This window comes from Amycolatopsis sp. NPDC006125 (assembly GCF_040614195.1).
Classification (GTDB): domain Bacteria; phylum Actinomycetota; class Actinomycetes; order Mycobacteriales; family Pseudonocardiaceae; genus Amycolatopsis_E; species Amycolatopsis_E tucumanensis.
The window spans coordinates 1-57,671 of the sequence record NZ_JBEXTZ010000013.1; the positions used below are offsets into that span (position 1 = coordinate 1).

49 protein-coding genes and 1 tRNA gene (1 of these 50 running past the window's edge) are annotated in these 57,671 nt (G+C 71.3%); 28 read left to right on the plus strand and 22 right to left on the minus strand.

Annotated elements, in window-relative coordinates; translation table 11 throughout:
• The 5 genes from ABZ193_RS09340 to ABZ193_RS09360 form a co-directional block, all read left to right on the plus strand.
• Positions 1-3,881 (plus strand): RHS repeat-associated core domain-containing protein (locus ABZ193_RS09340; RefSeq protein ID WP_354709511.1); only part of this gene is annotated, 3,881 nt, incomplete at its 5' end.
• Positions 3,878-4,180 (plus strand): RNA-binding protein, encoded by a 303-nt coding sequence (locus ABZ193_RS09345; RefSeq protein ID WP_354709513.1) that lies wholly within the window; start codon positions 3,878-3,880, stop codon positions 4,178-4,180. The genes ABZ193_RS09340 and ABZ193_RS09345, both read left to right, overlap by 4 nt.
• Entirely contained in the window at positions 4,167-4,664 is a 498-nt protein-coding gene (locus ABZ193_RS09350; protein WP_354709514.1) for a hypothetical protein, read from the plus strand. Before ABZ193_RS09345 ends, ABZ193_RS09350 begins: the two co-directional genes overlap by 14 nt.
• A 114-nt stretch (positions 4,665-4,778) precedes the next feature.
• Positions 4,779-5,855 carry a sensor histidine kinase gene (locus ABZ193_RS09355; protein ID WP_354709564.1) on the plus strand — a complete coding sequence of 359 codons (1,077 nt, stop codon included), beginning with the start codon at positions 4,779-4,781 and terminating at the stop codon, positions 5,853-5,855.
• Positions 5,852-6,520, plus strand: coding sequence for a response regulator transcription factor (locus ABZ193_RS09360; protein WP_020416332.1), 669 nt, complete (start codon positions 5,852-5,854; stop codon positions 6,518-6,520). The genes ABZ193_RS09355 and ABZ193_RS09360 overlap by 4 nt, the downstream gene beginning before the upstream one ends.
• Positions 6,521-6,668: 148 nt before the next feature.
• Here ABZ193_RS09360 and ABZ193_RS09365 read toward each other — a convergent pair whose 3' ends face one another.
• The 5 genes from ABZ193_RS09365 to ABZ193_RS09385 are packed head-to-tail and all read right to left on the minus strand — an operon-like array spanning position 6,669 to position 14,095.
• Positions 6,669-8,474, minus strand: coding sequence for a glycosyltransferase (locus ABZ193_RS09365; RefSeq protein ID WP_354709516.1), 1,806 nt, complete (start codon positions 8,472-8,474; stop codon positions 6,669-6,671).
• Complete coding sequence (locus ABZ193_RS09370; protein WP_020416335.1) at positions 8,471-8,959, minus strand: hypothetical protein; 489 nt, start codon at positions 8,957-8,959, stop codon at positions 8,471-8,473. Before ABZ193_RS09370 ends, ABZ193_RS09365 begins: the two co-directional genes overlap by 4 nt.
• Complete coding sequence (locus ABZ193_RS09375; RefSeq protein ID WP_354709517.1) at positions 8,956-10,839, minus strand: glycosyltransferase family 4 protein; 1,884 nt, start codon at positions 10,837-10,839, stop codon at positions 8,956-8,958. The genes ABZ193_RS09370 and ABZ193_RS09375 overlap by 4 nt, the downstream gene beginning before the upstream one ends.
• Entirely contained in the window at positions 10,836-12,899 is a 2,064-nt protein-coding gene (locus ABZ193_RS09380) for a class I SAM-dependent methyltransferase (RefSeq protein WP_354709518.1), read from the minus strand. Before ABZ193_RS09380 ends, ABZ193_RS09375 begins: the two co-directional genes overlap by 4 nt.
• 2 nt (positions 12,900-12,901) lie before the next feature.
• Positions 12,902-14,095, minus strand: a complete 1,194-nt coding sequence (locus ABZ193_RS09385) for a hypothetical protein (protein ID WP_354709519.1) — start codon at positions 14,093-14,095, stop codon at positions 12,902-12,904.
• A gap of 155 nt (positions 14,096-14,250) precedes the next feature.
• On the opposite strand from ABZ193_RS09385, the gene ABZ193_RS09390 reads away from it, so the two are divergent.
• Positions 14,251-15,885, plus strand: a complete 1,635-nt coding sequence (locus ABZ193_RS09390; protein ID WP_354709520.1) for a hypothetical protein — start codon at positions 14,251-14,253, stop codon at positions 15,883-15,885.
• Here ABZ193_RS09390 and ABZ193_RS09395 read toward each other — a convergent pair.
• The 14 genes from ABZ193_RS09395 to ABZ193_RS09460 all read right to left on the minus strand — a co-directional run bounded on the left by ABZ193_RS09395 (position 15,882) and on the right by ABZ193_RS09460 (position 32,213).
• Complete coding sequence (locus ABZ193_RS09395; RefSeq protein ID WP_354709521.1) at positions 15,882-17,660, minus strand: hypothetical protein; 1,779 nt, start codon at positions 17,658-17,660, stop codon at positions 15,882-15,884. The genes ABZ193_RS09390 and ABZ193_RS09395 overlap by 4 nt on opposite strands.
• Positions 17,661-17,757: 97 nt before the next feature.
• Complete coding sequence (locus tag ABZ193_RS09400) at positions 17,758-18,276, minus strand: DUF3558 domain-containing protein (protein ID WP_354709523.1); 519 nt, start codon at positions 18,274-18,276, stop codon at positions 17,758-17,760.
• The gene (locus ABZ193_RS09405; RefSeq protein WP_020416341.1) at positions 18,273-18,716 is read right to left on the minus strand and encodes a hypothetical protein; all 444 of its coding nucleotides are present in this window, start codon (positions 18,714-18,716) and stop codon (positions 18,273-18,275) included. The genes ABZ193_RS09400 and ABZ193_RS09405 overlap by 4 nt, the downstream gene beginning before the upstream one ends.
• Positions 18,717-18,772: 56 nt before the next feature.
• Positions 18,773-20,728, minus strand: a complete 1,956-nt coding sequence (locus ABZ193_RS09410; protein WP_354709565.1) for an ABC transporter ATP-binding protein — start codon at positions 20,726-20,728, stop codon at positions 18,773-18,775.
• Positions 20,728-21,276 carry a TetR/AcrR family transcriptional regulator gene (locus ABZ193_RS09415; protein ID WP_237337528.1) on the minus strand — a complete coding sequence of 183 codons (549 nt, stop codon included), beginning with the start codon at positions 21,274-21,276 and terminating at the stop codon, positions 20,728-20,730. Before ABZ193_RS09415 ends, ABZ193_RS09410 begins: the two co-directional genes overlap by 1 nt.
• Before the next feature lie 113 nt (positions 21,277-21,389).
• Positions 21,390-22,715 carry a dihydrolipoamide acetyltransferase family protein gene (locus ABZ193_RS09420; protein WP_354709524.1) on the minus strand — a complete coding sequence of 442 codons (1,326 nt, stop codon included), beginning with the start codon at positions 22,713-22,715 and terminating at the stop codon, positions 21,390-21,392.
• Between the two features lie 6 nt (positions 22,716-22,721).
• Positions 22,722-23,750: an alpha-ketoacid dehydrogenase subunit beta gene (locus ABZ193_RS09425; protein WP_354709525.1), complete on the minus strand. Its 1,029-nt coding sequence runs from the start codon at positions 23,748-23,750 to the stop codon at positions 22,722-22,724.
• On the minus strand, positions 23,750-24,958 hold the full coding sequence (gene pdhA / locus ABZ193_RS09430) for a pyruvate dehydrogenase (acetyl-transferring) E1 component subunit alpha (RefSeq protein ID WP_237337467.1): 1,209 nt from the start codon (positions 24,956-24,958) through the stop codon (positions 23,750-23,752). Before pdhA ends, ABZ193_RS09425 begins: the two co-directional genes overlap by 1 nt.
• A gap of 357 nt (positions 24,959-25,315) precedes the next feature.
• On the minus strand, positions 25,316-26,590 hold the full coding sequence (locus ABZ193_RS09435; protein ID WP_354709527.1) for an ABC transporter substrate-binding protein: 1,275 nt from the start codon (positions 26,588-26,590) through the stop codon (positions 25,316-25,318).
• 209 nt (positions 26,591-26,799) lie between these two features.
• Entirely contained in the window at positions 26,800-27,897 is a 1,098-nt protein-coding gene (locus tag ABZ193_RS09440) for a branched-chain amino acid ABC transporter permease (protein WP_020416348.1), read from the minus strand.
• Positions 27,897-28,793: a branched-chain amino acid ABC transporter permease gene (locus ABZ193_RS09445; protein WP_020416349.1), complete on the minus strand. Its 897-nt coding sequence runs from the start codon at positions 28,791-28,793 to the stop codon at positions 27,897-27,899. The genes ABZ193_RS09440 and ABZ193_RS09445 overlap by 1 nt, the downstream gene beginning before the upstream one ends.
• A complete protein-coding gene (locus tag ABZ193_RS09450) occupies positions 28,790-30,601 on the minus strand; it encodes an AMP-binding protein (RefSeq protein ID WP_354709528.1) in 1,812 nt (603 codons plus the stop codon). Before ABZ193_RS09450 ends, ABZ193_RS09445 begins: the two co-directional genes overlap by 4 nt.
• Positions 30,598-31,422, minus strand: coding sequence for an ABC transporter ATP-binding protein (locus ABZ193_RS09455; RefSeq protein WP_020416351.1), 825 nt, complete (start codon positions 31,420-31,422; stop codon positions 30,598-30,600). Before ABZ193_RS09455 ends, ABZ193_RS09450 begins: the two co-directional genes overlap by 4 nt.
• On the minus strand, positions 31,410-32,213 hold the full coding sequence (locus tag ABZ193_RS09460) for an ABC transporter ATP-binding protein (protein WP_354709530.1): 804 nt from the start codon (positions 32,211-32,213) through the stop codon (positions 31,410-31,412). The genes ABZ193_RS09455 and ABZ193_RS09460 overlap by 13 nt, the downstream gene beginning before the upstream one ends.
• A gap of 142 nt (positions 32,214-32,355) precedes the next feature.
• Here ABZ193_RS09460 and ABZ193_RS09465 point away from each other — a divergent pair, with 142 nt between their 5' ends.
• The 6 genes from ABZ193_RS09465 (at position 32,356) to ABZ193_RS09490 (ending at position 40,326) form a co-directional block, all read left to right on the plus strand.
• Positions 32,356-33,783, plus strand: a complete 1,428-nt coding sequence (locus ABZ193_RS09465; protein ID WP_354709566.1) for a M20/M25/M40 family metallo-hydrolase — start codon at positions 32,356-32,358, stop codon at positions 33,781-33,783.
• A 393-nt stretch (positions 33,784-34,176) separates the two neighbouring features.
• Positions 34,177-34,998, plus strand: coding sequence for a transporter substrate-binding domain-containing protein (locus ABZ193_RS09470; protein WP_020416354.1), 822 nt, complete (start codon positions 34,177-34,179; stop codon positions 34,996-34,998).
• Between the two features lie 30 nt (positions 34,999-35,028).
• Entirely contained in the window at positions 35,029-35,838 is an 810-nt protein-coding gene (locus ABZ193_RS09475) for an amino acid ABC transporter permease (RefSeq protein ID WP_020416355.1), read from the plus strand.
• Positions 35,835-36,593 carry an amino acid ABC transporter ATP-binding protein gene (locus tag ABZ193_RS09480; protein WP_020416356.1) on the plus strand — a complete coding sequence of 253 codons (759 nt, stop codon included), beginning with the start codon at positions 35,835-35,837 and terminating at the stop codon, positions 36,591-36,593. The genes ABZ193_RS09475 and ABZ193_RS09480 overlap by 4 nt, the downstream gene beginning before the upstream one ends.
• A gap of 72 nt (positions 36,594-36,665) precedes the next feature.
• The gene (locus ABZ193_RS09485) at positions 36,666-37,919 is read left to right on the plus strand and encodes a hypothetical protein (protein ID WP_020416357.1); all 1,254 of its coding nucleotides are present in this window, start codon (positions 36,666-36,668) and stop codon (positions 37,917-37,919) included.
• 79 nt (positions 37,920-37,998) lie between these two features.
• A complete protein-coding gene (locus ABZ193_RS09490; protein WP_235716047.1) occupies positions 37,999-40,326 on the plus strand; it encodes an oxidoreductase in 2,328 nt (775 codons plus the stop codon).
• A gap of 43 nt (positions 40,327-40,369) precedes the next feature.
• Here ABZ193_RS09490 and ABZ193_RS09495 read toward each other — a convergent pair whose 3' ends face one another.
• Positions 40,370-41,755 carry an alkaline phosphatase family protein gene (locus tag ABZ193_RS09495; protein ID WP_354709531.1) on the minus strand — a complete coding sequence of 462 codons (1,386 nt, stop codon included), beginning with the start codon at positions 41,753-41,755 and terminating at the stop codon, positions 40,370-40,372.
• 401 nt (positions 41,756-42,156) lie between these two features.
• Positions 42,157-42,229, minus strand: a tRNA-Gly gene (locus tag ABZ193_RS09500).
• A 229-nt stretch (positions 42,230-42,458) separates the two neighbouring features.
• Here ABZ193_RS09500 and ABZ193_RS09505 point away from each other — a divergent pair.
• From ABZ193_RS09505 to ABZ193_RS09560, 12 genes are all read left to right on the plus strand, one after another.
• On the plus strand, positions 42,459-43,895 hold the full coding sequence (locus ABZ193_RS09505; protein ID WP_354709532.1) for a sigma-70 family RNA polymerase sigma factor: 1,437 nt from the start codon (positions 42,459-42,461) through the stop codon (positions 43,893-43,895).
• An 85-nt stretch (positions 43,896-43,980) separates the two neighbouring features.
• Positions 43,981-44,421 (plus strand): hypothetical protein, encoded by a 441-nt coding sequence (locus ABZ193_RS09510; RefSeq protein WP_020416361.1) that lies wholly within the window; start codon positions 43,981-43,983, stop codon positions 44,419-44,421.
• Between the two features lie 2 nt (positions 44,422-44,423).
• The gene (locus ABZ193_RS09515) at positions 44,424-45,275 is read left to right on the plus strand and encodes a DNA-formamidopyrimidine glycosylase family protein (protein WP_020416362.1); all 852 of its coding nucleotides are present in this window, start codon (positions 44,424-44,426) and stop codon (positions 45,273-45,275) included.
• A gap of 78 nt (positions 45,276-45,353) precedes the next feature.
• A complete protein-coding gene (locus ABZ193_RS09520) occupies positions 45,354-46,637 on the plus strand; it encodes a histidine kinase (RefSeq protein WP_354709567.1) in 1,284 nt (427 codons plus the stop codon).
• Entirely contained in the window at positions 46,634-47,485 is an 852-nt protein-coding gene (locus tag ABZ193_RS09525) for a S49 family peptidase (RefSeq protein ID WP_020416364.1), read from the plus strand. The genes ABZ193_RS09520 and ABZ193_RS09525 overlap by 4 nt, the downstream gene beginning before the upstream one ends.
• A gap of 49 nt (positions 47,486-47,534) precedes the next feature.
• Entirely contained in the window at positions 47,535-48,359 is an 825-nt protein-coding gene (locus ABZ193_RS09530) for a LytTR family DNA-binding domain-containing protein (protein ID WP_354709533.1), read from the plus strand.
• Positions 48,356-48,853: a hypothetical protein gene (locus ABZ193_RS09535; RefSeq protein WP_237337473.1), complete on the plus strand. Its 498-nt coding sequence runs from the start codon at positions 48,356-48,358 to the stop codon at positions 48,851-48,853. The genes ABZ193_RS09530 and ABZ193_RS09535 overlap by 4 nt, the downstream gene beginning before the upstream one ends.
• Before the next feature lie 43 nt (positions 48,854-48,896).
• Complete coding sequence (locus tag ABZ193_RS09540) at positions 48,897-50,678, plus strand: cation acetate symporter (RefSeq protein ID WP_237337474.1); 1,782 nt, start codon at positions 48,897-48,899, stop codon at positions 50,676-50,678.
• 250 nt (positions 50,679-50,928) lie between these two features.
• Complete coding sequence (locus ABZ193_RS09545) at positions 50,929-51,279, plus strand: DUF485 domain-containing protein (RefSeq protein WP_020416367.1); 351 nt, start codon at positions 50,929-50,931, stop codon at positions 51,277-51,279.
• Positions 51,276-52,886 (plus strand): cation acetate symporter, encoded by a 1,611-nt coding sequence (locus ABZ193_RS09550; RefSeq protein ID WP_020416368.1) that lies wholly within the window; start codon positions 51,276-51,278, stop codon positions 52,884-52,886. Before ABZ193_RS09545 ends, ABZ193_RS09550 begins: the two co-directional genes overlap by 4 nt.
• An 88-nt stretch (positions 52,887-52,974) precedes the next feature.
• Entirely contained in the window at positions 52,975-53,325 is a 351-nt protein-coding gene (locus tag ABZ193_RS09555; RefSeq protein WP_020416369.1) for a rhodanese-like domain-containing protein, read from the plus strand.
• A gap of 53 nt (positions 53,326-53,378) precedes the next feature.
• On the plus strand, positions 53,379-54,251 hold the full coding sequence (locus ABZ193_RS09560) for a DUF4328 domain-containing protein (RefSeq protein ID WP_020416370.1): 873 nt from the start codon (positions 53,379-53,381) through the stop codon (positions 54,249-54,251).
• Between the two features lie 74 nt (positions 54,252-54,325).
• On the opposite strand, the gene ABZ193_RS09565 is transcribed toward ABZ193_RS09560, so the two are convergent.
• The gene (locus ABZ193_RS09565; RefSeq protein ID WP_020416371.1) at positions 54,326-55,480 is read right to left on the minus strand and encodes a cytochrome P450; all 1,155 of its coding nucleotides are present in this window, start codon (positions 55,478-55,480) and stop codon (positions 54,326-54,328) included.
• A 78-nt stretch (positions 55,481-55,558) separates the two neighbouring features.
• Here ABZ193_RS09565 and ABZ193_RS09570 point away from each other — a divergent pair, with 78 nt between their 5' ends.
• The 4 genes from ABZ193_RS09570 to ABZ193_RS09585 all read left to right on the plus strand — a co-directional run.
• Positions 55,559-56,434: a DUF5926 family protein gene (locus tag ABZ193_RS09570; RefSeq protein ID WP_020416372.1), complete on the plus strand. Its 876-nt coding sequence runs from the start codon at positions 55,559-55,561 to the stop codon at positions 56,432-56,434.
• Positions 56,434-56,784: a DUF952 domain-containing protein gene (locus tag ABZ193_RS09575; RefSeq protein ID WP_020416373.1), complete on the plus strand. Its 351-nt coding sequence runs from the start codon at positions 56,434-56,436 to the stop codon at positions 56,782-56,784. Before ABZ193_RS09570 ends, ABZ193_RS09575 begins: the two co-directional genes overlap by 1 nt.
• A 157-nt stretch (positions 56,785-56,941) precedes the next feature.
• A complete protein-coding gene (locus ABZ193_RS09580) occupies positions 56,942-57,445 on the plus strand; it encodes a SigE family RNA polymerase sigma factor (RefSeq protein WP_020416374.1) in 504 nt (167 codons plus the stop codon).
• Positions 57,442-57,671, plus strand: partial view of a hypothetical protein gene (locus ABZ193_RS09585; protein ID WP_020416375.1) — the 5' end (the start) only. 583 nt of this gene lie beyond the right edge of the window; only the first 230 of its 813 coding nucleotides appear in the window; its start codon is at positions 57,442-57,444; the stop codon falls past the right edge of the window. Before ABZ193_RS09580 ends, ABZ193_RS09585 begins: the two co-directional genes overlap by 4 nt.

Genomic DNA, 57,671 nt, shown 5'->3' on the forward strand with positions numbered 1-57,671 from the left:
TGGTGGGCAAGCTGATCACGTGGGCGCTGGAGGCGGCGTGCACGTTGGGTTTCGCGACGCCGTTGATCGCCGCGCAGGCCACGGCGGCGATCTCGAGTGCGGTCACCCGCATCGCGGACTTCATCCGGAAGCTGGTCAAGACGATCGGGAACGTGTCGCCGCGGATCAGCCGGGTGATCGGCAAGCTGGACGAGATCATTCAGCAGTTGAGCAAGCTGGGCCGCAAGCTGGGTGGTGAGGGCACGACCCCGTCGGCCGTGCACGGCGGCGGCGGGAAGGTCGACACGCCGGACCTGAACAGCCCGGACACCCCCAACAGCCCCGACACCCCCGACGGCGTGGACGGCACCCCGGGCACGCCAGGTGCCAGCCGCCCCGGCGACGGTTCCGGGAGCCCGCTCCGGCGGGACGCCGAAGATCCCGACCTCCGTTCCCAGGAACCGGTCGGGCGGTGCGGCCGCCGCGAGCCGATCGACATGGCGACCGGCGAGATGTACCTGGTGCAGAAGGACGTCCAGCTCCCCGGCCTGCTCCCGCTGGTGCTGCAGCGCGTCCACGTGTCGTCCTACCGCTCCGGCCGCCTCTTCGGCCCGTCCTGGGCGTCCACATTGGACCAGCGATTGGAGCTGGACGAGCGCGGTGTGTGCTACGCCGGTCCCGACGGGGTGATCCTCGTGTATCCGCACCCGCCCGCGGAGGGCGAGGTCTTCGCGGAGGCCGGCGCCCGATGGCCGTTGGCGCGTGCGGCCGATGGCGGGTACACGATCCGCCAGCCGCAGAGCGGCCGCGTGCTGCGGTTCGCGCCCGCTCGGGGCGGTACCGCGGAACTCACCGCGATCGAGGAACGCACCGACCGGATCGACTTCGACCGTGACCCCTCCGGGATGCCCGTCGCGGTCCGGCACTCCGGTGGGTATCGGGTCGACGTCCGGACCTCCGATGGGCGCGTCACGGAACTCAGCCTGCACGATCCGCCGTCCGGCGGGATTTCCCTGGTGCGGTACGGCTACGACGGTGGCAACCTCGTAGAGGTCGTCAACTCGTCCGGCCGTCCGCTGCGCTTCGCCTACGACCAGGCCGGCCGGATCACCCGCTGGGACGACCGCAACGGGGAGTGGTACGCCTACACCTACGACCACCGCGGTCGCTGCGTCCGCACGGAGGGCTCGGGTGACGCGCTCGCCGGCACGCTCGAGTACGACCTCGAGAACCGGGTGACGACCGAGACCAACTCGCTGGGCCACGTCCGGCGGTACCACTTCAACGAGTTCAACCAGCTGGTGCGGGAGATCGACCCGCTGGGCCACGAGACGCGGTTCGACTGGGACCGTTACCACCGGCTGCTCGCGCACACCGACCAGCTGGGCCGCACCACCCGCTACCGGTACGACGACCGGGGCAGCCTCAGCGAGGTGACGCGCCCGGACGGTACGCGGGCGCTGGTCGAGTACAACGCACAGGGCCTGCCCGCGACCGCGGTCGACCCCGACGGGTCGGTGTGGCGGTACGAGTACGACGATGCGGGCAACCGCACGCTCGTCGTGGATCCGACGGGCGCGGTGACCCGGTACGGCTACAACGAGTCGGGGCACCTTGCGACGATCACCGACCACTTCGGCAACGTGGTCCGCCGTGAGACCGACTCCGCAGGCCTGCTCACCGCCCTGACGGACCCCGACGGCGGCGTCACGCGTTACCGGCGGGACCAGTTCGGCCGGGTGATCCTCGTCCAGGACCCGGTCGGCGGGGAGACGCACCTCCGCTGGACGGTCGAGGGCAAGCTGTTGTCCCGCACGTTGCCGGACGGCACAACCGAGCACTGGAGGTACGACGGCGAGGGCAACGAGGTCGAGCGGGTCGACGCGAACGGCAACGTGACACGCGTCGAGATGACGCACTTCGACTTCTTCGCCTCGCAGACGGGCCCGGACGGTGCCCGGTTCGACTTCGTCTACGACAGTGAGATGAAGCTCCGCGCGGTTCGCGACCCGCTCGGCGACGAATGGCGGTACGAGTACGACGCGGCCGGCCGCCTGATCGCCGAGACGGACTTCACCGGTCGCGCCATCTCCTACGAGCGCGACGCGGCGGGGCAGTTGGTGTCCCGGACCAACGGTGCGGGCGAGACCACGGTCTTCGTGCGCGACGCCCTCGGCAACGTCGTCGAGCGCAGGTCCCGTGACGGTGTCGCGACGTTCGAATACGATCCGGCGGGGCGGCTTGTCCGCGCTCGCAACGCGGATGCCGACGTTCGTTTCGAACGGGACGCGGCGGGCCGGGTGCTCGCCGAGACGATCAACGGCCATGCCACCGTTTTCGCCTACGACGCTCTGGGCCGCCGCACGTACCGTCGCACACCCTCGGGCACGGAGAGCTTCTGGGACTACGGCTCGAGCCACCGGCCCGCTTCACTGCGTACCGGCGGGCGGACGTTCACCTTCGGGTTCGATGCCGCGGGCCGGGAGATCGAGCGGTTGCTCGACAGTGGAACGGCGCTGGCGCAGACGTGGACGCCCACGCACCGGCTGGGTTCGCAGACCGTGGCCGGCGTCGCCGACCGGGCGAACGGAACCATGCGGCACCTCTACGAACGCCGCTACCACTACCGGCCCGATGGTGTCGTGAACGCCATCGAGGACGACATCGCCGGAGTCCGGCGCTATGAGCTCGACGCGAACGGCCGGGTGGAACAGGTCGGCAGTCCGGACGGCTACGAGCGGTACTCCTACGATCCGGCGGGCAACATCCGGACCGCGGAGTGGCCGGACACCGACACGGACGGCCAGGGACGGCGCGACTACCAGGGCGCGCTCGTGGTTTCGGCGGGTCGCGTGCGGTACGGCTACGACCGTCAGGGCCGGATCACGTTGCGGCAGAAGAAGCGGCTGTCGGCGAAACCCGACACGTGGCACTACACCTGGAACTCCGAGGACCGGCTGACCTCGGTGGTCACGCCGGACGGCACGCGGTGGCGCTACCTCTACGACGCGCTCGGACGCCGCATCGCGAAGCTGCGCCTCGCCGCGGACGGGGTCACGGTCGCGGAACGCACGGACTTCTTCTGGGACGGGTCCGTGCTCGTCGAGCAGATCAGCAGTGATGCCACGGCGATCTCCTGGGAGCACGAGCCGAGCGGACGGCGTCCCCTGGCTCAGGTCGAGCGCGTGTTCCGCGGGGACGGTTCGCAGCAGTGGTTCGACCGCGCCTTCTACGCGATCGTCACCGATCTGGCCGGAACGCCGACCGAACTCGTCGACGGGTCCGGCGCCGTCGTGTGGCAGGGGCGCCGGACGCTGTGGGGCAAGGCACTGGCGCGCCTGGAGAACCGGGCCGGGACACCGCTGAGGTTCGCCGGTCAGTACTTCGACCCCGAAACCGGTCTGCACTACAACTTCCAGCGTTACTACGATCCGGAGTCGGGGCGCTTCGCGAGCAACGATCCACTCGGGCTCGAGGGCGGGTTCAACCCGCAGGCCTACGTCCCCAACCCGGTCGGCTGGATCGACCCGCTGGGGCTCACGGCCGCGGACGGATGCGGCCCGGACACGCCCGACGGCGAAGACGAGTACGTGCCGCTCTACAAGGCGCCGCAGCGCGGCCTCGGGCAGCAGCAGTACGAGCACGGCTACCGCGCGGACGATTACGGGGGGACGGGACCGTGGGAGGCGGGAGCGTTCTTCGCGCGTGATCGCGAGCTCGCGGACACCTACGCGGGCCACTACGGTGAGGGGGTCATCGAGATCCAGGTCCCGGCTTCGGAGTACGCGGATCGGTTCGCCCGGTTCGAACAGCCGTACCAGGGCGGGCCGCTGACCGAAGTCGAGATTCCCGCGTCTCGTGTGGAAGAACTCAACCAGTACCCGAGAAAGTGGCATCGATGATGAACGACGCGGAATGGGCGGCCGCGAAGGAACACTTCCCGATCGGCTCGGTGGTGGAGGCCGTGGTCGCGGAGCACCTGCCGTTCGGCATGATCGTGACCCTGCCCGGGGAGGTGCCCGCGTTGATCGACGCCATCAGCTACCGGCCCGGCGGCGAAGACGTGTTCGACCATTCGAAGTGGCCTGCGGTCGGCGAACCGGTCCACGGCACGGTCGCCGACCACCGGGACCGCAACAGGCAGATCCAGGTCCGGGTGGGGCCGCCCGTGTGGGAGAAGACCGGGAGTGACCGTTCCTGACGAGCTGCGGCGCCTGCCACCCGAGGAGCAGCGCGCCCGCTTGCGCGCGACCGAAGGCGGCGGCAAGTGGCTCGGTCTCATCCAGACCGCGACCCTCTACGCCACCACCCCCGGCGAAAGCCGTGAGTCGTGGGCTCGTCTCGCGGTGGCGGCGCTCGAGGTCGCCCGGGAGACGGGCGCCCTCGCGGATCGGGAAGTCCGGCCGCGGGAAGCCAACCTCGCCCGCAACCTCGACGACCCGGTCGCCGCCGGGCTGCGGCCCGACGACGTGGCGGCCGCGTGCCTGGCCCTGGCCGGGATGACCCCGGCCGAGGCGGCGGCGGTGGAGTGGTCCCTGCGCGCCGAGGACGTCGGCAAGATGCGCACGCTGCGCCGGGTCCGCAACGTCGTCGTGCCCGCGGTCGAGCTGAGCGACCGGGTGGCGAGCGAGGAGCTGCGCCGGGAGCTGGACGAGTGGCGCGCGGTGCTGCCGCGCCTGCCCTGACCTCGCGCGTACCGCCCGAGTCGTAATCCAAGAGCCGCTCTTCGACGGACGCGCGGGGCGGCCGTCTGCCGTAGCTTCGGGGGCGTGCGTGACCCCCGCCGGTGGCCGGCTCTCGTGGACGTGGTGCTCACCCTCGTCCCGCTGGGGTTCGTCCTCGTGACGACCACCGTGGCCGGCCGGGCGCAGCAGGATCCGCTCGACCTGTCCGGCTACCTGTGGCTCACCGCGGCCGCGTTGCCGTTGTTCGCCGTGCGGCGGGTGCCGTTGCCGGTCTTCGTCGGCACCGCCGCGCTGACCTGGGCCTACTACAGCACGGACCACCCGGGCGGGCCCGCGGTCGTGGTGCCGACCATCGCGCTGTTCGTGCTCACCCGCGCCCGCGGGCCGCTCGTCGCGGGCATCGCCGGGTCGGCCGTCATCCTGGCCGGGCTGGTCGTCTACTTCGCCCGCGGCGGCGAACTCGTGCTCGACGCCCGCGCCGGGTTGTTCGTCGTCTGGCTGGTCGCCGTCCTCGGCATCGGCACCGCCGTCCGCAACCGCGTCGCGGCCAGGCTCGCCGCCGAGCAGGAGGCCGCCGAACGGCAGTCCCGCCTCGCCGAGCAGGAGCGGCTCCGCATCGCTCGCGAGGTGCACGACGTCGTCGCCCACAGCCTCGCCATGATCAACGTCCAGGCCGGTGTCGCGGTGCACGTCGCGGACCGGCGGCCGGACCAGGCCGTCGCCGCGTTGCAGGCGATCAAGGAGGCCAGCGCGACCGCGCTCGCCGACCTGCGCGCCACCGTCGCCGTGCTGCGCTCCGGCCAGGGCCTCGGGCCCGCGCCCAGCCTGAAACAGCTCGGCGAACTGCTCGACCACACCCGCGCGACCGGCCTGACCGTCCGCGTCCACGGCTCGCCCGGCGACCTGCCCGCCCCGGTCGACGGCGCGGCCTACCGCATCCTGCAGGAGTCGCTCACCAACGTCGTCCGGCACGCCAACCAGCCCCGCACCGTCGACATCCGCTTCGCCCGCCGCGACGGACAGTTCCGGCTCGTGGTGCGGGACGACGGCCGCGGTGCGGAAACCCCCACCGTCGGCAACGGCCTGCGGGGCATGCAGGAACGCGCCGCCGCGCTCGGCGGCAAAGCCGAGGCCCACGTGGTCGACGGCGGTTTCGAGGTCCGCGCGGAACTACCCCTGGAGGAGACATGATCCGGGTCGTGCTCGCCGACGACCAGGCGCTGGTGCGCGCCGGGTTCCGCGTGCTGCTGGAGACCGAGGACGGGTTCGAGGTCTGCGGCGAGGCCGCGGACGGCGCGCAAGCGCTTGCCCTGGCGCGGGAACACCGGCCGGACGTGGTCGTCATGGACATCCGCATGCCCGGCGTCGACGGCCTCACCGCCACCCGCGAGATCACCGGCGACCCGGACCTGGCCGAGGTGAAGGTCCTGGTCCTGACCACCTTCGACGTCGACGAGTACGTGTTCCAGGCCCTGCGCTCGGGCGCCAGCGGGTTCCTGCTGAAGGACACCGACCCGGTCGAGCTGCTCCGCGCGCTGCGCGTGGTCGCCTCCGGCGAGGCCCTGCTCGCGCCGACCGTCACCCGGCGGCTGATCAGCGAGTTCGTCGGCCGCCCGGAGAACCGGCGCATCGACACGGCCGCGGTGCAGCGGATCACCGACCGCGAACGCGAGGTGCTGGCACTGGTCGCGGGCGGTCTGTCCAACGACGAGATCGCCGCCCAGCTGGTGATCTCCACGGCCACCGCGCGCACGCACGTCAGCCGCATCATGACGAAACTCGGCGCGCGGGACCGCGCCCAGCTCGTCGTGCTCGCCTACGAGTCCGGCTTGGTCACGCCGCGCGGCTCACGGTGACGCAGCACGGCCACCAGCCGCACCAGGAACACCACGGCGATCAGGCCGACGAGGCCGATCTGGATCCACATCCGCGCCTCCTTCCCGTGCCCGATGCTCTGCTCGGTAGGCGCGCGGGAGTGGGAGGAGGTTGCGTGACACGCCGAAGTCACCCGTTGGAGGTGACCGGCTCACCTGCGAGGATGCGCGTCAGCGACCAGACGCGGTGCGGATCGAGGTCCACCGGGCGGGGCGCCGGATCGGGCCGCAACCGGCTCAGCAGGACCTGCTGGACCAGCGCGGTCGGCACACCGCGGGTGGCCAGCCGCCGCCAGAAGACGTGGTCCTCCAGGCCGTCGGCCAGCGGGTCCTCGGTCCAGCCGCCGAACGACTCGGCCAGTTCGCGGCGCACCAGGTACCCGCTGCCGAGGTAGGGCAGCTCCGCCAGCCGCCGCTCCTCCGGGGGCAGCGCGGCGACCAGTCCTTCGACCGGGTCGGCGACCGGGCAGTGCACGACGTCGACGTCGGCGGAGGCGGCGACCAGCCGTTCCAGCAGCCGGCGCGAGGCCCGCAGCCCGCCGTCGAGCACCAGCAGCCACGGCGCGGACGAGCGCTCCAGCAGCCGGTTGCGCGTGTACCCGCGGCCCAACGGCAGCTCGTGCCGCAGCAGGTCGGCGGGCCGGGGGCGGGGCCGCGGCGCGACACCGTCCTCGCCGACGAGGATCCGGCGCGGCAGCACGGTGCCGGCGAGCAGGTCGCGCACCAGCGGGTCCGGATCCGGCTCGCCGGGGCGGCGGACCAGCAGCACGTCCACCTCCGCCCGGTCGGCGTCCGGGAACACCGTGGGCACCGCCGAGGGCAGCCACTCCACGCCGGACGTGCGGCGCGCGTCCACGGTCTGCTGGCCCATGCGCGTGGCGAGCGGTGGGTTCTCGGCCGGCGCCCCCAGCGACCGGGTGCCGGCGAACCGCACGTCCCAGGAGGGGGTGTCGATAGCCAGCGGCCGCGGCTCCTCGACGGCTGTGGTCTCGGCGAGCGGGGCGCTCGCGGGCACCCCGGGCGAGGCGGTCAGCACCCGTTCCGCCAGCTCGACCAGCGTTTTCGCCGAGGCCAGCGGGTCCAGCGCGGTGCGCACGAACTCGTACCCCGCCAGCCGCAGGTCGCGTTCCCGCTGCGGGTCCGCGGCCAGCGCCGCGGCCGCCGCGCCGAGCGACTCCGGCCGCGTCACGACCAGGTGCGTGCCGGACACCAGCGGCGCGAGGTCAGTGGACGGCTCGGTCAGCACCACGCAGCCGTTGCACAGCGCCTCCAGCACCCGCACCCACTCCAGCGCCCGCGACCGCTCGCGGTGCAGGTTGAGCAGGAACCGCGAGTTCGCCAGGTGCGCGAACTTCGCCTCGCCGGGCAGGAAGTCGACCCGCCGCGGGCCCATCGGCTCGTGCGGCGGGGTGAGCAGCCGGACCCGCAGGTCGGCGAGGTCGCCGGCGTAGGACGCGAGCAGCTTGGACCGGCGCCGTTCCGCGGTGCCGAGGTAGGTCACGTCGATCTCGCGGGCGCTGTCCGGGTCGCCGCCCCACGCGTCCCACAGCGGCGAGTACCCCAGCTGGAAGTGCTCGACCGGGATGCCGCGGCGGCGCAGTTCGGCGGTCGAGTCGTGGTTGATGTCCACCGCGCCTGCCAGCCCCGGCAGCAGGGCCGCGCTGCGCTCGAAGGTCGCCGTGCCCGGGTGCTCGACGCAGAAGGCGATGGTGCGGCGCCGCTGCTCCTCGGTCGGCTGGTCTGCCTCCGGGGTCACGACGAAGTACTCGTGCGGCACCACGACATAGACCGTGTCGGCGTCCGCGTCGGGGTAGCGGCCGGTCGCCGTGGTCGCGTGGAACCCGGCTCGCCGCACCGAATCGGCGACCACCTCCAGCAGCTCCGCCATGAACCCGGAGCCGCCGGTCGCGGACACGAAGCAGAGCTGCGCGGTCATGAAGTCCGCCGCCGCACGGCCCGCAGCGGCGCGGTGACCCGCCAGCTCACCGTCGCCCGCGTCGCGTCCAGTTCCCGCGCCAGCTCGGCGGCCCGCTGCTCGGCGGCGAGCGTTCCGCTCTCGGTGAGCGGCGCCTCGGCAGGCGCCGCGCCGGACAGCTGCAGCTCGGCGTCCAGCAGCCGCAGCCGCAGCCGGTCGCGTTCGCCGCGGGTCTCGGCCAGCTCGGCGCGCAGCGAGTCGCGTTCGGCGCGGGCGACCAGGACGTCCCGCGCCAGCGCGTCGGCCTGCTCGGCGCGTTCGGCGACGCCGGCCAGCTTCTCCACCTGCTTCACCAGCTGGTCGCGGTGCTTGGTCAGCTCGCGGATCTGCAGTTCCGACTCGCGCAGCTCGGTGCGCAACCGCTCGCGCTCCTCGGTGAACGCGACCCGCTCGGCCCGCAACCGGGTCAGCTCGGCGCGCACAGCACCCGGCAGCTCGTCGGTCATCCCCGCTCCTTCACCAGCTCGGTGAGCACGTCGGCGTACTCGGCGGCGTAACCCGCCGGGTCCAGCCAGCCGTGCAGCTTTTCGTAGGCGTTCGCGGCGATCGCGCGCCGCCGGTCCGCCGGGGTGTCCAGGGCACGCAGCAACGCGACGGTGAGCGCGTCCGCGTCGTTGGGCTCGAACAGCCAGCCGCTGTGCCCGTCGGCGATCATCTCCCGCGCGCCGAACACGTCGCTGGCCACGACCGGCAGGCCGCAGCACACGGCCTCCAGGATCGAGCGCGGCAGCGACTCCACGTCGGAGCTGTTCACGAACAGGTCCGCCGCCTCGAACCACGGCGCCGGGTCGCGCTGGATCGGCACCAGGTCGACCCAGTCCCGCAGCCCGGTCCGCTCGGTGAACTCGGCCAGCGTCAGCCCGTACGGCGACGGGTGGTGGCCGACGATGCTCAGCCGGATCCCCGGGTGCGCCCGCCGGACCCGGTCCATGGCGCTGATCAGCAGGCCCTGTCCCTTGCGCGGCTCCAGCACGCCGACGTTGAGCAGCTGCGTGGTGTCCTCGGGGATGCCGAGTTTCCGCCGCGCCGCGCGACGGTCGCGTTCGGACACCTGGCCGCCGTAGGTGACCATCGGCGTGCCGTAGCGGATCGTGCGGCAGCGCGCCGGGGACGAGAACGGCAGGAACATCTCGCGCGTGGCGTCGGCGACGAACAGCAGCCGGTCGGCCTCGCGCAGCGTGCTCACCCAGCGCTCGCGCACCGGCGGCAGCAGGCCGGCCGGACCCCAGTTCTGGTACGAGAAGTCGTTGAGGTCGAAGCTCTCGTGCAGCACCCACGCGGTCGGCAGCCCGGCCCGGATCGCCGCGTCCGCGCCGGGGAACGCGCCGAGCGTGTTGACCAGCGCGACCGAGGCGTCGGTGCCGCGCGCGAACTGGGCGAGCTCGGCGATGTGCCCTTCGTAGGAGGCGACGTCGTGCACCCGGTACGGCGAGGTGAGGTGCACGTCGATGCCGTGCGCTTCGCAGTCCGCGCGCAGTTCGCCGTCGAGCTGGGTGACGACCGTGATGCGCCAGCCGTGCCGGGTCGCGAGCCGGTCCAGCAGTTCCTGCAACCACAACTGCCCGCCGCCGACCGCGAGGCTGTGCGTGAACACCAGCACGTGCCGCGGATCCGTGCCGCCACGCGGTCGCGCCAGCGCCTTCCGCGTGCGGTCGGCGAGCCGGGCGGCCAGCGCGACATCGGCGTCCTCGGGCGCCGGGTTGGACAGCACCACCTCGCGCGCCTCGGAGGTCCACTCGCCGGACAGCTCGCCGCGGACGCGGACCCGCACCGACAACGCGCGGTCCTCCCCGGCGGGCAGGTCGACCGGCACCCGCGCCTCGAACCCGCTGACCCCGGCGTCCGGGAAGTCCGGCAGGTGGTCGGCCACGTCCGGCCGCGGCAGGCGGGTGCGGGCGCGGACCGGTTCACCGCCGTCCACCAGGACCTCGACCAGCGACGGCGCACGCGAATCGAGCAGCACCCAGCCACGCACGAACACGACATCGCCCTGCGGGTTGTCGCCGTGCTTCGGGGTGTCGATCTCGTACAGCCGCAGCGGTTCCTCGTCGCCGAAGCGACCGACCTCGACCACGGCGCCGGTCAGCGCGTCGCCGTTCGCGGCGCGGACGACGACCTCGTGCCTGCCGGTCGGCACCGGGTCTTTCGTGCGGATCAGCAGACCGGTCGTGCCCGGCGGTTCGGTGCCCGTGTCGTGGCGCCGCACCTCCGCCTCGGACCCTCCGATGTGGACAGTCACGGTCTCGCCCGCGGTGACCCACCCGCGCAGCTCGAACAGGTGCCCCACCGGCCGTCCCGGCCGCACCAACCCGGCCGTTGCGTTCATCGTCCCGCCTTCAACGTCTCTTCGGCGTCCTTGACCAGGATCAGCACGTCCTGGTGGCCGTCCCAGCCCGCCTCGACGTACCCGGCAAGGCGCAGCCGCGGGGTGAGGACGTGCCCGGTCACCCACTCCGGCGTGCTCAGCGAGATGCCGTACCCGGGCTGGCCGGGGTAGTCGGCGTAGCCGAACCCGTGGTCACGGTAGTCCGCCAGCACCCGGGCGTGGTCCGCGGCCGTCAGGCCGTATTCGCCGCCGTTGGCCATCCGCCACGCGACACGGCGGCCGTGCGTGGTGACCACCGCGACCCCGCCCGGCGCGAGCGCGCGCTCGAAGTAGCCCAGCAGCGCGTCCCACGCCGCGATGTCCAGGTGGGTCAGCACCGAACCGGACCAGATCAGGTCGATGTCGCTGACCTGCGGGATCTCCTCGATGCGCACCGACGCGGGCAGCCCGATCGCGCCGAAGAACCGCACGCAGTGCTCCACGCCGTCCAGTTCGATGTCGGAGGCGACGAGTTCGGCGTCCGGGAAGGCGGCCCGGAACGTGCGCAGCACCCGGCCGTAGCCGCAGCCGAAGTCGAGCACCCGCCGCGGCGCGGGACGGCCGGCGGCCTGCAGCCCGTGCAGGCACGCCCGCAACGCCTGGCCGGCCACCGCGAAGTAGTGCTCGGTGCTGCCGCGGAACATCGAGTCGCCGGAGGCGATGATCCGGTCGACGCGGGCCATGGTGCGGGCGACCTGCGCGTCCAACTCGGTCGGGGCCGGCGTGTGCCGCGTGGTCTCCTCGGCGAGACGACGGCGCCAGGCCAGGCGCATCGCGTCCCGCTCGTGGTCCAGACCGGGACCGGAGGTGACGCCGCAGCGCCGGATGGCCTGGAACTCCGCCTCCCGCTCGGCGGCCGCGTCGACGAACGCCGTCGGGCGGTCGAGCAGGACGCCGAGCCAGGCGGCCAGGTCCCGCACCGTCGTGCCGGGCGCGGCGCCCGCCCAGCCGGCGCGGGCGAGTTCGTCCGCGAGCAGCAGCAGGCCCCGGTCGATCACCTCGCCGGCGGTCGTCCCGGCGCGCTCCCACTCCAGGTCTATCGCCCGCGGCGGGTCGCTGACCAGCACGTTCGACGGGATCAGGTCCCACGACGGGTTCGCCCGCACCAGGTCCGCCCACGCGGTCAGCAGCTCCGCGACCCGCCACGGCTGTTCCGTCAGCACCTCGGGCAGCGTCGGGGCGTCGACCACGACGTCCGTCCACTCGCGCACCGCGACCGGCCCCGGTTCCTGCGGCAGCAGGGGAGTGCGGCGGATCTCGTCGCCGACCACGTCCGCGCGGGTGCACCAGCGGGCCGCGCGGTCGGTGTTGAAGTAGGTGGCGAGCAGGTCGTCCGGCCACAGCCGGGCGGCGGGTTCGCCTGCCGAGGCGAGGAACAGCAGGCCGTCCACGGTGTCCAGGCCGAGACCGCCCTCGACCATCTCGGCCCATCGCTCGTCACGGCCGGCCAGCTCCACCGCCAGCCGCGGGTGCCGGTCGAGCAGTTCGGCGGTGATCACGGCCCGGGTGATCCGGTGACCGGGGAGGCAGCCGAGGACCTTGTGGACGGTCAGCCCGGCCGCGGCCAGTCGCCGCTCCCAGTGGCGGCGGGACTGCCCGCCCGGCCTGCCCACGCCAAGCCGGTTCGGCACCGCCAGGCACAGCACCCCGCCGGGCTTCAACCGGTCCGCGTGCTCGACGTCGGACGCGACGAGAAGGTCGTACCGCTCGCCGGGGACCTCGTCCAGCACGCGCACGCCGGGCAGATCGGCGGTGCGGGCCCGGACGGCCTCCGCGTGATCCGGCTCGACGGCGTCGACCCGCGCCACCCGCTCGCCGAGGTACCGCGTCACCGCGCCGTGGCCCGCGCCCACTTCGAGCACGTGCGCGTCCGGCGGCAACCGGAGCGCCCGCAACGCGTTGGCCCGGCCGTGGTCGAGCTGGTCCCGCTCGCCGGGCGCCAGCGCCGCGAAGTGCAGCTCGTCGGACAGCGCGGTGTGGTCGGCGGCGTTGCGGATGATCTCGGCGACCAGGTCGCTCACGATCAGCCCACCGGATAGGGCAGCAACATCGAGCGGACGGTCCGCTGGTAGGCGCCCGACAACGCGGCCTCGTCGGCCAGGTCGCCCTGCGTCACGTTGACGCGGATCAGGTTCTCGCCCGACACCCAGGTGGCCCGGTACACGATCGGCGAGGCGACGAGCTTGTGGAACACCACCTGCGGCGGGATGTTCGGCAGCTGGTCGCTGATCAGCACCAGGCCGTTGCGCACGTAGTACTGGCGCAGCTGGCCGGCGAGCGCGGTCGCGGTGGCGGAGCTGTCCAGCGGGATGACCGTCACCGAGATCTTCTCGTTGCCGGGACCGCTGGCGTCCGGCTGGCGCTGCGAACCGCGCCACGCGACCTCCTGCACCGAGCGGCTGCTCAGCAGCGCGGCCTCGCCCTCGTCCATGATCCCCAGGTCGACCAGCCGGTTGACCGGCAGCAGCCCGCTCTGGCCGTCCGCGGTGCCCTCGGTCGGCGGGATCTTGTCCAGCAGCGCCTGGTTGGGCGAGTTGCTGGCGGCGCTCGAGGTGGGCGGCGCCTGCGTGGTCGTGGTGCCGGCCTGGGTGTCGTCACCGCCGGAGGTGGTCAGGAAGATCGTCAGGCCCGCGGCGACCAGCACCACGACGACCGCGACGGAGATCCAGACGGCCTTGCCCTTGCCCTTGGCCGGCTTGTCGTCGAAGGCCTCCGGACCCTGCGCGACCGGGCTGATCGGCGGGAAGTCGGAGCCGCCCCACGGCGGGCTCGCGTCGGACTCCGGCGCGTTCCACGGCTGCTGCACCGGCTGCGGGCCGGACTGGGGGAACCCGGCGGGCGGGGAGGCCGGGAAGCCCGCGGGCGGCGACTGCGGCGCGGGCGGGTTGGCGACGTACTGGGTGCGCTCCGGGTCCACCGGCGGCCTGGCCTGCCAGTTCGGCGAGACGGCCTGCGTCGGCTCCGCGGAGAAGTTCTGCGGCTGCTGCTGGGGCGGCTGCGGCGTGCCCTGCGGCGGGCTGATCGGCGCGATCACCTGCGTCGAATCCGCGGAGTTGTCCTGCTGCTGCGGCGCCGGCTGCTGTGGCTGGGACGCGCTGTCGCTGTAGGACACCGCGGACGAGAGCACCTGGTCCCGGCGGACGCGGTAGTCGTCCGCGGAGAGACGTCCCGAGGCAAGCTCTTCGTCCAGCTTGCGCAACTCCTCCTGCCAGGACACCCGGTAGCCCCCTAATCTGCTCTGGACGAGGCGGAACGCGTCCGCCGGATAGCGCTACGGTGACGACGCACATTGTGCACGCCTACCCTGCTCATCGCCGGTGAGGGTCATTTCGTGACCTTGTTCTGGTTAGGGTGTGACGAGGAGGGGGCGAAATGGCGGCACGCTGGCCCGCCGTGGCCGCGGTCGCCGGGGGAACCGCGCTCATCGGCCTGCACGGCTGGTCCTACGGCAACTGGATCAACGACGACGCGGCGATCACCTTCGCCTACGCGCGCGACCTGGTCGACGGCGCGGGGCCGGTGCTCCAGCCCGGCGCGGAACCCGTCGAGGGGTTCTCGAACCCGGCCTGGCTCGTCCTGCTGGTGCTCGGGAAGGTGCTGCGCCTCTTCGACACTGGCGCGATCTTCGGCGTGCCCGACTACGTCCTGTTCCCGAAAGCGCTCGGGTTGCTGTGCTGCGCCGGTGTTCTCGCCGCGTGCCACTTCGCGGTGAGCCGTGTCACGCGGTGGGCGTGGCTGGTGACGTTGTTCGCGGGCGGGTTGCTGGCCGCGATCCCGTCGTTCGTGATCTGGTCGCTGTCCGGTTTGGAGAACCCGCTGTACGCCCTGGCGGTGGCGTGGCTGGCGGCGCTGTTGTTCCGCGCGGTGGCGGACGGACGGGTGGCTGCCGTGCGGGTCGGTCTCGCCGCCGGTCTGCTGGCGGTGGTGGCGGCGCTGACCAGGCCGGACGGGGTGATCTTCCTGGTCGCGTACCCGGTGGTGGCGCTGGTGTTCGCGTGGCGGTGGCGGACGCTGCTCCCGGCGGGGGTGTCGGTGCTGGCGTTCGCGGTGCCGTACGGCGCGTACCTGTTGTGGCGGCACGCGGAGTTCGGCCGGTGGGTGCCGAACACGGCGGTGGCGAAGAACCAGCAGCCGCCGTCGTGGTCGAACGCCGGGCGGGTGGTGGAGCCGGTGGAGTACCTCGGCTGGCCGGTGGCGCTGGCCGGGCTGGTGACCGTGGGGTTGGCGTTCTGGCTGGTCCCGGCGTTGCGGCGGCCGTTGGTGGCATGGCTGGTGCCGCTGGTGCTCGCGCTGGCGGCGTACTGCGTGCTCAACCCGGAGCCGGGCGGCGAGTTCCGGTTCGCGACTCCCTTGTGGACGATGGCGGCCCTGGTCGCGGCGCTGGCGGTGGTCGAGGTGATGCGGGCGCTGTCGGTGCGGTGGCGGGCGGCGCTGGCGGTCGTGCTGGTGGCCGCGGCGGTGCCGAGCGCGCCCGCGCTGGCCGACTCGGGGCGCGGGTTCGCGAGCGGCCCGGTGGTGCCGCTGTGCCAGATCGCGGAGCGGTACGGGCGGTTGTTCAACGGGTACGCGGACACGATCGGCTTGCGGCAGGGGTCGGTGCTGCTGCCGGACGTCGGCGGGACGGCGTTGACCAGCCGGTTGCGGGTGGTGGACTCGGTGGGGCTGGCGGACGCGCGCATCGCGGACCTGGTGTCCACGGGGGACTTCCAGGGGTTGCGGGACTACGTGTTCGACGAGGTCAAGCCCACGTTCATCCACACGCACGTGCCGTGGACCGACCTGACGGGGCTGACGTCGGACGGGCGCCTGGCGGTCGAGTACGCGGCGGTGGTGCTGGACCGGACGGGCAAGAACGGCGACTGGGTGCGACTGGACGCGCTCGACGGCGATGACCTGGTGAACCTGCGGGCGTACGCGCGGGTCACCGTGCCGCGCGTGGAGGCCTCGCGCGCGGCGGCGGTGACCGGGCGGTGTGGTGACGTGCTGCGGCCCGGCCAGGTGCCCTAGTTCGGCGGGAGGGCCGTGGCCAGGGAGGTCTTGGTCTGGGCGAGGCGTTCGGCCAGCGAGTTCGGGTCGCCGCCGAGGCCCTGGGACACCCAGATCGCGACGGCGTAGCTGCCGGAGGTGTACCACGTGCCGCTCATCTGGCCTGCCGAGTTGCTGCCGGTGACGGCCTTCGCGTTGGTCGACCCGGACGGGACGGTCTGCAGGCCTGCGGTGAGGGAGTGCTCGTAGAGGCCGCGGGTGATCGAGGCCGCGGCGGCGGGCGAGCTGGCGGGGACGACCAGGACGAGGTAACCCTGCGGGCCCTGGGAGGAGCCGCGGAAGATGACCTGGTTCGCGCCGTTGTCCTTGAAGAGCTGGCCTTCCTCGCGGGAGTACAGCTTGAGGTCGATGCCCTGCTCGACGGTCAGGGTGCCGTTGTTGGTGCTCGGGGTGCCCGGCAGGGTCGGCAACCGCGCCTCGACCGCCTCCGGCGAGCTGACGGCGGAGGTGGTCGGCTGGGCAGTCGTGGTGGTGTTGTCGCCGCGCAGGAACCACACACCGGCCGCGACCATCGCGAGCACGACAACGACACCGAGGGTGATGAACAACCAGGTCGGCTTGCGCTTCGGCGGCGCCTGCAACACGGGAGCCGCGTCGAAGGGAAGCTGCTGACCGGGCCCGTGCAGCGGCGGCGGCGGGGACATGCTGGGCAACGGCCGGGCAGGCGGAGGCACCGGATTCGTGACGACCGTCGGAGCGTCCTCGATGGAGGGGAAGCGCATCGAATCGGTGGCCCGCTCGTCGGCCGGGCTGGGGGCGCTCGTGGGCTTCTTGGTGGCGAGCAGCTGCGCGGAGATGCTCTGGGTGGGCCCTTCCTCCGTGGCGAGCGCACTGCCCACCTCGGGAGCCTGCTCACCCTGCGGTTGGCTCTGGGATTGGCCGGCCTGCGGCTGATTCTGCTGGTGGCCCTGCGGGTGGTCGGCCTGCTGGCCCTGCGGCTGGCTCTGGCCGCCTTGCGGCTGCCCAGCCTGCGGCTGCCCGCCCGGCTGCCCAGCCTGAGACTGGCCGCTGTGCGGCTGCCCCTGCGCGACCTGCGCGTGCCCGGCTTCAGCCTGCGGCTGGCCGGCCTGCGGCTGCTCCTGCTCCGTCTGGCTGCCCCCACCCTGGGGCTGGCCTTGCCCGGGCTGCGGTTGGGCGCCCGGCTCAACCTGGCCGCCCTGACCCTGCCCGACCTGACCCGCCTCGACCTGAGCCGGACCAGCCTGCGGCTGCCCCGCCGGAGCTTGCCCCGTCGCGCCGGTCTGAACCTGCCCGTACCCGTCCTGCGGCTGCCCGACTCCAGCAGGCGCCTGCCCCACCTGAGGCTGAATCCCCACCTGCTGCCCCGGCGCACCCGGAGCCTGCGGCTGCCCCGGCACCCCGGCGGGCCCCTGCGGCACCCCACCCACCGGCTGCTGCCCGTACTCGCCCGGGGGCACCTGCCCCTGCGGCCACCCCTGCGGCGCGAAACCCTGCGGCACCCCGCCCTGCGGCGCGCCCTCCTGAGGCCACCCCTGCGGCGCCTGCGGCCACGGCGCCTGCCCCGGCTGCGGAGCGAACCCCGCACCGGCCGGATTCGCACTCTGCCACTGAGGCGCCCCGTCAACCCGCCCCCGCGGCGAGGCGACAGACGCCGGCGCCACGTTGCCCGACGCGGCGGCGAGCAGCTCGTCCCGCATCTTGCGGTGCTGGTGCTGGGTGATGGTCCCGTTGGCGAGCTCGGCGTCCAAACGGCGCAGCTCGTCCTGCCAACTCATCCCGGGGCTCCTCGGTCAACTTGCGCACGGTGGACGTCACCGAGAAGATAGCGCGATCACCGGTTCGATGGGTGCGGATGTGTCCGATCCGCCCTGCTTACCCCTCCGGCAGCAGCGGCTCCACCTTCTCGGCGAACGTCCGTGCGTCCGGGCACGCTCGAATGCCGTCGGCGGTATCGGACAGCGTGGCTATGACCAACACCCGTGCGTGCTCGGTCACCTCGAGTGCGATAGCGCAACCGCCGGTTGTGGTCTGCGCCTGCATCGCCCTTCGGCCGTTGATCGAGGAATTCACCACACCGGTGTTGGCCGTCGCGAATTCACTGAGTCCCTGTTCGGGATCCAGGGCCAACGCGAACGATCCCCAACCCGGCTTCACCGCGACGCACTGGTTCCGCGCGCTCTTGTTTTCCCCCGGGTTGAACCCCTGGCCTGCGTTGAGCTGATCCAGGAGCCGGCAAGCGTTCAGCCCGTTGAACACGTCCGCGCTCGCTGTCGGTGCGGTCGTGGGCGCGGGTGACGCTGTGCCGGCCACGGTGCTGGTGCATCCTGCCGCCGCGGCCGCGAAGCACACGAAGCCGGCCACAGCGTTGATGGTGCGGAACTTTGTGCTCACCGGGGTTCCTGGTCCTTGAAGGTGCTGAGAGTCTCGCTCACCGCGTCGTCGGCAACCTGGTACTTGCTGATCGCGATTTCGACCGCCTGCTGGAGGGTGGTCAGCAAGTCGACGGCAGCCGTGAAAACCTGGACGAGCGACTGGTCGTCCGAATCCATTGCGGTCAGGAAGTGGGCGGATGCCTTTTTGGCGTAGTCGTCGTTGCCGAATTTGGGCGCTTGCTGGAGCAGGTAGATCCTCGGCCGGATACCGTCCAGGCGTTCCTTCATCTGCTCGATGGCGCGGCGCAGGTGTGTGCCCGTCTCCTCGTCCACCGCCCACCGGCCGGCTTGCGCGTCCGCCAGCATGCGCTTCGCGTCGGTGTTCATCGTGTTCAGTTGTTGCTCGCCGCCGAAGACGTTGGCCACCTGGGTGGCCACGTCGCCGGAGTTGTCGCTCATGAGCCCTCCCTCGCTCGGCCAGCACGATATCGCCCGGGCTGCCCAGCTGCCAGCGACTACGCAGCCTCCTCCAGGTACGCCGCCGCTTGCAGGGTGAACAGTGACGCGTAGTCGCCGCCCTGGGACATCAGCTCCTCGTGCGTTCCTTCCTCCGCCAGGCGGCCCCGGTCGAGCAGCAGGATCTTCTCCGCCTGCCGCACCGTCGAGAACCGGTGCGAGATGTACAGCGTCGTCCGGCCCTCGGACAGCGCGCGCAGCCTCGCGAACAGGTCGTGCTCCGCCGCGGCGTCCAGCGCCGACGTCGGCTCGTCCAGGATCAGCACCGGCGCGTCCCGCATGAAGGCCCTCGCCAGCGCGATCTTCTGCCACTCCCCGCCGGACAGCGACACCCCCTGGTCGAACCACCGGCCCAGCGGGCTGTCGAAACCCCGCGGCAGCCGGGAAATCCGCGAAGCGACCCCGGCCCGCTCCGCCGCGTCCTCGATCCGCGGCCGGTCGTCCAGGGCGCCGAGCTGCCCGAGCCCGATGTTCTCCGCCGCCGTGCCCTGGTACGTCACGTAGTCCTGGAACATCGCCGAAATCCGGGACCGCAGCTCGTCCGGGTCGAACTCCCGCAGGTCCACCCCGTCCAGCAGGATCCGGCCCCCGGTCGGGTCGTACAGCCGGCACAACAGCTTGATCAGCGTCGACTTGCCCGCCCCGTTCCGCCCGACGACCGCCACCGTCTCCCCGGGCCGGATCTCGAACGACACGCCGTCCAGCGCCTTCTCCCCGGCGCCCGGGTAGCTGAACGACACGTTCTCGAACTCGATGTGCCCCCGCACCGGCTCGGGCAGCGGCTTCGCCACCGTGGGCGCCGTGATCCGCGGCGTGGTCCCCAGGAAGTCGTACAGCGTGTCCAGGTACAGGTTGTTCTCGTACATCCCGGAGAACCCGCTGAACAACCCCTGCACCGACGTCTGCACCGCCGCCGCGGCCGCCGTGTACAACGCCAGGTCCCCGATCGTCAGCCGCCCGGCCACCGCCTCCAGCGCGATGTACAGCGCGATCCCGGAACCGGCCAATGTGGACAACAGGCTCCACGCCGTCCCCACGAAGTTGCGCCGCGTCGTCAGCTTCCGCTCACGCGCGTAGTAGTTCTGCCCGAGCCGCCGGAACCGGTCCACCAGGTACGGCCCGAGCCCGAACAGCTTGGTCTCCTTGGCGTAGGTATCGGTCGTGACCAGCGAGTTCAGGTAGTCCATCCGCCGCCGGATCGGCGACATCCACAGCGACAGCACGAACGCCCGCGACCCGTACTTCGACTGCGAGATGAACGCGGGCACCGGCGCGAGCAGCGCGACGACCGCCAGCAGCGGGCTCACCGACACCAGCAGCACCACCATGCTGCCGAACGTGATCGCGGTGCGCCCCAGCCCCAGCGCCGAGGTCAGCATCGACACCGGCCGCTGCGGCGCCTCCTGCGACGCCTGCCGCAGCTGGTCGTAGGACTCCGAATCCTCGAAGAACTGCAGGTCCAGCCTGCTCGCGTGGTCCATCACGCGGTGCCGGATGGTCAGCGTCATCCGCTCCTGCAGCAGCTGCTGCGCCGCGTTCGTCAGCGCCGTGCTGATCGCGGTCATCGTGAACACGCCGAACTCCAGCGCGGCCAGCTCGACGATCCGCGTGGTCGTCCCGTGCCCCTGCACCGCCGCGACCACCGCGTCCAGCAGCAGCTTCGCCACGTACGCGGTCAGCGTCGGCATCAAGCCGCTCACCACAGTGGACAGTGCGATCAGGACGGTGGTGAGCGGGCTCGCCTGCCACGCCAGCCGGAACACCCGCGGCAACCCGCGCACCGTCCCGCTCGTCGCCTGCCGCAGCCGGGCCAGCCGGGACCGCAGGTCCTTCGGCTCGTCCGCCCGCGCCGGGTCCGGGATGTCGACCGGGCCGGTCAGGCCGCTCTCCGCGACCGAACTGCTGCGCCGCCGCATCTGCCGCCGCAAGCTGATCGACGGGCCCCCACCGTGCATCACGCCGCCACCGCCCCGTGCAGGAACACGTCGATCAGCTCCGCCGTGGCGAGCCCGCCCTGGTCGTCGCGGCGGCGGGCGAGCAGCAGCGACAGGAAGATCGCCGCCAGCTTGTCCGCGGGCAGCCGCAACGCGTCCTCGTCGGTGAACAGATCGGCGAGCGACTCGCGCATCGCGCGGAACGACTCGCCCCGCCTGCCCTGCTTGAACTCGCCGCGCTTGAGCCTGCCGGAGGAGTGCAACGCGCCCATCAGCGCGCCCATCCGCTCCAGGTGGGCCGACAACGCCTCCGCGGCTTCGGTGAGGCGGTCCGCCAGCGGCTGGTCGAGCGGGATTTCGGCGATCACCGCCAGCGCGCTGTCCGGTTTGAGCGCCTCGGCGACGCACGCGTCGAGCAGTTCGTCCTTGTCCTTGAAGGCGCGGAAGATCGTGCCCTCGCCGATCCCGGCGGCGCGCGCGATCTGGGCGGTCGTCACGGCGGCGCCGTGCTCGACGACCAGCGGCAGCACGGCCTGCACGATCATCCGGCGCCGGTCTTCGGCGCTCATGCCGGGCGCGCGCCGGCGGGGAGGAGCGGTCATGGCACCAGTGTGCGGAGTGAGCGCTCACTCCGTCAAGCGGGTAACGGAACGGGGCCGCGCCGGAACGCGGCCCCGAACCGTCAGTACGTGATCGCCATGGCCGGATCGGCCAGCAGCGCGCCGACGTCGGCGAGGAACTGCGAGCCCTGCTGCCCGTCGACCAGCCGGTGGTCGAAGCTCAGCGACAGCTGCAGCACCTTCCGCACGGCGAGCTGCCCGTCCACCACCCACGGCGCGTCCTTGATCGCGCCGAAGGCCAGGATCGCGGCCTCGCCCGGGTTGATGATCGGCGTGCCGGTGTCGACCCCGAACACCCCGACGTTGGTGATGGTGATCGTCCCGTTGACCATGTCCGCGGGCGGGGTCTTGCCCTCGCGCGCGGTCGTGGTCAGCTGGTCCACCGCCCGCGCCAGCTCGGGCAGCGACATCGCGTCCGCGTCCCGGATCTTCGGCACCACGAGCCCGCGGGGCGTCGCCGCGGCGATGCCCAGGTGCACGTAGTCCTTGTAGACGATCTCGCCGGCCGCCTCGTCCCAGGTGGCGTTGACGTCCGGCGTCCGCTTCACGGCCATGCACACGGCCTTGGCCGCGAAGGCCAGCGGGGTCAGCTTCACCCCGGCGAAGTCCGGGTGCTTCTTCAGCCGCTCGCGCAGTTCCATCATCGGCGTGACGTCGATGGTCAGGAACTCGGTGACGTGCGGCGCGGTGAACGCGCTGGACACCATCGCCTGCGCGGTCGCCTTCCGGACGCCCTTGACCGGCACCCGCCGCTCACGCGAGCCGGTCACCGTCTGAGGCGCGGCGGGAGCAGCCGGACGGGCCGCCCGCTCGACGTCCTCGCGCGTGATGATCCCGCCGTCCGCCGACCCGGTCAGGGTCGACAGGTCGACACCGAGGTCCTTGGCGAGCTTGCGCACCGGCGGCTTCGCCAGCGGCACGTAGCCACCCCGCGCCGCCGCGGGAGCCGGCGCTGGAGCAGCCGGAGCGGCAGGCGGTGCGGCAGGCGGCGCGGCGGACGGAGCGGCCCGGCGCGGCCGGCGCCGCGCCTCGGTCGTCTTCGAGCCGTAGCCGACCAGCGGCTTCATCTCCTCCTCGGCCGCGGCAGGCGCCGGCGCGGACGAGCCGTTCACCGCCTGTGCCGGAGCCGTGGACGACCCGGCCGGGTCGACGTCGACGGTCAGCAGCGGCGCCCCGACCTCGACGGTCGCGCCGGGCTCGGCCAGGACCTCGGTGATCACACCGGCCCACGGGATGGGCAGCTCGACGGCGGCCTTCGCGGTCTCCACCTCGACGACGATCTGGTTGACCGTCACCTCGTCGCCGGGCTGCACCCGGACGTTCAGGATCTCGGCTTCGGTCAGGCCTTCGGCGGTGTCGGCGAGCAGGAACTGCTTGTACTCGGGCACCCCGCCTCACCAGCCCATCGCGCGGTCGACGGTGTGCAGCACCCGGTCCAGGTCGGGGAGGAAGTGCTCCTCGAGCTTGGACGGCGGGTACGGGGTGTCGAACCCGGTGGCCCGCAGCACCGGCGCCTCCAGCGAGTAGAAGCACTCCTGCTGCACGCGCGCGGCGATCTCCGAGGTGATCGACGATTCCGACGACGCCTCGCTGACCGCGACCAGACGCCCGGTGCGGCGCACCGACTCGAACACCGGCGCGAGGTCGAGCGGCGAGATCGTGCGCAGGTCGATGACCTCCAGCGACCGGCCCTCTTCCGCCGCGGCCTCGGCAGCATCCAGGCACACCTTGACCGACGGCCCGTAGGCGACCAGCGTGCAGTCGGTGCCCTGGCGCACCACCCGCGAGGCGAACAGCGGCCCCGGCGGCGTGTTGGTGTCCACTTCGGACTTGAGCTGCCCGTTGTGGTAGAGCCGCTTCGGCTCGAAGAACAGCACCGGGTCGTCGCAGTCGATGGCCTGCTGGATCATCCAGTACGCGTCGGCCGGGTTGGAGCACGACACGACCTTCAGCCCGGGAATGTGCGCGAACAGCGACTCCGGCGACTCGGAGTGGTGCTCGACCGCGCCGATCCCGCCGCCGAAGGGCACCCGCACGACCACCGGGACCTTGACCTTGCCCTGCGTGCGGTAGTGCAGCTTCGCCAGCTGCGAAGAGATCTGGTCGAAGCCGGGGAAGATGAAGCCCTCGAACTGGATCTCACACACCGGCCGGAACCCGCGCACGGCGAGGCCGACCGCGGTGCCGATGATGCCGGACTCGGCCAGCGGCGTGTCCAGTACGCGCTGCTCGCCGAAGTCCTTCTGCAGCCCGTCGGTGATGCGGAAGACGCCGCCGAGCTTGCCGACGTCCTCACCGAGGACGATGACCTTGTCGTCGGCCTCCATCGCGGCGCGCAGGCCCAGGTTCAGGGCCTTGCCGATGGTCAGCTTCTGCACCGCGGGCACGGCACCGTCCACAGGGGACTTGACGGGGGCGGCCATCAGCGCTCACCCGCTTCCACGAAACCGGCGAGGTAGGAGAGGTACTCGTCGCGCTGCGCGTCGAGCACGGGCGACGGTTCGGCGTACACGTTGGCGAACACGCGTTCCGGCGGCGGTTCGGGCATGTTGAAGCAGAACTCGCGCAGGTCCGCGGCGAACGCGTCGGCCTCGGCCTGGATCTGCTCGAACCACGCCTGGTCGGCGAACCCGCTGCGCGCCAGGTGCACGCGCACGCGCTCGATGGGGTCCTTGTGCTTCCACACCTCGAGCTCGTCGGAGAGCCGGTAGCGGGTCGGGTCGTCGGTGGTGGTGTGCGCGTCCATCCGGTAGGTGAACGCCTCGATCAGCACCGGGCCGTTGCCGTGGCGGCACTCTTCGAGCGCCCACCGGGTCACCGCGAGGCAGGCCAGCACGTCGTTGCCGTCGACGCGGATGCCGGGGAACCCGTACCCGCGGGCGCGCTGGTACAGCGGCAGGCGCGACTGGCGCTCGGTCGGCTCGGAGATCGCCCACTGGTTGTTCTGGCAGAAGAACACCAGCGGCGCGTCATACACCGCGGCCCACACGAAGCCCTCGTGCACGTCGCCCTGCGAGGTGGCGCCGTCGCCGAAGTAGACGATGGTCGCCTCGCCGTCGTCGTCGCCGACCTTGCCCTCGAACTTCTGGCCCATCGCGTATCCGGCGGCGTTGAGGACCTGGTTGCCGATCACGATGGTGTACGGGTGGAAGCCGTGGGCCTGGAAGTCCCAGCCACCGTGGTCGGTGCACCGGAAGATGCCCAGCAGTTCCTTGAAGTCGACGCCGCGGGTGTAGGCCACGCCGTGTTCCCGGTAGCTGGGGAAGGCCATGTCCTGCGGCTTGAGCGCGCGGCCGGAGCCGACCTGCGCGGCTTCCTGGCCGAGCAGCGGGACCCAGATGCCGAGCTGGCCCTGGCGCTGCATGGCGTTGGCTTCCCGGTCGGCCCGGCGGACCAGCACCATGTCGCGGTAGAGCCCGCGCAGCGCTTCCGGGTCGACGTCGGAGATGTAGCGGTCGAACTGCGGCGAAGCGATCCGCTCGCCTTCGGGGGTGAGCAGCTGAGTCACCTCAGCGCCACCAGCGTCCGTGTTTCGCAAACCGGCGATCACCTGCTCCCGCGATGGTTGTGCGGCCTGTGCGGCCGGTCCTTCGCCGGGCTCCGGGTGCGTCCACTGTTCGGGGGACGGCATGCGCGTTCTCCTCGGTGTCCTGCCACGAGGCCGCTTGTGGCGGCCGCTGATGGCTGACCGGCGGCCACCGACGTTTCGGATCCGAAGCGCTCGGCAGCCGTCGGCCGTGACGGCTTACGGGGAACATCCTGACACGAACCAGCCCCGCGAGTGCAGGTCCGCGCCTGATTTGTTGCTGTGGAAGTCCGCCCTGAGCTGGGCAAACGCTCGGAAGCCCGACCGACGACCCACCGATAGTCGGCCCTGGAGGCGCGCGCTCACCTGCCCGGAAGTGACGGACGGGCCACCTCCGTCGCGGAGAGCGCTCGGGAGGTGGCCCGTCTCGGTGGTGCTGGTGACCTGCGTCACGCCACCCGGTTACAGGTTGGCCTTGGTGAACTGGTACTGCTGTGCCGCCTGTGAACTGAAGTTGTACTTGAGGGTGGCGAGCCCGAACGGCTTCGACGGGTCGACCTTGAACAGCGTGCTCGACCGCGGCGGGTTGCGGGTGTCGGCCGGGCCGTACTTGTAGTCGCCGGTCAGGCCGTCGAAGGACACCGTGCCCAGCTCGCTGGACGCCTTGAGGATGCCGTCGCGGGACAGGTCGCCCAGCTCGACGGCCTTTTCCAGCACGGCGGTCATCGCGCGGGCCTGGTTGTAGCCGAACGCGAAGTAGTAGTCCGGCTCCTGCTGCGGCGCGAACTGGTTCTTCCGGTTGACCATGTCGGCCATGCCGGGCACGGAGTTGTCGCCCCACTCGGTGCCCTCGGCGACGATCGTGACGTACTGCTGCAGGTACGGCGCTATCGCGGACTTGGCGAACGCCGACGTGTAGCTCGGCGACTGCCCGTACCACTTCGGCGCGAACCGGGCCTGCGCCGCGGTGCCCCAGATCTTGGCCGCGTCCGTCGGGGTCGCGGTCAGGAACACCATCTGGCAGCCGGCGCCGGCGAGCGCGCCGATCTGCCCGGCGTAGTTCTCCGTGCCCGACTTGAAGCGCTGCGTGTTCGCCACGGTGAAGCCGTAGCTCTTCGCCGCGAAGTCGATCCCGGCCTGGCCCGCCTCGCCGTAGACGTCGTCCTGGACCATCGTGCAGATCCTGGAGTCCTTGGTGCCGCCGCCCTCGGTGAGGTAGTGGTCCATGGCGTTGATCGACTGCACCTGGTACGGGCCGCCGACCGGCAGCAGGTTCTCCTCGCGCACCCACAGCGCGTCCAGCGAAGCGGGCGCGGCGAGCATCTTGTCCGCGCGCAGCTGCGGCAGCACGGCCAGCGTCGACGGCGTGCCCAGCAGCTGGGTGAACGCGACGACGTCGCCCTTGACCTTGTTGTACTGCTGCACCGCCACTTCCGGCCGGTACTGGGTGTCCTCCTGGACCAGCTCGACCTTGTACTTGCCCGCGATGCCGCCGCGGGCGTTGAGCGCGTCGAACCAGACCTTGTTGCCCGAGGTCAGCGGCTGCCCGATGACCGCGACCGGCCCGGACAGCGGGGACAGCACGCCGAGCTTGATCGTGGTGCCGTCGAAGCCGGTGGTGGCGCCGGGGTTGCCGGCCTGCCCGCCGCCACCGCCTTCGTCGTCGCCCGCGCCGCCGCACGCGGCGAGCACGAGCGTCGCCGCGGCCAGTGCCGCCGCGATCCGCGTTATCTTCATGGACGCCTCCTCGACTGGGTTCTGTTTGATAAGCGGCGGAGCCGCTTGCGGTGGGCCGCCCGCCGGCACCGCCGCGGGTTCTGAGGTGGTTCCTGGCGAGGACAGCGCCGACGTGGTGACCTGGCGGTCATGAGGAGGCGATCCCACAGCCAGGGGCCGCCTCAGGTTCCGCCACCCGCACCGCCACGCAAGCCACTTCGACAGCCTCTCTAGTAGGAAAACGGCCAGGCCTTGAAGTAGGTCTTGACGCGCAGCCAGATGCCCGCGAGCCCGCGTGGTTCGAGCACCAGGAACAGCACGATCAGCAACCCGAAGATGGCCTGGTTGAGGGCGAACACACTGATGAACCCCGAATCGCCCACGCTCGTCTGGACGCCGGGAATGACGTCGCTGTAGCGGTCGATCAACGCGGGCAGCGCGCCGACGAACAGCGCCCCGAGCACCGATCCGAAGATCGTGCCGAGACCGCCGACGATGATCACCGCGATGTACTGGATGGACAGCAGCAGGTTCCACTCGTCGGGGCTGACGAACTGCTGGTAGGACCCGAACAGCGCGCCCGCGACGGACGCGATCGCGCTGGAGATCATGAACGCGCCGATCTTGTACCGGCCCGCCCGCACGCCGATCACCTCGGCGGCCTGGTCGCGGTCCCGCACCGCCTGCAGCGCGCGGCCGGGGCGGGTGCGGGCCAGGTTCTTCACCAGCAGCGCGACCAGCCCGACCAGCGCCCAGACCAGCCAGAACCAGCCCTGGTTGCGCGAGTAGCTCTCGCCGAAGATCGACAGGTCGGCGAAGTTCACCGGCCCGATCGCGACGTCGGCGTTGACCGAGGTGCCGGAGTTGCCGCCGGTGAAGTCGTCGAGGTTGCGCCACAGGTGCTCGCCGACGAACACCAGCCCGAGCGTGACGATCGCCAGGTAGTGGCCGCGCAGCCGCAGCGTGAACGGCCCGATCAGCCCGCCCAGCAACGCGCCGATCCCGGCGGCCGCGAGCAGCCACAGCGGGAACGGCAGGCCGAAGTCGCCGCCGACCTTGGCCGTCACGTACGCGCCCGCGCCGATGAAGAACGCGTGCCCGAGCGAGATCTGCCCGCAGTAGCCGGTGAGCAGGTTGAGGCCGATCGCGCCGACCGCGGTGATGCCGGCGTAGATCAGCACGGACAGCCAGAAGTCGTCCTGCAGCACCGTCGGCAGCACCAGGAACGCCGCGATCATCAGCGCCAGCCCGAACTTCGACATCGGCGAGCCGAACAGGCGCAGGTCCTGGGCGTAGTCCCGGACGAGGTTGCGGTGCGGCTTGGGCATCAGATCCTCCGTACGTCCTTGGTTCCCAGCAGGCCGTACGGCCGGATCAGCAGGATCACGATCATCAGCAGGTAGGGCACGATGATCGACACGTTGTCGCCCGCCCAGGAGAACAGCTGGTCCTGGTAGCCGCGGGTGAGCGCCTCGGCGAGCCCGATCACGATGCCGCCGAGCACCGCGCCCGCGGGCGAGTCGAGGCCGCCGAGGATCATCGCCGGGAACGCCGCGAGCGCGATGAACCCGATCGACGGGGACAGCCCGCCCGGCCCGGCCGCCATGGTGATCCCGGCGAGCGCGGCCAGCGCCGACGCGATGGCCCACGAGACCGCGTACACCCGGCGTGCGCTGATCCCCTGCGCCAGCGCCGCTTCCGGGTCGAACGCGGTGGCCCGCATCGCCAGGCCGAGCGAGGTGAAGCGGAAGAACAGGAAGAACCCGACGACGACCGCCGCGGTCAGCCCGATCGTCCACAGGTCCCGCACGCCGAAGACGATCCCGCCCGCTTCGACGGTCTGGATGTTCCACGGGTTCTCGACCTGCAGGTTGTCGAAGCCCCAGATCGCCGTGATCAGCGGCTCCAGCACGAACAGCAGGCCGATGGTGATCATGATGACCGCGAACGGGGGCTGCCCGACCATGCGCCGCAGCACGATCCGCTCGAACCCGGCGCCCACCAGGGCCGCCGACGCGCACGCCAGCAGGATCGCCACGCCGAAGGCGATCGCCAGGTTGTTGGCGAAGGTGAAGCCGAGGTAGGCGCCGAGCGCGAGCAGCCCGCCCTGCGCGAAGTTGATCACGCCGGTCGACTTGTAGATGACCACGAAACCCAGCGCCACCAGGGCGTAGGTGGACCCGAGGGCGAGTCCGGCGAAGCAGTTCTGCAGGAACGTCGTCACCGGTACATCGCCTCGATCTCGTGCTCGAACCGCAGCTCGATGGCCCGTCGCTTGACCTTCTGCGTCGCGGTCAGCTCGCCGGCCTCGTGGTCGAGTTCCTTGCCGATCAACGAGAACCGCTTGATCTGCTCGACCTGCGAGAACTCCCGGTTGGTCTCGTCGACCACCTGCTGGATCAGCGCCACCACCTCGGGTTTGGCCGACAGGTCGGCGTAGGTCGTGTACGCGAGGCCGCGGCGGGTCGCCCAGTTGCCGACCGTCTCCGCCTCGATCCCGATCAACGCGGTGAGGTACTTGCGGCGGTCCCCGATCACGATCGCCTCGCGCACGAACGGCGAGACCTTCAGCCGGTTCTCGATCTCCGACGGCGAGATGTTCTTGCCGCCCGCGGTGATGATGATGTCCTTCTTGCGGTCGGTGATTCGCAGGAACCCGTCGGCGTCGATCTCGCCGACGTCGCCGGTGTGCAGCCAGCCGTCCGCGTCCACCGCCGCCGCGGTGGCCTCCGGGTTGCGGAAGTAGCCCTGGAACACCCCGGCCGAGCGGGTGAGGATCTCGCCGTCCTCGGCGATGCGGACCTCCACGCCGGGCAGCGGTCTGCCGACCGCGCCGAGCCGCACGTCGCCGTCCGGGGTGAGCGTGGCCAGTGCGGTGTTCTCGGTCTGGCCGTAGCCCTCGCGCACCGGAACCCCGATGGCCCACAGGTATTCCAGCACCTGCGGCGCGATCGGCGCGGCGCCGGACAACGCGGTGCGGACCCGGACCAGTCCGAGTTTCTCCCGCAGGGCGCGGAAAACGAGGAACTCCGCGAGCCACAGCCGGAACCGGTCGCCCGCGGACAGCCGCCCGGTCATGCGGCGGGGCGCGATCCGGCGGCCCTGCTTGAGCCAGAACCGGTAGAGACCGCGCTTGAGCCGCGAGGCGTCGGCCATCCGGATTTCGGTGCCCGCCAGCATCTTCTCCCACACTCGCGGCACGCCGAGGAACACCGTCGGCTGCACGTCGCGCAGGTCGTTGAGGAAGGACGGGCCGCCCTCGCCGAAGTTGACCACCGAACCGGCCCACACCGAGTCGATCACCGAGGTCAGCCGCTCGGCGATGTGGCACAGCGGCAGGTAGGGCAGCACCTCGTCGTCCGGGCCGCCGCCGAGCGCGTCGATGAAGGTGCGCCCGGCCGCGACGAGGTTGGCGTGCGAGATCATCGCGCCCTTGGGCGGTCCGGTGGTGCCGGAGGTGTAGACGAGGATGGCGGTGGCGTCCGGGTCGAGCCGGGACACCGACTCCTGGTAGTCGCGCAACGCGTTGTCCCGCGGGCGTTCCAGCTGCTCGAACGTCATCAGGTCGGGCAGCGCCTCCACGCGCACCCCGCGCGGGTCCATCACCACCAGGCGCCGCAGGTCGGGCAGTCTGCCGCGCACCGCGAGCGCCTTGTCCAGCTGCTCCTCGTCCTCGGCGATCAGCACCTTCGCGCCGGAGTGCGACAGCAGGTACTCGACCTCGGTCTCCGGGGATGTCGGGTAGACGCCCATGCTGATCGCGCCGATGCCCTGCACGGCCAGGTCGGCGACCACCCACTCCGGCCGGTTCTCGGCGTGGATCGCCACCCGGTCGCCCGGCTCGACGCCGAGTTCGCGCAGGCCGGCGGCGACGTTGGCGACCCGCTCGGCGTAGGCGGACCAGGTCCACTCGCGCCAGCGGCCGCGGTGCTTCTCCCGCATCGCGGTCTTGTCGTCCAGCGTGCGGGCGTGTTCCAGCAGGCGCGCGGGCAGCGTCCGCACGTCCGGGGGAGCGGCCAGTGCCGTGCTCATCGCGCACCGCCCAGGTAGGCCTCGATGACAGCGGGGTGGTTCTGGATCTCCGACGGCTTGCCGGTGGCGATCGCGACGCCGAAGTCCAGCGCGAGCACCCGGTCGGCGAGGTCCATGACCAGGCGCATGTCGTGCTCGACGAGGATCATCGCCAGGCCCAGCTCCCGCCGGACCTCGACCAGGTAGCGCGCGGTGTCCTCGGTCTCCTCCAGGTTCATGCCGGCGACCGGCTCGTCGAGCAGCAGCAGCGACGGTTCCATCGCCAGCGCGCGGCCCAGCTCGGCGCGTTTCGCGACGCCGTAGGGGAGCATCCCGGCGGGCATCCGGCGGTACGGCTCGAGTTCGAGCAGTTCGACGATCTCCTCGACGGCCGCGCGGTGCCGGACCTCCTCCCGCTTCGCGCGGCCCCACCAGAGCATCCCGGTGCCGAACCCGGTGCGCATCAGGTGGTGGCGGCCGAGCATCAGGTTCTCGATGAGCGTGAGGTGCTCGAACAGGCCGAGGTTCTGGAACGTGCGCGCGACGCCCATCGCGGCGATCGCGGCCGGCGCGCGGCCGACCAGCCGTTGGCCGTCGAGCGTGATGCTGCCCTCCTGCGGTCGGTAGACCCCGTTGAGGCAGTTGAAGATCGACGTCTTGCCCGCGCCGTTCGGGCCGATCACGGCGAACAGCTCGCCGCGGCCGACCTCGAAGCTGACGCCGTCCAGCGCCGTGACCCCGCCGAACCGCAGTGTCAGGTCGCGGACTTCGAGGATCGGTCGATCGGTGTCGGCTTCGTCCTCCCGGGCGGGTGCGGGGTCGCTGGTGGTCACGCGCTCCATCGCTTCTTCCTCCGGTAGCTCTTGACTTCGGCGAAGCTGCGCCGCTCCTCGTGCTGGGCGGCGCCGAGGTAGAACTCGCGGATGTCCTCGTCGGCGAGGAGTTCGGCGGCGGGGCCGTCCTTGACGACCTTCCCGGTTTCGACGACGTAGCCGGACCCGGCGATCGACAGCGCCATCACGGCGTTCTGCTCGACCAGCAGGACGCTGGTGCCCTGGCCGTTGATCTCGACGATGATGTCCCGCACCTGCTCGACCAGCTTGGGCGCGAGACCGAGCGAGGGCTCGTCGAGCAGCAGGAGCTTCGGCGACGCCATGAGCGCGCGGCCGATCGCGAGCATCTGCTGCTCGCCGCCGGAGAGGTACCCGGCGATCGAGCGGCGGCGCTCTTTCAGTACCGGGAACAGGTCCATCACCCGGGCGTAGGACTCGCGGACCTCGGTGCGGGCGCGGCGGGTGTAGGCGCCGGTGCGCAGGTTCTCGTCGACGGTGATCTCGGCGAAGATCCGCCTGCCCTCCATCACCTGCGCGATGCCCTTGCGCACCACGACGGCTGGGTCGGCGCCGGTGATGTCCTCGTCGCGGAAGCGGACCGTGCCCTTGGTGATCTTGCCGCGGTGCGGCACGAGCAGGCCGGTGATCGCCCGCAGCAGGGTCGTCTTGCCCGCTCCGTTCGCGCCCAGCAGCGTGACGATCGCGCCGTCGGGGACCTCCAGGCTGAGGCCCCGGAGGACCAGCACCACGTCGTCGTACACCACTTCGAGGTTGTTCACCGCCAGCACGGGTGGTGACAAGGCGTGCCCTCCGTTCCTCGTCGAACCGGGCGTTTTGTCCCCAATGTGGGTGATTGAGATCACATTGAATACGGAAGGTGGCTAGCGGTCACGGGTGGAGGCCAATGCGGAGCCGAACTGTGACCTGGCGATGGCTGGCAGAATGGCCCGGGTGGAGCAGACGACCGTGCGTGAAACCGTGCAGCGCCTCTGGGACGGCGAGGTGCTGACGAGCCTGTCCGGCCTGGTGGAGATCCCCGCCCTGTCGCAGGCCTTCGACCCCGACTGGGCCGCCAACGGGCACCTCGACGCCGCGGTGCGGCACGTGCAGAACTGGATCGCCGGGCGCGGTCTGCCCGGCGCGACGCTCGACGTGGTGCGGCTCGACGGATGCAGCCCGGTGCTGCTCGTCGACGTCCCGGCGACGTCCGGCGCGGAGGACCGCGGCACCGTGCTGCTCTACGGCCACCTCGACAAGCAGCCCCCGGTCGGCGGCTGGGCGGAGGGGCTCGGCCCGTGGACCCCGGTGGTCCGCGACGGCAGGCTGTACGGCCGCGGCTCGGCGGACGACGGGTACGCCGGCTACGCGGCGACGGCCGCGCTGGAAGCCGTGCACGCGGCAGGCGGCGCCCACGCGCGATCGGTGATCCTGCTGGAAACCGGCGAGGAGTCGGGCAGCCCCGACCTGCCGCGGTACCTGGAGCACCTGTCCGAGCGGCTGGGCCGCGTGAGTTTCGTGGTGTGCCTGGACTCCGGCGGCAACGACTACGAGCGGCTGTGGCTGACGACGAGCCTGCGCGGGATGACGCAGGTGCATGTCACGGTGCGGGTGCTCCAGGCGGCGGCGCACTCCGGGCTCGCCAGCGGCGTGGTGCCGAGCTCGTTCCGGGTGCTGCGGCAGCTGCTGGACCGCATCGAGGACGCCGAGACGGGCGAGATCAAGCTGGCGGAGCTGAACGTCGACATCCCGGCGAACCGGCGTGAGGAGGCGGCCGCGACGGTCGCGGTGGCCCCCGGCGCGATCAGTGGTTCGTTCCCGCTGATGCCCGGGATGCGCCCGGTGTCGGACGACGAGCTGGAGCTGCTGCTGAACCAGTCGTGGCGGCCCACGCTGTCGGTGATCGGCGCCGAGGGCTTCCCGGAGCCGGCGAACGCGGGCAACGTCCTGCGCGACCACACGACGCTGGCGCTGAGCTTCCGCCTCCCGCCGACGGCCGACGCGGCGGCGGCGCTGAACGCGGTGGAGAAGGCGCTGACCACGGACGTGCCCTACGGCGCGGTGGTCGAACTGTCCGGTTTGGAGTCCGCGAACGGCTGGAACGCGCCCGACCCGTCGCCGTGGCTGGCTTCGGCGCTGGAGCGGGTCAGCGACGAGGTCTTCGGGGCGCCGTGGCGCAGCGTCGGGCTCGGCGGGTCGATCCCGTTCATGGGCCTGCTGGGCGAGAAGTACCCGGAGGCGCAGTTCCTGGTCACGGGCGCGCTGGGCCCCGACTCGAACGCCCACGTCCCCGACGAGTGGCTGCACCTGGCCCAGGCGAAGCGGCTCACCGAGGCGGTGGCGCACATGCTGGACGCCCACGCCCGCGGCTGATCGCGACCCCGGCGCCGACCACCAGCAGGGACGACTGCTGGTCCGGCGCCGGGAGCCGCCCACCCGACAGCCCCCCAGTCCCCGAGGACGAACACGCTGCCGGCGGGCGCCGCGGTGAAGCGGTAAGTGGGTCCGTCGCGCAGCAGGCCACGGTGCGAGCCGTCGGCCCGCCACTCGCTTGATGAACAGCAGCGGCCGCCACCGTGACGACGTTGGCACCGCGGTTTCGGCCACAGTCTGCCTGTGCTCCGGGCCACGCAGGGTCACCCCCGTGTTACCGACTGGTTACCGGGTAGACCCGAAATGCGGCCGTAACCACTCGATGCTGTGCGTGACCGTCAACAAGTGGCAGGATGCGTGCACTCGATAAGTATGACCTACTAGGAGTAAACCGTGTCGCGTCGATCGTTACGCAATGCGCTTGTTCTGTCGGCCACGCTCGCCATCGCGGCGACCGCGACGGCCTGCGCGCAGGAGGTCAACACCGGCGGCGACACCCAGGCCGGCGGTGAGATCAGCCTCAAGGAGACCGGCTTCCTCACCACGTGCACGCACCTGCCGTACGCGCCGTTCCAGTTCACCGAGGGTGACAAGACCGTCGGGTTCGACGTGGACCTCGTGGACATGGTCGCGCAGAACCTCGGCGTGCAGCAGAAGATCTTCGACACCCCGTTCGAGGGCATCGAGTCCGGCGAGTCGCTCAACACCGGGCAGTGCGACGTCGCCGCCGCGGCGATGACGATCACCCCGGAGCGGCAGGCCGTGATGGACTTCTCGGTCGGCTACTTCGACGCCAACCAGGCGCTGCTGGTCAAGAAGGGCTCCGGCATCGACAGCCTGGAGAAGCTGCGCGGCAAGAAGCTCGGCGTCCAGCTCGGCACCACCGGTGAGGACTACGCAGAGGCGAACAAGGCCCAGTACGGCTACGAGATCGTCCAGTTCGAGGACCTCGCCCTGGAGCAGACCGCGGTCAAGACCGGCCAGGTCGACGCAGGCATCAACGACAACTCGGTGCACTACGAGTTCCTCAAGACCAACCCGGACGTCGAGGTGACGACCGAGTTCAAGACCGGTGACCAGTACGGCGTCGCCGTGCGCAAGGGCAACGGCGCGCTGCTGGCGAAGGTCAACGAGGTCATCAACGCCGCCAAGGCGGACGGCCGCTACGACGCCATCTACCAGAAGTGGTTCAACAAGCTGCCGGAAAGCAAGTAACCGGAAGCCACTTCTGCGAGGAGTTCCACCGTGGCGATGTCTCGCCGTAAACGCGCCCAGCTGTTCCGGGGCGCGCAGTACGCGCTGCTGGTGATCGTCATCCTGGTCGCGGCGTTCGTGGCCGACTGGGGCGAGATCCAGCGCGCGTTCTTCAACGTCGACGCGGCCCGCGCGCAGTTCCCCGGTGTCATCACGACGGCACTGGTCAACACCATCGTCTACACCGCGCTCGGGTTCGCGTTCGGGCTGGCCGTCGGTCTGGTGCTGGCCCTGATGAAGCTGTCGCCGGTCGGGCCGTACCGCTGGATCGCGACCGTCTACATCGAGTTCTTCCGCGGGGTCCCGGCGCTGCTGGTGTTCATCACGCTGGGCTTCGGTGCGCCGCTGGCGTTCGGGTTGAAGTTCGACATCTACTCGACCGTGATGCTGTCGCTCGGCCTGGTCGGCTCCGCCTACATCGCGGAGACGATCCGGGCCGGCATCCAGGCGGTGCCGGCGGGTCAGCGGGAGGCGGCGCGGTCGCTGGGCATGTCCCAGGGGCGGGCGATGATCTCGATCGTCATCCCGCAGGCGTTCCGCATCATCCTGCCGCCGCTGACCAACGAGCTGATCCTGCTCACCAAGGACTCGTCGCTGATCTACCTGCTGGGCCTGGCCCGCGACGAGTACGAGCTGACGAAGTTCGGCCGCGAGGGCCTGAACGCGACCGGGTCGCTGACGCCGATCCTGCTCGCCGGGCTGTGCTACCTGATCATCACGATCCCACTGGGCTACCTGTCCCGGTACCTGGAGCGGCGCACCGGGCGCAAGAGCCAGCGCGGACTGGAGGTCGAAGCGTGACCGGCGACGTGATCGTCCAGGTGTCCGGACTGCACAAGGCGTTCGGCAGGCTGGAGGTGCTCAAGGGCATCGACCTGGAGGTGCGGCGCGGGCAGGTGGTCTGCATCATCGGGCCGTCCGGCTCGGGCAAGTCGACGCTGCTGCGCTGCGTGAACCTGCTGGAGGAGCCCAACGAGGGCTCGGTCGTGGTGAACGGGTTCGAGATCACCGACCCGGACATCGACATCGACCGCGCGCGGCGGGGCATCGGCATGGTGTTCCAGTCGTTCAACCTGTTCAGCCACCTGTCGGTGCTGGACAACCTCACCATCGCGCAGCGCAAGGTCCTCAAGCGGGACAAGGCCGAGGCCGAGCGGATCGCGATGGAGAACCTGCGCAAGGTCGGGCTGACCGGCAAGGAGCGCTCGCTGCCCACGCAGCTCTCCGGCGGCCAGCAGCAGCGCGTCGCGATCGCGCGCGCGTTGTCCATGGACCCGGACGTGATGCTGTTCGACGAGCCGACGTCCGCCCTGGACCCGGAGCTGGTCGGCGACGTGCTCGCCGTGATGCGCCAGCTCGCCCGCGACGGCATGACGATGCTGGTGGTCACCCACGAGATGCAGTTCGCGCGTGAGGTGGCCGACGTGGTGCTGTTCATGGACGGTGGCGTAGTGGTCGAGCAGGGGCCGCCGTCCCAGGTGATCGCGGACCCGCAGCACGAGCGCACGCAGACGTTCCTGTCGCGCGTGCTGAACCCGGCCCACGTCGACGAGTAGTAGCGCGGGACCCCCCTCGTCCGCGACGATCGTCCGAGCCAGGTGGGCGATCGTCGCGGGGAGGGTGCCCGGATGCCGGTGTTGTACTTCGCGCACAGCTACCGCGAGCGGGACGCGCGCATCGTGGACTACTTCGGCCGTCTGATGCGCAGCGAAGGTCTGGTGCCCAGCCTCGATCCGCCATCGGACTCGGTGAACGGCGCGAAGCTGCAGCGCCATCTCAACGCCAGTGACGGGATGATCGCCGTGCTGAGCCGCCGCGAGGACGGCACGTCGCCGCACATCCTGTTCGAACTCGCGCTGGCGATGCGGGCCGGGTTCCCGGTGCTCGTCTTCATCGAGGACACCCTGCCGAACGACGTGGTATCGCCGCACGTTCCGCAGCAACGGTTCTCCTACCGGTCGTTCCTGCGCCAGGCCCCGGCGCACCGCCAGGCGTTGAGGTTCTTCAAGGCCTACCTGGCCTCGACGCCACCCGGCGGTTACGTGCCGCTCGGCCGCCGCCGTTCCTGCCTCATCGTCCAGTCCGCTCCGGAACCGTTGGTCGAGGCGACCGCGCGCTGGATAGCGCAGTACGCGGAGTACGAGGTGGGCGTCCTGGACCAGCGGACCGACGCACCGCCGTGGCGGCCGTTCGACGAGATCCGGTCCGCTTCCGTGCTGGTCACCTTCGCGTCCAGCGGGCAGCCCCGGGATCACCTGACCGGCTTCGCGACGGCCGCGGGCGTGCCGACGATCGAACTGACCGCCGATCCCGGCTACCGTCACCACCCGGCGATCCCCGACGAGTACCAGCCTCGGCTGGTGCGCGGGACGGAGGAGCTGCCCGGAGTCCTCGCCACCGAGTTCGAGCTCTTCGAGCAGGACTTCCTGGAGTTGACCGACCAGGACGCGGTCGACCGCTACGCGTCCTTCCTCGTCGATCTCGAGGGGGACTACGACTCGACGACCCGCGAGACCGCGATGGAGGTTGTGATGGGCGACAAGTACGAGGTCTCCGGCCAGACGGGCGCCGTGGGCCGGAACGCGCGCGCGAAGGACATGACGTTCCAGCAGGTCTGGCAGGGCGAAGGTGACCGCCTGGATCTTCCGCGGCTGGCCGGTGAACTGGAGATCCTCCGGTTGGAGCTGAAGCGCCAGGCGACGACGCGCGAGCACGACGCCGTCGTGGCCGAGATCGGTGCGGCCGCGGAGGCGGCCGAGCGCGGCGACGGCCCGGAGACCCTGAGCCGTCTGCAGCGGGCGGGCAAGTGGGCCCTCGGAGCGGCCACCGCGATCGGCACCGGAGTTGCTGCCGCGGCCATCAAGGTGGCGATAGGCTTCTAGCGCACCGGCCCGGGAACCCGCGGCGTCGCCTGTTCGTCGGAGCCTTGTGGGCAGGCGGGTGAAGGAGGGGGATTCACGGATGCCGGTAGGCCAGCCGGGTCAGGCGGAGCGGGAGTTGCCTGCCCTGGATCCCTTCCGCGGAGTGCCGGACCGGCGTTACCACCTCGCCGCGGAGGAGCTGCTCAGACCGTTGCTGGAGCCCGGCAGCGGCGGCCTGCTGCGCTGGCGCAAGCAGACCAGCAACGCCCCGATCGTCGCCGTGGAAAACGCTTACATCACCGGCCGGCTCGACCTGCGCGGGGCGGACCTGGACTGCCTGTTCCGCTTCGAGAACTGTCGCTTCGAGCACCCGCCGGACGTGCGCGAGGCCAAGATCCTCGGGCTGGTCTTCCGGCGCTGCTGGCTGCCCGGGCTCAAGGCCCGCAACCTGCGCAGCCGCAACGACGTCCGCCTCATCCGCTGCGTCGTGCAGGTCCTGCCGGGCAGCGACGACGGCGAGACCGCGGTGCAGCGCGGCGACACCCGCGAGCGCGGCGTGCCGGACGCCGCGATCAACCTGACCGACGCCGTCGTCGAAGGGTCGGTCGTCCTCACCCGCACGGCGGTCGACTACCCGCAGGGCCGCGCGATCCAGGCCGACCGGCTGATCATCGCCGGCGCCTTGCTGGCCTACCGCATGCAGACCGAGGGCGAGGTCCGGCTCCCCGGCATGCGCACCGGCGGCAACGTGAACTTCTCCGGCGCCAAGCTGCGCAACCCGGACGGCTTCGCGCTCGACGGGAACGGCGCGCACATCGGCGGCAGCCTGCTGTGCGAGGTCGACAACTACGGCGCGGCCAGCACGCGGCAGCCGTTCTCCGCGCACGGTGTGCTGCACCTGCCGAGCATGCGCGTCAACGGCGACATCGTGCTGCGCGCCGCCGAGCTGCAGAGCGAGCAGCAGGGCCGGATCGTCGTCGAGGCGTGGAAGTCGAGCGACCCGTACGTCGACCCGTGGCCGGCGCTGGTCGGCGACCGGTGGCAGGTGGACGGCAACGTCGAGCTGTCCGACGGGCTGTCCGCGGTCGGCACGCTGCGCATGATCAACGCGAAGATCGGCGGCACCCTGCGCCTGGCCCGCGCGCGCATCACGGTGCCGCGCGGTTCGGTCGAGCCGTACTACGACCGCGCGCTGCACCTGGACGGCTCGCAGATCAGCAGCGATCTGGAGGCGACCGGCCTGGAGATCCCGTCCGGCCAGCTGCGGATGGCCGACGTGACGGTCCGCGGGAACCTGCTCGCCGGGCGGGTGCGCCTGCGGCACGCGGAACGCGACGTCCTGTCCGCCCGCCGGATGACGGTGGCGGGCAACTTCCACCTGCACGAGGCGACCATCGAGGGCACGCTGCGGCTGCAGGGCGTCGAGGTCGGCGGCAGCGTGTACCTCTACGGCACCGACGTCACCAAGCCGGCGGTGCGCAACCGGACCAGCTTCTCGGTGGACCTGCGCACGGTGAAGGTGGGCCGCGACATCACGCTCACCAGCGCCGGCGAGCAGCCGTTCCACGCCGAGGGCGGCGTCAACATGGACGGCGCCACCGCGGGCCGCCGCATCGACTTCACCGGCGCGGTGCTGGGCTCGTACAACAAGCACGCGATCGCGCTGGACGCCAGCGACGTGGGGGCGGACGAGTTCCTGCTCAACTTCGCCGAGCCCGCCACCGGCAGCATCGTGCTGCGGCACGCGCACTGCCAGACGCTGGAGGACAACGACAACTTCTGGCAGGCCGAGGGCGGCATCGAGCTGGAGGACTTCCGCTACGACGTCCTCAAGCGCCCGATCGACATGAAGGACGACGCCGCGGTGCGGGACCGCATCGAGCGGCTGCGCACCGCGATGGCCGGGTACCGGCCGGGCCCCTACGACCAGCTCGCCGCGATGCTGCGCAACAGCGGCAACGAGGAGCACGCGTCGACGGTGCTGTTCAAGAAGCAGCAGTACCGCTACGAGGCGCTCGCCCAGGGCTACCGGGTGCTCGGGCCTGGTGTGCGGTTGTGGAGCTGGCTGCAGCGGTGGATGGTCGGTTACGGCTACCGCCCGGTGCGGGCGCTGGCCTGGCTGATCGCGCTGCTGGCCGCGGGCAGCGTCTACTTCGGCACGGGCACCGACTCGTGTGTGAACGACCCGGTGCGGTACATGGTGAGCGGCCCGCGGTGCGCGGTCGACCAGCAGGAGACGGGCCTGGAGTGGAACCCGGTGCTGTACACGCTGGACCTGCTGGTGCCGATCGTCGACTTCGGCAACAAGGGCCGCTGGTACATGCACGACCTGGACAAGTGGGTGTCGAACGGGTTCACCGCGATGGGCTGGGTACTGGCGACGACCGTCGCGGCCGGCGCCGGCCGCATGATCCGCCGGGAGACCTGAGGGCCGCCGGAGCGGCCCCCAGGCCCGGGTTCAGTGGCAGAGTTCAGTGGCGGGGCAGCCGGGGCCGGTGGCCCTTCTCCTGGGTGGGCGGTTCGCTGACCGTCGGCGGCATCGCCGGGGCGGGCAGGTTCGCCGCCTCGTACCGGGACAGCGTCAGCGGCCCGCTCGTGTCCGGCAGCGTCGGCGGTTTCGTCCCGCCCTCGTGGAACCGGAACGCGGAGGTGAGGTCGCCGAAGGTGGACCGCCGCCACGCGGAGATGTTGGGTTCCGCGACGCCGGTGACGCGTTCGAGGAGCCGCAGCTGGGAGGTGTGGTCGAAGTTCTCGCTGCACACCCAGCCGCCCGCGGTCCACGGCGACACGATGATGCACGGCACGCGGAAGCCGCCGCCGATCCACAGCCCGTTGCCCTTGGTGCCGCCGGGTGAGGTGCCGGTGACGAACTCGCCGGGGGTGCCCGCGGGCGGGATGGGCGGGACGACGTGGTCGAAGAGGCCGTCGTTCTCGTCGTAGCTGAGGATGAACACGGTCTTGGCCCACACGTCCGGGTTGGCCGCGATGGCGTCGATCTTGCTGGCGACGAACGCGGCGCCGTCGGCCGGTGTGTAGTCGGGGTGCTCGGACTGGGTGCTGGTGGTGATGATCCAGGAGACGGTCGGCAGTTTGTCGTTGCGCGCGTCGTACTCGAACTGGCCTTCGTCGGTGAGGCCGTTGACGGCGAGTTCGGAGTCCGGCGCGGCGTTGCGGAAGGCCGCGAAGTTCTCCAGCATGTTGCAGCCGTAGGTGTCGTCCTGTTCGTAGACCTTCCAGCTGATGCCGGCTTCGGTGAGCCGTTCGGCGTAGGTCTTCCAGGTGTAGCCGCCAGCCGGGGCCTTGTTGTCGAGGATCGGCCCGCCGTGTTCGCCGTCGGGGTCGATGGTGCCGGTCATCCACATCATGCGGTTGGGCCAGGTGGGGCCGAGCACGGAGCAGAAGTAGCTGTCGCAGATGGTGAACGCCTCGGCGAGGGCGAACTGGAAGGGCAGGTCGGCGCGGGTGTGGTAGCCCATGACGTAGGGCCCGTTCTTGCCGTCGGCCTTGCGGTGGGCAGGCAGCCAGTTGTCCATCTTGCCGCCGTTGAGCGAGTCGTGCTGGACCTGCCAGGCGTGTGAGGTGGACGGGATCTTCTGGGCGTTGGTCGCGTGCGTGTCGAGGTGGAACGGCAGCGCGTAGCCCGCCGGGTTCTGCGCGTCGGGCTGGTAGAACACCGACCGCCCGGACGGCAGCCGCACCGCGTCCGGGTCGTCGAACCCGCGGACGCCGGAGAGGGTGCCGAAGTAGTGGTCGAACGAGCGGTTCTCCTGCATGAGCAGGACGACGTGCTCGATGTCCCGCAGGGATGCGCGTTTCGGCGCTTCCTGGGCCAGCGCCCGTTGCACGTTGGGCGGCATCAACGCCGAGGCCGCCGCCGCAGCCCCAGCCCCCAAGACCCGCCGCCGAGTGACTCCAGACAAGAAAACCTCCAGTGGACGAGAAACCCCACCCACCCTGACCCCAGCCACCCACACGATCAGGTGAATCTTGGGAACGGCAGCCGAACACTGGCCAAAAACCAACAAAGACCCCGACAAACAAGAAAAACCGCAGCTCAAACCACGCGAAGGCGACGACCGCACCGATCCGGCGCCGGGAGGGGTTCAGGGGACGGCACTGGCGAGATCCGCACGATCCGGCGCCGGGAGGGGGTCCAGGGGGCGAAGCCCTCCTGGCGGGGGTTTGGGGGTCGACCCCCAATGCAATGGCGAGTAGCCCCGGCGAAGCGCAAAGCGCGAGCAGGGGTCGGCCAGCTACGAGCGGACGACGGGATTCGAACCCGCGACCCTCACCTTGGCAAGGTGATGCGCTACCAGCTGCGCTACGTCCGCGTGCCCCGGGTCAACCGGTGCGATGGACAGTCTATACGGGCGCGATTCGCCGGGTTGACGGGGTGGCCATTTTGGGGTGATCTTGGGTGGCTGCGAGGTGTGCGTCGCCCTGTCGGAGGGAACTCGGTCACTCCGGGAGTACAAGGGGTGACGGCGAGCGTTTCGCTCCGTATGGTGTCTCCATTCAACCGAACGGGTTAGTCCCGCGGGGGAGGAGGTGGCTGGCCGCATGACGGACGACGCGGCGGTGCCGGAACAGCGCATGGCATCGGAGGACGAGCAGGCTCTGTTGAGCAGGCTGCGTTCCGGTGAGGATGCCGCGTTCCGCGAGTTGTTCGAGCTGCACGCTTCCGCCGTCCGCAGGCTGGCCCGCAGTCTGGCCGCCGATTCGTCCGAGGCGGAGGACATCACCGCCGAGACGTTCTTCCGCGTGTTGCAGGCGTTGCGCCGCGGGAACGGCCCGAAGGAGCACATCCGCGCGTACTTGCTGACGGTGGCGCGCCGGGTGTCGTGGGAGTGGCACGGCGCGCGCCGCGATGTGCCGGTCACCGACGACGAGCTGACGCACCGCGCGGGGGCCGGCGCGGACGCGCACGCCCGCACCGCGGAGCACAGCTTGATCACCACCGCTTTCACCAGCTTGCCGGAGCGCTGGCGGACCGTGTTGTGGCAGACCGAGGTCGAGGGTGAGCAGCCGGCGGTGGTGGCTCCGCACTTCGGGTTGAGCGCGAACGCGACGGCGGCGCTGGCGCGGCGGGCCCGGCAGGGCCTGCGTGCCGCGTACCTGCAGGCGCACCTGGCGATGAACCGGATTTCCGACGTCAGCTGCCGCGGGGTCATCGAGAAGCTCGGCGGCTACACCGCGGGCAGCGTCACCGGTGCGGAGGCGCGGCGGATCCGCGGTCACCTGCTGGGGTGCGCGTCCTGCCGGGCGATGCACGCGGAGCTGCGGGACGTCTGCTCGTCGCTGCGGGCGCACGCCGGTGCGGTGGCGTTGCTGGTGCCGGCCACCGCCGTCGCCGCGGGCACGGCCGCCAGTGGCGGTGCGACGTCGGGTGTGCTGACCACGTTGAAGACCGTGCTGGTGTCGAAGCTGAAGATCGGCGTGGCGCTGGCGTCGACCACGGCCGCGGGTGTGGTCGGGTTCGCGGTGGGCCCGGCGATGGTCGACGATTCGCAGCCGATCGGCCTGCCCGAGCAGGGCGGGGTCGAGTTGCGGATCGCGGAGCCGGAGTCGCGGCTGAGTTCGCCGCCGCAGGTGCTGATCGCGCCCGACGAGGTGACGCTGCCCTACCCTGGCGCGCCGTTGCCGAGCACGGTCGTGGAGAAGTCGCAGCCGCCCGCGAAGTCGATCGAGCCGGCCGGGCCGCCCGCGCGGCAGCAGCCGCAGACCGACGGTTCGAGCACCGGTGGCGAGCGGTCGGACCAGGTCGAGCCGACGCAGTCGTCGTCCCGCGGCAGTGCGCGCGACGACCTGCCGACCACGGACGCCACGCCGTACGAGAGCGAGGACTCGCCGACCCGGGACAAGCCGGGCAAGGGCTGGGGCCGGGACAAGGACAAGCCGACGCAGGCCGAGTCGCACGGGCCGCCGTCGTGGTCCGCGCCGTGGTGGCTGTGGCGGGACCGGGATCACGGGCACTCCGGCCGGGGGTCATCCGAGTAGTCGATCTCCGTCCGCGTCTCGCGCGGCGGGCCGCGGCCACGCTACGGTTGGACGGGCGAACGACCGTGGCGGGAGGCAGCGAAAGATGAACCGCGTGGTGCGGGGAGGCGACGGCCGCGAGTGGGTCGTCCGGGCGCAGATGGAATGGCGCCGCCCGGCAACCGCCGAGGACTTCGAGCGGGACATCTCCGGCAGCTACACCTCGGGCATCGCGATGCTCGCCGTGTGCGTGCTGCTGGCCGTCATCCTCGTCGCCTGGCTGCCCGACACCGTCGTGGTGCCGCCGTGGGTGATCTACGGCCTGCTGCTGATCGCGGTGTTCTTCCCGCTGCGGTGGGTGCTGAACCGGCCGTGGACGGTCGTCGCGGAGACCGACGGCGGCGTCACCGGCGAGCCGCCGCCCGAGCGCTGGGTCGGGATCATCTCCGGCATGTTCCGCGTGCGCAGCGAGCTGACCAGGCTCGCGAAGACCATCCAGCGGGAGGCGGGCCCGGACTTCGAGGGCCCGCTGCGGCCGATGGAGTAGCGATGCCGGAGTTGCCCGAGGTCGAAGCGCTGGCGTACCACCTGCGTGAGCACGCGGTGGGGCGGCTGGTCAGCCGCGTCGACGTGGCGTCGCTGGCGGTGCTGAAGACGTTCGACCCGCCCTACACCGACCTGCACGGGCGCGAGGTGACGGGGGCGGGCCGGTTCGGCAAGCACCTCGACCTCGACTGCGACGGCCTGCACCTGGTGGTGCACCTGGCGCGCGCCGGCTGGCTGCGGTGGGCGGACAACCTCTCGCCCGCGCCGCCGAAACCGGGCAAGGGCCCGATCGCGCTGCGCGTCCACTTCGGAGACCGCGGCTTCGACCTGACCGAGGCGGGCACGAAGAAGGGCCTCGCGGTGTGGGTGGTGCGGGACCCGCAGGAGGTGCCCAGCATCGCCCGGCTCGGCCCGGACGCCCTGTCGCTGCACCGGGATTCGCTGGCCGAGCTGCTGGCGGGCCGCACCGAGCGGCTCAAGTGGGCGCTGACGGACCAGTCGCTGATCGCGGGCATCGGCAACGCCTACTCGGACGAGATCCTGCACGCCGCGCGGCTGTCCCCGTTCGCGACCGCGGGCAAGCTGTCCGACGACGCGCTGGACCGGCTCGCCGAGGCGGTGCACCAGATCCTGACGAGCGCGGTGGAGCGCTCGGTGGGCCAGGACGCCGCCCGCCTCAAGGGCGAGAAGCGGTCCGGCCTCCGGGTGCACGCGCGGACCGGCTTGCCCTGCCCGGTGTGCGGGGACACGGTGCGTGAGGTTTCCTTCGCCGACAAGTCCTTCCAGTACTGCCCGACCTGCCAGACGGGCGGCAAGCCGCTCGCGGACCGTCGCCTGTCGCGCCTGCTCAAGTAGCGCCTCACCCCGCAGGGTGGCGAAGTCAGCACAGAAAGTGCGCTGAAGAGCTTGCACCTTGCGTCACGAGCGCAGAGCATTGACGCCGTGTCCGGTCTGCCGATCTCGCAAATCATCCCGTGGAGCGTGTCGGGTGTGCTGCTGATCGTCCTGATCGTCGTGCTGGCGCGGACCCGCAAGCCGAGCAGCTCGATCGAGGACGCGGTTCTGGAAGCCGTCTACCACATGTCCCGCGCGACACCGGACCTCCGCGAGGGCTTCGACCAGGCCAGCGCCGACCGGATCACCTCGCAGCTGCTCGAACTGCTCAAGTGCGTCGCCGTCGGCATCACCGACAACGAGGGCACCCTGGTGTCCTGGGACGGCGAGGCCAACGACCACTACCTCGACCTCAGCAGCGCCGTGATGATGTCCATCCGCAAGGCCCGCCGTGAGGTCGTCTCGCACGACGACGTCCCGTGCGACCACCGCGGCACCTGCAAGATGAAGACCGCGGTGATCGTGCCGCTGCTCGTCGAGGACGAGGTCGAGGCGGCGCTCATCGTGGTGGGCCGCAGCTCCGGCAAGCGCCTGATCCAGATGGCCGACGCGGTCGCGCAGTTCGTCACCACCCAGTTCGAGCTGGCCCGCTTCGAGGAGTCCAAGCACCAGTTGCAGCAGGCCGAGATCAAGGCGCTGCGCGCGCAGATCTCGCCGCACTTCATCTACAACGCGCTCAACACGATCTCCGCGCTCATCCGGACCGACCCGGAGGAGGCGCGCGAGCTGCTGCAGGAGTTCGCGGACTTCACGCGCTACTCGTTCCGCACCTCCGGCATGTTCACCACGCTCGCCGACGAGCTGCGCAACATCGACCGCTACCTGACGATCGAACGGGCCCGGTTCGGCGGCCGCCTCGAGGTCCGGCTGAAGATCGCGCCCGAGGTGCTGTCGGTCGTGGTGCCGTTCCTGATCATCCAGCCGCTCGTGGAGAACGCGGTGCAGCACGGCCTGGCGAACAAGCCGACCGGCGGCATGGTCACCGTCACCGCCTCCGACTACGGCACCGAGGCGTTGATCAGCGTCGAGGACGACGGCATCGGCATGGACCCGGCGCGGCTGGCCGACCTGCGCAACTCGCACCGCACCGGCGCGCACGTCGGGCTGGGCAACATCAACGCGCGCATGCGGCAGCTGTTCGGCGACGAGTACGCGCTGATGGTCGAGACCGCGCCGGGCGCCGGGATGAAGGTGACGCTCCGGGTGCCGAAGTTCGCGCCCGGCGTGCGCACCGACCTGCCGGACTACGCGGAAGCCCCGCCGGAGCCCGCCCGCAACGGCCGTCTGCACAAACCGGACGGAGTCCGTAACCTGGCGCCATGACCAGCGTGACGGACAGGCTGAGCAGCAGGATTTCGCGCATCGGCGACCGGGGCGACCGCAAGGACGTGGTGGCCGTCGTCAAGCTGCACGGGGTGATCACGCCGACGCCCTCGCCGCTCGCGCGCGGCACCATCAACCTCGCGGCCGTCGAGTCCGCGCTGACCCGCGCGTTCGACCACGACCGGCTCAAGGCGGTCGCGTTGCAGATCAACTCGCCGGGCGGCGCGCCGACCCAGTCCGGGCTGGTCGCGGAGCGGATCCGCCAGCTCGCCGCGAAGAAGCCGGGCGTGCCGGTGATCGCGTTCTGCGAGGACGTCGCGGCCTCCGGCGGTTACTGGCTGGCGTGCGCGGCGGACGAGATCTACGCGCACCGCACGTCGATGGTCGGTTCCATCGGCGTGATCAGCGGCGGGTTCGGGTTCACCGGTCTGCTGGAGCGCTTCGGCATCGAGCGGCGCGTGCACACCGCGGGTGAGAACAAGAAGCGGCTCGACCCGTTCGCTCCGGAGAAGCCGGAGGACGTCGAGTGGCTGAAGAAGATGCACGCACAGTTGCACGAGATGTTCGTGGAGTGGGTGAAGGAACGCCGCGGCGACCGGCTCGCCGACACCGAGGAGCTGTTCACGGGTGACGTCTGGCTCGGCGCGAAGGCCGTCGAGCTGGGCCTGGTCGACGGCATCGGCAACCTGCGGGAGGTCGTCGAGCAGCGCTGGCCGGACGCCGAGATCACGATCGCCGAGCCGAAGAAGCCGCTGCTGGCCCGGCTCGGCATCGGCGCGCCGGCAGCCGCCCAGGCGCTCCTGGACGCGGTCGCACAGCGAGTTGCTTGGTCACGCTACGGGATTTGAAAGCGCTCGCCCGCTCGCGGTATGGACATCACAACCTGCAATAGGCAGGATGCGAGTCACTGTGAGTGTGCAACAAGACACCAGAAGACTGCTCGTCCTCGCGGTGGACGACGAGCCACACGGGTTGAACCTGCTGGTCGACACGCTGCGGGGCAACCCGCACATCGGTCGCGTGTTCACCGCGGTCGACGCCTCCGAGGCGCTGCGCGTGCTGGCCTCGGAGGACCCGGAGGTGCGTGAGCGCAAGGAGCGGGGCCTGCCGCCGATCGACGCGGTGTTCGCCGACCTCCAGATGCCCGGCCTGTCCGGCATGGAGATGGCGCGCGTGTTCTCCGCGATGAGCCCCGCGCCGGTGCTGGTGTTCGTCACCGGGCACGCGCACGAGGCCGTCAACGCGTTCGACCTGGGCGCGGTGGACTACCTGCTCAAGCCGTGCAACCAGCACCGGCTGGACCGGGCGGTCGAGCGGGTGCTGGAGAAGCTGAAGACGGTGGCCCCGCCAGGGCCGGGCGCGGCCGCGCCCGCCGCGCCGGACGACGACGAGGTGATCCCGGTCGAGCTCGCCGGGACCACGAAGCTCGTGCCGCGCTCGTCGGTGCGCTGGGTCGAGGCGCAGGGCGACTACGCCCGCCTGTTCACCAAGGACGGCAACAGCCACCTGGTCCGCATCCCGCTGACCCAGCTCGAGGAGCGCTGGGAGAAGGCCGGGTTCGTGCGGATCCACCGGTCGTTCCTGGTCGCGTTGAACCTGATCACCGAGCTGCGCATGGGGCAGGGCGGCTACCAGGTCGTGATCGGCAACGAGGAGAAGCTGCTCCCGGTCTCCCGGCGGCACACCCGTGAGCTCAAGGACCGACTCACGGGTGGTCGATGACCGAGGACTTCTACCGTCGGGCCGACGGGGTGCGTGAGCCGGACCCGACGCTGGGCAAGAACTACCAGCCGGCGTCGGTGGAGCCGATCCCGCCCGCGCCGCCGCCCGAGGCGCCGCCCGAGCCGGCGAAACCGCCGAAGCGGCAGCGGGTGGTGCTGGCGGATCCGCGTTCCCGCAAGACGACGCCGACGCTGCGCGCGCGCCTGGAGCTGGAGCAGCAGACCAGCTGGGGCGAGCTGCTGATCCGCGACCTGGTCAAGCACCAGCTGCGCACCGCGCTCGGGTTGAGCGCGCTGGTGCTGGTGCTGCTCGGCGCGCTGCCGCTGGCCTTCTACCTGTGGCCGGGGTTCGCCGCGCTGCGCGTGGTCGGCGTGCCGCTGGCGTGGTTGCTGCTGGGGCTGTTGCCGTTCCCGTTGCTGCTGCTCGCGGGCCTGGCCTACAACCGGCTGGCCGAGCGGCACGAGCGGGACTTCGTGGACATGATCGAGTCGTGACCGGCCCGCGGAGCCGGAGCCGGGGCAGGGGACAATCCGGATCGTGCAGCTGAACCCGTGGGCGCTGAGCGGCATCGCGACCGTCGCCGTGCTGACCTTCTACCTGGGTCACCGCTCGTCCCGGTTCGCCAACACCACGCACGACTTCCTGGTCGCGCGCCGCACGGTGCGGTCGCGCCGCAACGCCGCCGCCATTTCCGGTGAGTACCTCTCCGCCGCGTCGTTCCTCGGCATCGCCGGGATCATCCTGAAGGACGGCGCCGACGGGTTGTGGTTCCCGATCGGCTTCACCGCCGGCTACCTGGCGCTGATGCTGTTCGTCGCCGCGCCGCTGCGCCGCTCGGGCGCCTACACGCTGCCGGACTTCCTGGAGGCGCGGCTGGAGTCGGTCGCGCTGCGCCGGTGCGGCACCGCGTTCGTGGTGTTCATCGGGATCCTCTACCTGGTCCCGCAGCTGCAGGGCGCCGGGCTGGCGCTGACGACGGTGCTGAACGTGCCGGGCTGGGTCGGCGCGGTGACGGTCACCGTGCTGGTCGGTGTGAACGTGATGGCCGGCGGCATGCGCGCGATCACCGTGGTGCAGGCGTTCCAGTACTGGCTGAAGCTGTTCGCGATCGCGCTGCCCGCGTTCGTGCTGTGCGCGGTGTTCCTGGCAGGCGGCAAGCCGGGGCCCGCCGGTTCGCTGGGGTCGCCCGCGCCGCCGGTGTTCGCCGCGCAGACCACTGTGGACATCCGCACCGACGTCGCCTTCGAGGTCGGCACGCTGACGCAGGTCGTGATCGAGCACCCGGGCGACCCGGCGCCGCACGACGAGATCTGGGTGCAGGGCTCGACGCAGGAGCTGCCGCAGGGCACCCGCGTGTGGTTCGCGGCGGGCACCCCGGTCCCGACGGTGAGCGACGCGGAGGTCACCAATTCCGACTGGCTGCACCCCGGCTCCGAGGGCGTGCGGGACCTGCTGCAGACGTATTCGCTGATCTTCGCGACGTTCCTCGGCACGATGGGCCTGCCGCACGTGCTGGTCCGCTTCTACACCAACCCGGACGGCCGGGCGGCGCGCCGGACCACGGTGCACGTCCTGTTGCTCCTCGGGCTGTTCTACCTGTTCCCGACGATCCTCGGGGCGCTGTCCCGGATGTACGTGCCGGAGCTGCTGGTGACGGGCCAGACGGACGCCGCGGTGCTGCGGCTGCCGTCGGCGATGGTGCCGGGGGTGGCCGGGCAGGTGCTGGGGGCGGTCGTGCTGGCCGGGGCGTTCGCGGCGTTCCTGTCCACGTCGTCGGGGTTGCTGGTGAGCCTCGCGGGTGTGGTGTCGACGGACCTGTCGAAGGGCCGGGTGCTGGACTTCCGGATCGCCGCGGGTGTGGTCGCGCTGGTGCCGCTGGCGCTCGCGCTGCTCCTGCGGCCGAACGACCTGTCACTGAGCGTCGGGATGTCGTTCGCGCTGGCCGCGTCGACGTTCTCGCCATTGCTGCTGCTCGGCGTGTGGTGGCGCGGCCTGACCTGGCCGGGCGCGATGGCGGGCATGATCATCGGCGGTGGGCTGGTGCTCGGTGCGCTGGTGGTGGACCTGGTCAGCCGGTTCACCGGGGGCTGGGCGCCGTGGTTCGCCGACCAGCCCGCGTTGATCACGGTGCCGGTCGCGTTCGCGGTGACGATCCTGGTCAGCCTGGCCACGCCGAACGGCAAGCCTGCCGACGTGAACGCCGTGATGCTGCGGCTGCACGCCCCGGACCGGCTCGGGTTCATGCGCGATCGGGCGGTCGCGCGGTTCGGGCAGGCCGAAGAGCGTACCCGGATGGGACGCGGCCGACACCGCAAGTGACCCCGGTTCTCACCCGGGCGACTTTCACTCCATTGGCGGTTTCGTTTACCGTCGGTTGACATTTCGGCAAATCTTGCCCGTTTGGTGATTCGCGAAATGGACATTCCTACGTCTAACCGGCGAAAGATCGTCAACTCTCCGTAAGATCATTCACTCGAAAGGATTAACAACAAGACTCACGTTTCGCGGCAAGATCTACCCGCATCACACGACCGGAAGAGGTTGAGACCATGCACAGGGAGGTTGTCCCGTGAGCACCAGCGACCAGGACCTCGTCGACGAGACGGGTCCGGGTGACAACTGGCAGAAGGTGCAGGCGAGCCCCGAGTTCGCCGAGCTCCGCAAGAGGTTGCGGACCTTCGTCTTCCCGATGACCGTCCTCTTCCTCGTCTGGTACCTCGTCTACGTCCTGCTCGCCGACTACGCCCACGGCTTCATGTCGACGAAGCTGATCGGCAACTTCAACGTCGGCCTGCTCATCGGCCTGCTGCAGTTCGTGTCGACGTTCCTCATCACCGGGCTCTACGTGCGGTACGCGAACCGCAAGCTGGACCCGATCGCCGACAAGATCCGCGGTGAGATCGAAGGAGACGCGCAGTGAGGAACCTGGCGCAGGGCGTCGAAGGCAGCAACCCGACGCTGAACATCATCATCTTCGCGATCTTCGTCGCGATCACCCTCGTGATCGTGTTCCGCGCCAGCCGCAACACGAAGACCGCCTCCGACTACTACGCGGCGGGCCGCTCGTTCACCGGTCCGCAGAACGGCATCGCGATCTCGGGCGACTACCTGTCCGCGGCGTCGTTCCTCGGCATCGCGGGCGCGATCGCGGTCAACGGCTACGACGGGTTCCTCTACTCCATCGGGTTCCTCGTCGCGTGGCTGGTCGCGCTGCTCCTGGTCGCCGAGCTGCTGCGCAACACCGGCAAGTTCACGCTCGGCGACGTGGTCGCGTTCCGGATGCGGCAGCGGCCGATCCGGGCCGCGGCGGCGGTGTCCACCCTCGCGGTGTCGTTCTTCTACCTGCTCGCGCAGATGGCGGGTGCCGGCGGCCTGGTCAACCTGCTCCTCGGCATCAAGAGCGACTGGGGCCAGAACGCCGTCATCGCGATCGTCGGCATCCTGATGATCGTCTACGTGCTCATCGGCGGCATGAAGGGCACCACCTGGGTACAGATCATCAAGGCCGTCCTGCTGATCCTCGGCGCGCTGGCGATGACGCTGTGGGTGCTGGGCAAGTTCGGCTTCAACCTGTCGAACCTGCTGCAGGGTGCGGTCGAACGCGGCGGCGCGACCGGTGACGCCCTGCTCAACCCGGGCAAGCAGTACGGCAAGACCGAGACCAGCAAGCTGGACTTCCTGTCGCTGGGCATCGCGCTGGTGCTGGGCACCGCGGGCCTGCCGCACGTGCTGATGCGCTTCTACACGGTGCCCACCGCGAAGGACGCGCGGAAGTCGGTCGTCTGGGCGATCGTCCTGATCGGCATCTTCTACCTGTTCACCCTGGTGCTGGGCTACGGCGCCGGTGCGCTCGTGGGCCCGCAGACGATCAACTCGGCGCCGGGCACGACCAACTCGGCGGCGCCGCTGCTCGCGCTCGAACTGGGCGGGCCGATCCTGCTCGGGTTCATCTCCGCGGTGGCCTTCGCGACCATCCTCGCCGTGGTGGCCGGCCTGACGATCACCGCGTCGGCGTCGTTCGCGCACGACGTGTACGCCAACGTGATCAAGAAGGGCCAGGTCGACAGCAAGCAGGTCGAGGTGCGGGTCGCCCGGATCACCGCGCTGGTGATCGGCGCGCTCGCGATCGTCGGCGGCATCCTGGCGAAGAACCAGAACGTGGCCTTCTTGGTCGCGCTGGCGTTCGCGGTGGCGGCCTCGGCGAACCTGCCGACCCTGCTGTACTCGCTGTTCTGGAAGCGGTTCAACACCCAGGGCGCGCTGTGGAGCATGTACGGCGGCCTGATCATCTGCATCGTGCTGATCGTCTTCTCGCCGGCGGTGTCCGGCGGGTCGAAGCCGATGATCAAGGGTGTGGACTTCCACTGGTTCCCGCTGGAGAACCCCGGCCTGGTGTCCATCCCGGCGTCGTTCCTGCTGGGCTTCCTCGGCACGGTCCTGTCGAAGGAGCGCAACGAGAAGAAGTACGCCGAGATGGAGGTGCGCGCGCTGACCGGCGCACACGCCGAGAAGGCCACCGCGCACTGACCTGACGGACGGCGGAAAGGGCCACTCCCGCGACGGGGGTGGCCCTTTTTCGGGCTCACGTGCAGTTGATGGGTGCGCGTGCCAGTATGTGAACGTGCAACCAGGTGACATTCCGACCGCGTCCGTCTCCGAACTGCCCGCGGACGGGCTGGTGTTGCTGGACGTGCGCGAACAGGACGAGTGGGATGCCGGCCACGCCCCCGGCGCGGTCCACATCCCGCTCGGCGAGCTGCCCGCGCGCACCGACGAACTGGCCCAGCTGCCCGACGACCAGCCGCTCTACGTGGTGTGCCGCACCGGCGGCCGCTCCGCGCGGGCCGCGGCGTGGCTCAACGCGAGCGGCTGGGACGCGATCAACGTGGCGGGCGGCATGAAGTCCTGGGAGACCGAGGGCCGCCCGGTCGTCGGCGAGCACGACGGCCCGCCCGAGGTCCTGTAGGTCCCATGCACCCGACCCCGAGGCCGTACCGCCCCCGACCGCGTGTCAGCTGGGTGGCGAACCCTCCACCGGGTGCGATCCGTCCCCGGCCGGCGCGCCCGGCCGAGCGCTACGACGGCCCGCCGTCGTACCACGTGCCGCCGCGCTGGGGTTTTCCGCACCTGGCGTGGCGGGTGCCGACGGCGGTGCCCGGCACCCCGTCCGGCTATCCGAGCCCGGTCGAGCGTGTGCGGGTGCTGCACCGCAATGCCGTGACGATCCTGTGGTTCCTCGCCGGGCTGGCCGCGGTCGCGGCGGGTGCCGAGTTCTGGCGTTACGCGCTGCTGGTGATGAGCCGGTCGACGGCCCTGCACGCGGCGACCGTGGCGTTCTCCGACGCGCTGGAGATCATCGCGTCGCTGCTGACCGTGGTGTTCGGGCTGATCGCCGTCGCCGCGACGCTGTGGTGGCTGCTGGTCGCCCGCAGTGCCGCCGCGGAAGCCGCCGGACAGGAACCGGCCCGCTCGACGCGCGAGGTGGTCGCCGGGGTGCTGGTGCCGGGGGTGAACCTGGTGATGGCGGGCTCCATCCTCGCCGAACTGGAGCACCTGGTGCTCGGCCGCGAGCCGGACCGCCGCCCCCGCCCGTCGCGGCTGGTGCTGGCCTGGTGGGCGGCCTGGGTGGTCAACGAGGTGCTGATGGTGCTGGTCATCGGGTGGCGCTTCAAGGACGGCGTGCAGGCGATGGCGGACGGCGTGCTGCTGACCGGCCTGCTGAACACCGCGGCCGCCGTGCTGGCCGGACTGACCGCGGTGCTGGTGTACCGCCTGACGACGCTGCTGGCGCCGGTCCGCACCGACCGGCTGCGCCCACTGCAGGTGCGATCCGTGAAGGGCGCCCCGGCCCCGGAGCTGCGCACGGCACGCCCCACCGGCGCGGCGCGCTGATCTGGGCTGCCGCTCCGCCGGACGTGCGCCGCCCCTCGCGCGGATCCCGGGACCGGCCGCGAAAGCGCGGCTCGCTAGACCGTCACCGGCAGGTTCTTCAGCCCCCGGATCACGAACTCCGGTCGGCGCTCCGGCTCACCCGCCAGGCGCAGGCCCGGCAACCGCTTGGTCAGCGCGACCAGCGCCGCCGCGATTTCGATCCGGGCGAGCGGCGCGCCGATGCAGTAGTGGATCCCCGCGCCGAAGCCCAGGTGCGTGCCGTCGCTGCGGGCGACGTCCAGCGTGTCCGGCTCGGCGAACACCTCCGGGTCCCGCGCGGCCGCGCCGAGCAGCGCGGCGATCTTCTCGCCCTTCGCCACCCGGAAGCCCGCGATCTCCACGTCCTCGGTCGCCGTGCGCTCGAACAGCTGCAGCGGCGAGTCGAAGCGGATCAGCTCCTCCACCGCGGCCGGCATCAGGCCCGGGTCGTCCACGAGACGCTGCCACTGGTCCGGGTGCCGCAGCAGGGCCCAGACCCCGTTGCCGATCACGTTGACCGTCGCCTCGTGTCCGGCCATCAGCAGCAGCACCGCGGTGGCCACCACCTCGTCCTCGGTGAGCTCGGCCCGCAACAGGTCCGTGATCAGGTCCTCGCCCGGCTCCCGGCGGCGCCGCTCGGCCAGCTCGCGCAGGAACTCGACGAACTCGGTCGCCGCCCGCTCGGCCGCCACCCGGCCCTCCTCGGGCAGCCCGTACTCGTACATCTTCACGATCGCGTTCGACCACGGCACCAGCCGCGGCCGGTCGGCCTCCGGCACGTCCAGCAGCTCGGAGATCACCGCGACCGGCAGCGGCTGCGCGAGCGCGTCCAGCAGGTCGGCCGACCCGGCCTCGGCGATCCCGGCCACCAGCTCGTCCGCCAGTCGCATCACCGTCGGCCGCAACCGCTCGACGTGCCCGCGCCCGAACGCCGACGAGATCGACCGGCGCAGCCGTGTGTGCACCGGCGGCTCGTTCTCCAGCAGCGAGTTGCGGTGCAGCAGGTTGAACGACACGAACTGCTCGGCCGGGCTCGCGTCGGTCCAGATCCGGCCCAGCCCGCGGTGCCGCAGCACCGCCGACGCCGCCGCGTGGGACACCGCGATCGCCAGGCCCAGCCCGTCGTGCTGGTGCACCGGCGCCTGCGCGCGCAGGCGGGCGAACTCCGGGTACGGGTCGGCGAGGAAGGCGGGGTCACGGGGATCGAACACGACCCGAGCCTAATCCCCCGATCCGGCGGGCCGTGCCCGGTTCGGTAGCGTCTGCGGCCTGTAGTCCGAGGAGGCGAGATGGGCAAGGGCGCGCGCAAGCGGGGTCCGAAGAAGGACAAGGCACCGAAGGTCCGCGAAGTGTTCGTGGGGCAGCCGTTCGAGGGGCTGGCCGCCGAGCCGGAGCTGATCGCGCTGCGCGAGTTCGTGCCGTCGGCCACCGCGCCGCTGTCCCTTGTGGACGCGGGCGAGCGGCAGATCACGCTGGCGACCGTGCTGCCGATGGCCGCGGCCGCGTTCGTGCGCACCGACGGCGAGGTGTTCGTCGGGCTCCAGGTGCAGACCCGCTCCAGCGACGTGAGCCGCGACCTGGGCCGCGCGATCCGCTGGGCGCTGACGGCCGAGCCGGGCGACGTGCTGCCGGTGCCGGACACCACGAGCCCGCCCGCCGATGGCGAGCGCCTGCAGGACCTGCTGGTGGCCGACGCCGAGCTGGACGTCACCCTGCACTCGAACTTCGACTGGTGGCTGCCCGAGGACACCGACCCCAGCGGCGAGGTCAAGGTCTCGCTGGAGCGGGCCAACGAGGCGATCATGCCGACCGAGCGCCTGGGCACCGGCTCCTACTGGGTACTGGCCGGCGAGAAGGCGCACCTGCGCTGGGTCCGGCCGGAGCCGGAGGGCCGCCTGATGCAAGCGCTTGCGCGCCTGTCCGCGGCCGGTGAGCTGTCACTCGGCGAGGGCTCCCGCTACGCGGGGTCGTTCCGCGCGCACGGCCTGCTGGTGCCGGTGTGGGACCTGGACCCGGAGGCGCACGCTCGCGAGTGGGCCGAGCCTGCCGAGCAGCTGGGCGCCCGCCTGGAGGAGGCCCTGAAGTCGGTCGACGCCGAGCCGCTGACCGCCGCCGAGCGCCGTGCGCGCGACGGCTTGGTCGGCAGGCAGCTGACGCTCCGCTAGTGATCCTGCACCTCTGCGCGGCCACGGACTGGACGGGCGCGGACTACCGCGCCCCGTCCCTGGACACGGTCGGCTTCATCCACTGCTCCGACCCGGGCACGGTGGCGATCCCGGCGAACGCGCTCTACCGCGGCCGCACGGACCTGGTGCTGCTGGAGATCGACCCGGCGCGGCTGGACGTCCCGCTGCGCTGGGAGGCCGGCGACCCGCCACACCCTGACGGCATCCTGTTCCCGCACGTCTACGGCCCGATCCGCGCCGAAGCCGTGGTGGCCGTGCACCCCTTCCCGCCGAACGCGGACGGCGCCTTCGAGCTGCCCGCACGCCTCGCGCAACGAGACCCACGCTGAGGCGTCCACCTCAGAGCGCGCCGGACAACCTGAGGGGGCCGTCATGCGTGGACTCGGCGAAGGGGTAAGACACACGGTCGAGGGAGGCGATACGGTGACCTCGGCCGCGTCGGCCATCGCCTGGGGAGGCGGCCGCGCGGCGGGGAGGGGGTCAGCGGTGAGCGAGGAGCTGGCGGACTTCGGAGAGTTCGTCCAGGCGAGCCTGCCCGGGCTGCTCCGATACGGCCACGCGCTCACCGGCAACCCGCACGACGCAGCCGACCTGGTGCAGACCGTGCTGGAGAAGATCGGCTCCCGCTGGACCCACGTGCAACGCAAGACGGCCGACCCGCTGGCCTACGTGCGCCGTGCGATGGCGAACGCGCACATCAGCCGCTGGCGGCGCCTGAAGCGGGAGAGCCTGGTCGCCGACCTGCCCGAGCAGCGCACCGCCGAACCGGTGGACCCGTTCGAGCACGAGCCGCTGTGGCAGGCCCTGCGCGAGCTGCCGCCGCGCCAGCGCGCGGTGATCGTGCTCCGCTACTACGAGGGCCTGTCCGAGGCCGAGATCGCCGCGTCGCTCGGCGTCAGCGCGGGCACGGTCAAGAGCCAGGCCAGCAAGGCGATCGCGACGCTGCGGACCAAGATCGGTTCGATCTCCGGAGGGAGGGACGACTGGTGAACCCCGACGACGAGCTCGGCGACGAGCTGCGGCGGTTGTTCGACGACGACCGGCTGGCGATCACGCCCGCGCCGGGCGCCGAGAGCGCCATCGTCCGCGGCGCCCGCCGTCGCCGTCGCCGCCGCACCGCCGTCGCCGCCTCCGGGGGTGTCCTCACCGCCGCCCTGCTCGTCACCGCCGGTCTCGTCGCCGAGCGCCACGACCCCGGCGTCCACCAGGCCGCCCA

Bases quoted from the DNA above. Each gene is read 5' to 3' on its own strand.
- ABZ193_RS09345 (WP_354709513.1), top strand. From the start codon at position 3,878: ATGATGAACGACGCGGAATGGGCGGCCGCGAAGGAACACTTCCCGATC.
- ABZ193_RS09360 (WP_020416332.1), top strand. From the start codon at position 5,852: ATGATCCGGGTCGTGCTCGCCGACGACCAGGCGCTGGTGCGCGCCGGG.
- ABZ193_RS09365 (WP_354709516.1), bottom strand. From the start codon at position 8,474: ATGACCGCGCAGCTCTGCTTCGTGTCCGCGACCGGCGGCTCCGGGTTC.
- ABZ193_RS09370 (WP_020416335.1), bottom strand. From the start codon at position 8,959: ATGACCGACGAGCTGCCGGGTGCTGTGCGCGCCGAGCTGACCCGGTTG.
- ABZ193_RS09375 (WP_354709517.1), bottom strand. From the start codon at position 10,839: ATGAACGCAACGGCCGGGTTGGTGCGGCCGGGACGGCCGGTGGGGCAC.
- ABZ193_RS09390 (WP_354709520.1), top strand. From the start codon at position 14,251: ATGGCGGCACGCTGGCCCGCCGTGGCCGCGGTCGCCGGGGGAACCGCG.
- ABZ193_RS09395 (WP_354709521.1), bottom strand. From the start codon at position 17,660: ATGAGTTGGCAGGACGAGCTGCGCCGTTTGGACGCCGAGCTCGCCAAC.
- ABZ193_RS09405 (WP_020416341.1), bottom strand. From the start codon at position 18,716: ATGAGCGACAACTCCGGCGACGTGGCCACCCAGGTGGCCAACGTCTTC.
- ABZ193_RS09410 (WP_354709565.1), bottom strand. From the start codon at position 20,728: ATGCACGGTGGGGGCCCGTCGATCAGCTTGCGGCGGCAGATGCGGCGG.
- ABZ193_RS09415 (WP_237337528.1), bottom strand. From the start codon at position 21,276: ATGAGCGCCGAAGACCGGCGCCGGATGATCGTGCAGGCCGTGCTGCCG.
- ABZ193_RS09425 (WP_354709525.1), bottom strand. From the start codon at position 23,750: ATGGCCGCCCCCGTCAAGTCCCCTGTGGACGGTGCCGTGCCCGCGGTG.
- pdhA (WP_237337467.1), bottom strand. From the start codon at position 24,958: ATGCCGTCCCCCGAACAGTGGACGCACCCGGAGCCCGGCGAAGGACCG.
- ABZ193_RS09435 (WP_354709527.1), bottom strand. From the start codon at position 26,590: ATGAAGATAACGCGGATCGCGGCGGCACTGGCCGCGGCGACGCTCGTG.
- ABZ193_RS09440 (WP_020416348.1), bottom strand. From the start codon at position 27,897: ATGCCCAAGCCGCACCGCAACCTCGTCCGGGACTACGCCCAGGACCTG.
- ABZ193_RS09450 (WP_354709528.1), bottom strand. From the start codon at position 30,601: ATGAGCACGGCACTGGCCGCTCCCCCGGACGTGCGGACGCTGCCCGCG.
- ABZ193_RS09455 (WP_020416351.1), bottom strand. From the start codon at position 31,422: ATGGAGCGCGTGACCACCAGCGACCCCGCACCCGCCCGGGAGGACGAA.
- ABZ193_RS09465 (WP_354709566.1), top strand. From the start codon at position 32,356: ATGGCCCGGGTGGAGCAGACGACCGTGCGTGAAACCGTGCAGCGCCTC.
- ABZ193_RS09485 (WP_020416357.1), top strand. From the start codon at position 36,666: ATGCCGGTGTTGTACTTCGCGCACAGCTACCGCGAGCGGGACGCGCGC.
- ABZ193_RS09490 (WP_235716047.1), top strand. From the start codon at position 37,999: ATGCCGGTAGGCCAGCCGGGTCAGGCGGAGCGGGAGTTGCCTGCCCTG.
- ABZ193_RS09495 (WP_354709531.1), bottom strand. From the start codon at position 41,755: ATGCCGCCCAACGTGCAACGGGCGCTGGCCCAGGAAGCGCCGAAACGC.
- ABZ193_RS09505 (WP_354709532.1), top strand. From the start codon at position 42,459: ATGACGGACGACGCGGCGGTGCCGGAACAGCGCATGGCATCGGAGGAC.
- ABZ193_RS09510 (WP_020416361.1), top strand. From the start codon at position 43,981: ATGAACCGCGTGGTGCGGGGAGGCGACGGCCGCGAGTGGGTCGTCCGG.
- ABZ193_RS09515 (WP_020416362.1), top strand. From the start codon at position 44,424: ATGCCGGAGTTGCCCGAGGTCGAAGCGCTGGCGTACCACCTGCGTGAG.
- ABZ193_RS09525 (WP_020416364.1), top strand. From the start codon at position 46,634: ATGACCAGCGTGACGGACAGGCTGAGCAGCAGGATTTCGCGCATCGGC.
- ABZ193_RS09530 (WP_354709533.1), top strand. From the start codon at position 47,535: ATGCGAGTCACTGTGAGTGTGCAACAAGACACCAGAAGACTGCTCGTC.
- ABZ193_RS09535 (WP_237337473.1), top strand. From the start codon at position 48,356: ATGACCGAGGACTTCTACCGTCGGGCCGACGGGGTGCGTGAGCCGGAC.
- ABZ193_RS09570 (WP_020416372.1), top strand. From the start codon at position 55,559: ATGGGCAAGGGCGCGCGCAAGCGGGGTCCGAAGAAGGACAAGGCACCG.